At 44.7% G+C, this 45,208-nt stretch carries 43 protein-coding genes (1 of these 43 running past the window's edge); 15 read left to right on the top strand and 28 right to left on the bottom strand.

The window, feature by feature from the left end:
- Window positions 1-518: 518 nt before the first annotated feature.
- From fre to trxA, 6 genes are all read right to left on the bottom strand, one after another.
- Window positions 519-1,232 carry an NAD(P)H-flavin reductase gene (gene fre, locus ZX61_RS20275; RefSeq protein ID WP_049846414.1) on the bottom strand — a complete coding sequence of 238 codons (714 nt, stop codon included), beginning with the start codon at window positions 1,230-1,232 and terminating at the stop codon, window positions 519-521.
- A gap of 20 nt (window positions 1,233-1,252) precedes the next feature.
- Window positions 1,253-1,516 carry a 2Fe-2S iron-sulfur cluster-binding protein gene (locus tag ZX61_RS20270; protein WP_049846413.1) on the bottom strand — a complete coding sequence of 88 codons (264 nt, stop codon included), beginning with the start codon at window positions 1,514-1,516 and terminating at the stop codon, window positions 1,253-1,255.
- On the bottom strand, window positions 1,513-3,369 hold the full coding sequence (gene ubiD, locus ZX61_RS20265) for a 4-hydroxy-3-polyprenylbenzoate decarboxylase (protein WP_049846412.1): 1,857 nt from the start codon (window positions 3,367-3,369) through the stop codon (window positions 1,513-1,515). Before ubiD ends, ZX61_RS20270 begins: the two co-directional genes overlap by 4 nt.
- Window positions 3,370-3,461: 92 nt before the next feature.
- Window positions 3,462-4,460: a hypothetical protein gene (locus tag ZX61_RS20260; protein ID WP_049846411.1), complete on the bottom strand. Its 999-nt coding sequence runs from the start codon at window positions 4,458-4,460 to the stop codon at window positions 3,462-3,464.
- Window positions 4,461-4,564: 104 nt separating this feature from the next.
- Complete coding sequence (gene rho / locus ZX61_RS20255; protein ID WP_049846410.1) at window positions 4,565-5,824, bottom strand: transcription termination factor Rho; 1,260 nt, start codon at window positions 5,822-5,824, stop codon at window positions 4,565-4,567.
- 200 nt (window positions 5,825-6,024) lie between these two features.
- Entirely contained in the window at window positions 6,025-6,351 is a 327-nt protein-coding gene (gene trxA, locus ZX61_RS20250; RefSeq protein WP_004745500.1) for a thioredoxin TrxA, read from the bottom strand.
- A 111-nt stretch (window positions 6,352-6,462) separates the two neighbouring features.
- Here trxA and rhlB point away from each other — a divergent pair, with 111 nt between their 5' ends.
- Together rhlB and gppA are read left to right on the top strand one after the other, a co-directional pair.
- Complete coding sequence (rhlB, locus tag ZX61_RS20245) at window positions 6,463-7,764, top strand: ATP-dependent RNA helicase RhlB (protein WP_049846409.1); 1,302 nt, start codon at window positions 6,463-6,465, stop codon at window positions 7,762-7,764.
- 7 nt (window positions 7,765-7,771) lie between these two features.
- Complete coding sequence (gppA, locus tag ZX61_RS20240) at window positions 7,772-9,262, top strand: guanosine-5'-triphosphate,3'-diphosphate diphosphatase (protein ID WP_049846408.1); 1,491 nt, start codon at window positions 7,772-7,774, stop codon at window positions 9,260-9,262.
- A gap of 63 nt (window positions 9,263-9,325) precedes the next feature.
- On the opposite strand, the gene ZX61_RS20235 is transcribed toward gppA, so the two are convergent.
- The 3 genes from ZX61_RS20235 to recQ form a co-directional block, all read right to left on the bottom strand.
- Window positions 9,326-9,994 (bottom strand): 7-cyano-7-deazaguanine/7-aminomethyl-7-deazaguanine transporter, encoded by a 669-nt coding sequence (locus tag ZX61_RS20235; RefSeq protein WP_049846407.1) that lies wholly within the window; start codon window positions 9,992-9,994, stop codon window positions 9,326-9,328.
- Window positions 9,995-10,195: 201 nt separating this feature from the next.
- Window positions 10,196-10,516: a DUF3630 family protein gene (locus ZX61_RS20230; RefSeq protein WP_049846406.1), complete on the bottom strand. Its 321-nt coding sequence runs from the start codon at window positions 10,514-10,516 to the stop codon at window positions 10,196-10,198.
- On the bottom strand, window positions 10,509-12,347 hold the full coding sequence (gene recQ, locus ZX61_RS20225; protein WP_049846405.1) for an ATP-dependent DNA helicase RecQ: 1,839 nt from the start codon (window positions 12,345-12,347) through the stop codon (window positions 10,509-10,511). The genes ZX61_RS20230 and recQ overlap by 8 nt, the downstream gene beginning before the upstream one ends.
- 162 nt (window positions 12,348-12,509) lie before the next feature.
- Here recQ and rarD point away from each other — a divergent pair, with 162 nt between their 5' ends.
- The 4 genes from rarD (at window position 12,510) to ggt (ending at window position 16,905) form a co-directional block, all read left to right on the top strand.
- Entirely contained in the window at window positions 12,510-13,412 is a 903-nt protein-coding gene (gene rarD / locus ZX61_RS20220; protein WP_049846404.1) for an EamA family transporter RarD, read from the top strand.
- An 83-nt stretch (window positions 13,413-13,495) separates the two neighbouring features.
- A complete protein-coding gene (locus tag ZX61_RS20215) occupies window positions 13,496-14,290 on the top strand; it encodes an AraC family transcriptional regulator (protein WP_049846403.1) in 795 nt (264 codons plus the stop codon).
- An 88-nt stretch (window positions 14,291-14,378) separates the two neighbouring features.
- Window positions 14,379-15,047: a LysE family translocator gene (locus tag ZX61_RS20210; RefSeq protein ID WP_049846402.1), complete on the top strand. Its 669-nt coding sequence runs from the start codon at window positions 14,379-14,381 to the stop codon at window positions 15,045-15,047.
- A 109-nt stretch (window positions 15,048-15,156) separates the two neighbouring features.
- On the top strand, window positions 15,157-16,905 hold the full coding sequence (ggt, locus tag ZX61_RS20205) for a gamma-glutamyltransferase (RefSeq protein ID WP_049846401.1): 1,749 nt from the start codon (window positions 15,157-15,159) through the stop codon (window positions 16,903-16,905).
- A gap of 175 nt (window positions 16,906-17,080) precedes the next feature.
- On the opposite strand, the gene ZX61_RS24670 is transcribed toward ggt, so the two are convergent.
- Together ZX61_RS24670 and uvrD are read right to left on the bottom strand one after the other, a co-directional pair.
- The gene (locus tag ZX61_RS24670) at window positions 17,081-17,212 is read right to left on the bottom strand and encodes a hypothetical protein (protein ID WP_268808191.1); all 132 of its coding nucleotides are present in this window, start codon (window positions 17,210-17,212) and stop codon (window positions 17,081-17,083) included.
- Between the two features lie 450 nt (window positions 17,213-17,662).
- A complete protein-coding gene (gene uvrD / locus ZX61_RS20200; RefSeq protein ID WP_049846400.1) occupies window positions 17,663-19,834 on the bottom strand; it encodes a DNA helicase II in 2,172 nt (723 codons plus the stop codon).
- A gap of 328 nt (window positions 19,835-20,162) precedes the next feature.
- Here uvrD and ZX61_RS20195 point away from each other — a divergent pair, with 328 nt between their 5' ends.
- From ZX61_RS20195 to ZX61_RS20180, 4 genes are all read left to right on the top strand, one after another.
- The gene (locus ZX61_RS20195) at window positions 20,163-20,423 is read left to right on the top strand and encodes a BufA1 family periplasmic bufferin-type metallophore (protein WP_049846399.1); all 261 of its coding nucleotides are present in this window, start codon (window positions 20,163-20,165) and stop codon (window positions 20,421-20,423) included.
- 72 nt (window positions 20,424-20,495) lie between these two features.
- The gene (gene bufB, locus ZX61_RS20190) at window positions 20,496-21,353 is read left to right on the top strand and encodes an MNIO family bufferin maturase (protein WP_049846398.1); all 858 of its coding nucleotides are present in this window, start codon (window positions 20,496-20,498) and stop codon (window positions 21,351-21,353) included.
- Complete coding sequence (locus ZX61_RS20185) at window positions 21,350-22,132, top strand: HvfC/BufC N-terminal domain-containing protein (protein WP_049846397.1); 783 nt, start codon at window positions 21,350-21,352, stop codon at window positions 22,130-22,132. Before bufB ends, ZX61_RS20185 begins: the two co-directional genes overlap by 4 nt.
- Window positions 22,133-22,136: 4 nt before the next feature.
- Window positions 22,137-22,589: a DoxX family protein gene (locus ZX61_RS20180; RefSeq protein ID WP_049846396.1), complete on the top strand. Its 453-nt coding sequence runs from the start codon at window positions 22,137-22,139 to the stop codon at window positions 22,587-22,589.
- Here the strand turns inward: ZX61_RS20180 and ZX61_RS20175 are convergent.
- Together ZX61_RS20175 and prlC are read right to left on the bottom strand one after the other, a co-directional pair.
- Window positions 22,586-22,798 carry a hypothetical protein gene (locus tag ZX61_RS20175; protein WP_049846395.1) on the bottom strand — a complete coding sequence of 71 codons (213 nt, stop codon included), beginning with the start codon at window positions 22,796-22,798 and terminating at the stop codon, window positions 22,586-22,588. The two genes, ZX61_RS20180 and ZX61_RS20175, sit on opposite strands and share 4 nt — an antisense overlap.
- A 97-nt stretch (window positions 22,799-22,895) precedes the next feature.
- Window positions 22,896-24,938 carry an oligopeptidase A gene (prlC, locus tag ZX61_RS20170; protein ID WP_049846394.1) on the bottom strand — a complete coding sequence of 681 codons (2,043 nt, stop codon included), beginning with the start codon at window positions 24,936-24,938 and terminating at the stop codon, window positions 22,896-22,898.
- A gap of 217 nt (window positions 24,939-25,155) precedes the next feature.
- On the opposite strand from prlC, the gene ZX61_RS20165 reads away from it, so the two are divergent.
- Window positions 25,156-25,995, top strand: coding sequence for a 23S rRNA (adenine(2030)-N(6))-methyltransferase RlmJ (locus ZX61_RS20165; protein WP_049846393.1), 840 nt, complete (start codon window positions 25,156-25,158; stop codon window positions 25,993-25,995).
- Between the two features lie 203 nt (window positions 25,996-26,198).
- On the top strand, window positions 26,199-27,554 hold the full coding sequence (gene gorA / locus ZX61_RS20160) for a glutathione-disulfide reductase (protein WP_049846392.1): 1,356 nt from the start codon (window positions 26,199-26,201) through the stop codon (window positions 27,552-27,554).
- Between the two features lie 76 nt (window positions 27,555-27,630).
- Here gorA and ZX61_RS20155 read toward each other — a convergent pair whose 3' ends face one another.
- Window positions 27,631-29,337, bottom strand: coding sequence for a methyl-accepting chemotaxis protein (locus ZX61_RS20155; protein ID WP_049846391.1), 1,707 nt, complete (start codon window positions 29,335-29,337; stop codon window positions 27,631-27,633).
- Between the two features lie 291 nt (window positions 29,338-29,628).
- Here ZX61_RS20155 and ZX61_RS20150 point away from each other — a divergent pair, with 291 nt between their 5' ends.
- Window positions 29,629-30,624, top strand: a complete 996-nt coding sequence (locus tag ZX61_RS20150; RefSeq protein ID WP_049846390.1) for an aldo/keto reductase — start codon at window positions 29,629-29,631, stop codon at window positions 30,622-30,624.
- A gap of 32 nt (window positions 30,625-30,656) precedes the next feature.
- Here ZX61_RS20150 and ZX61_RS20145 read toward each other — a convergent pair whose 3' ends face one another.
- Genes ZX61_RS20145 through ZX61_RS20110 form a run of 8 tightly spaced genes read right to left on the bottom strand, consistent with a single transcriptional unit; the run spans window position 30,657 to window position 36,562 of the window.
- The gene (locus tag ZX61_RS20145; protein WP_049846389.1) at window positions 30,657-31,832 is read right to left on the bottom strand and encodes an acetyl-CoA C-acetyltransferase; all 1,176 of its coding nucleotides are present in this window, start codon (window positions 31,830-31,832) and stop codon (window positions 30,657-30,659) included.
- The gene (locus ZX61_RS20140; RefSeq protein ID WP_049846388.1) at window positions 31,832-32,242 is read right to left on the bottom strand and encodes a carboxymuconolactone decarboxylase family protein; all 411 of its coding nucleotides are present in this window, start codon (window positions 32,240-32,242) and stop codon (window positions 31,832-31,834) included. Before ZX61_RS20140 ends, ZX61_RS20145 begins: the two co-directional genes overlap by 1 nt.
- Window positions 32,243-32,245: 3 nt before the next feature.
- The gene (locus ZX61_RS20135) at window positions 32,246-33,451 is read right to left on the bottom strand and encodes an MFS transporter (protein WP_049846387.1); all 1,206 of its coding nucleotides are present in this window, start codon (window positions 33,449-33,451) and stop codon (window positions 32,246-32,248) included.
- Between the two features lie 17 nt (window positions 33,452-33,468).
- Entirely contained in the window at window positions 33,469-34,119 is a 651-nt protein-coding gene (locus tag ZX61_RS20130) for an HAD family hydrolase (protein ID WP_049846386.1), read from the bottom strand.
- A 2-nt stretch (window positions 34,120-34,121) separates the two neighbouring features.
- Window positions 34,122-34,346, bottom strand: a complete 225-nt coding sequence (locus ZX61_RS20125) for a 2-hydroxymuconate tautomerase (RefSeq protein WP_049846385.1) — start codon at window positions 34,344-34,346, stop codon at window positions 34,122-34,124.
- Window positions 34,347-34,348: 2 nt separating this feature from the next.
- On the bottom strand, window positions 34,349-35,182 hold the full coding sequence (locus tag ZX61_RS20120; RefSeq protein WP_082173526.1) for a hypothetical protein: 834 nt from the start codon (window positions 35,180-35,182) through the stop codon (window positions 34,349-34,351).
- Window positions 35,175-35,951 (bottom strand): AfsA-related hotdog domain-containing protein, encoded by a 777-nt coding sequence (locus ZX61_RS20115; protein WP_049846383.1) that lies wholly within the window; start codon window positions 35,949-35,951, stop codon window positions 35,175-35,177. The genes ZX61_RS20120 and ZX61_RS20115 overlap by 8 nt, the downstream gene beginning before the upstream one ends.
- 11 nt (window positions 35,952-35,962) lie before the next feature.
- A complete protein-coding gene (locus tag ZX61_RS20110; protein ID WP_049846382.1) occupies window positions 35,963-36,562 on the bottom strand; it encodes a hypothetical protein in 600 nt (199 codons plus the stop codon).
- Window positions 36,563-36,910: 348 nt separating this feature from the next.
- Here ZX61_RS20110 and ZX61_RS20105 point away from each other — a divergent pair, with 348 nt between their 5' ends.
- Window positions 36,911-37,828, top strand: coding sequence for a LysR family transcriptional regulator (locus tag ZX61_RS20105; protein WP_049846381.1), 918 nt, complete (start codon window positions 36,911-36,913; stop codon window positions 37,826-37,828).
- A 54-nt stretch (window positions 37,829-37,882) separates the two neighbouring features.
- Here the strand turns inward: ZX61_RS20105 and ZX61_RS20100 are convergent, their stop codons facing one another.
- Window positions 37,883-38,779 carry a response regulator gene (locus ZX61_RS20100; RefSeq protein WP_049846380.1) on the bottom strand — a complete coding sequence of 299 codons (897 nt, stop codon included), beginning with the start codon at window positions 38,777-38,779 and terminating at the stop codon, window positions 37,883-37,885.
- A gap of 104 nt (window positions 38,780-38,883) precedes the next feature.
- On the opposite strand from ZX61_RS20100, the gene ZX61_RS20095 reads away from it, so the two are divergent.
- Entirely contained in the window at window positions 38,884-39,642 is a 759-nt protein-coding gene (locus ZX61_RS20095; RefSeq protein ID WP_049846379.1) for a hypothetical protein, read from the top strand.
- 23 nt (window positions 39,643-39,665) lie between these two features.
- Here the strand turns inward: ZX61_RS20095 and ZX61_RS20090 are convergent, their stop codons facing one another.
- The 5 genes from ZX61_RS20090 to ZX61_RS20070 form a co-directional block, all read right to left on the bottom strand.
- Window positions 39,666-40,589 (bottom strand): SPOR domain-containing protein, encoded by a 924-nt coding sequence (locus tag ZX61_RS20090; RefSeq protein WP_049846378.1) that lies wholly within the window; start codon window positions 40,587-40,589, stop codon window positions 39,666-39,668.
- A gap of 171 nt (window positions 40,590-40,760) precedes the next feature.
- Window positions 40,761-41,699, bottom strand: a complete 939-nt coding sequence (locus ZX61_RS20085; protein WP_049846377.1) for an ABC transporter permease — start codon at window positions 41,697-41,699, stop codon at window positions 40,761-40,763.
- A 2-nt stretch (window positions 41,700-41,701) separates the two neighbouring features.
- Window positions 41,702-42,679 carry an ABC transporter permease gene (locus tag ZX61_RS20080; RefSeq protein ID WP_049846376.1) on the bottom strand — a complete coding sequence of 326 codons (978 nt, stop codon included), beginning with the start codon at window positions 42,677-42,679 and terminating at the stop codon, window positions 41,702-41,704.
- Window positions 42,680-42,807: 128 nt separating this feature from the next.
- The gene (locus ZX61_RS20075; protein ID WP_049846375.1) at window positions 42,808-44,361 is read right to left on the bottom strand and encodes an ABC transporter substrate-binding protein; all 1,554 of its coding nucleotides are present in this window, start codon (window positions 44,359-44,361) and stop codon (window positions 42,808-42,810) included.
- An 87-nt stretch (window positions 44,362-44,448) separates the two neighbouring features.
- Window positions 44,449-45,208: the end of a dipeptide ABC transporter ATP-binding protein gene (locus ZX61_RS20070; protein WP_049846374.1), read on the bottom strand. It continues 956 nt past the right edge of the window; only the last 760 of its 1,716 coding nucleotides appear in the window; the start codon falls outside the window, past its right edge — the gene reads right to left on this strand; it ends in the stop codon at window positions 44,449-44,451.

Raw genomic sequence — 45,208 nt, 5'->3', positions numbered from 1 at the left:
AAACTACTGTGTAATTTTAAAGCTATTATCGTTCCAACAGAACGATAATGAATTGACTGTGCTCGATAACCGAAGTTATCAAATTGGTCACTCAGTTCATTGAAACCTAAATTGTTTCCGAAGAAACCATTTGGATTATCATCAACGAGTGCCCACACAGATTGATAGGTTTATATTGTTAAAGAGCTTTTCTTTAAGAACTCAGCGTTAGCGCTTTCTCTCAAAGTGGACGTGCATTTTAGCGATTCAGACTTCAGTGTCAAACACTTTTTTGAAGTTTTTCTTAAAATCTTTTTTGAAGAAGTTAAGTGGCTAAATTGTCTTATTCATCCTACCGACTTATCGCTGAAGCCTTGTGGCGTCTGCCGTGTCAGTGGATGCGCATTATAGGGAGTTCAGATTTAAGCGCAAGCCCTTTTTCAAATAAAATTGGAAAAAAAGACCGTTCGTTGAATTAGTATGCAAAAGCATAAAAAAAGGGAACAAAACGCTCCCTTTTTGACCTTATTCTTCAGGCTTTATATAAAAGCATAAGCATCGGCATACATTCTTTCGGCTAGCGCTTGCTTATTTAAGGTAAATTGTTCACGCGCAGCGCCCGCCATTTCAAAGCGTCCAGCTATATAAATGTCATACTCAGCTAGCGAATCGAAGTCTTGATCAACCGCTTGCAGCACATTACCTATTTTTCCTCGCCACTCAGTAGGTGCTTCTTCGATTACAGGTACAAACTGAACATTACGATTATTCGCCGCGATCTCTTCTAATTCTGGTTTAGCGTATAGCTGGCGTTCATCGCGCCCACCCCAGTATAAGTAGATAGGGTTCGTTTTGTTTTGAGCAATGCAATGATCGAGAATTGAGCGAACATAACTAAAGCCGGTGCCACCTGCGATAAGGAGGATCGGCCGCTCACTATCTTCTTGTACCCAAGCATCACCGTGTGGTGCGTCGATAGTGATCTCACTACCTTGCGCAAGCGCGTTTTTCATTGCTTCGACAACTTCATGAGCGTAAGCATTATGTTCTGCGGCACCAATATGCAGTTCTAGTTCACCTTCATGGCGACATGGGCTACTTGCGATAGAAAATGGTCTTCTGTCTTTCTCACCCATTACGACCATTAGATACTGACCAGCTTTAAAACTCACTGGCCTTTGTGGGTGTAATAAAATTTGGTAAGTATTGCAAGCCAAAGGCTGGATTGACTTTACTTTACATTGAATAGTCATGGTGTTCCTCTTACTTACTCTTAAAAAGTAAGTACTAATTTACTTTCTGCGAAGGCTTGGCAAGCAAATATCCATCCTTGGCGCTGCTCTTTCTCTGTGAGCATAGGTTCAAGGTGATAAGATACTGTTCCTTCTAGTTTACGACACAAACAGGCAGCGCATGCACCGACCTGGCATCGGTGAGGAAAGCGAATATTATTGTTGAGCGCCGCTTCCAACACCGTTTGTCCATCTTGTACTTCGAATTCTATGTTATCTGGCAACAAGATGACTGAGTAATTCATAGAATACCCAACTTATCCCACATCGTATCGATTTTTGCCACAAGTTGAGGATCTTTCTTGATAGGTGTGCCCCATTCTCTGACCACTTCCTCACCCTCAACTTTGTTCGTTGCATCTAATACTAGTCGACCAGCGCTTTTTTTTGCGGCAATGACCTGCTTAGTATCTCGTGCAGGATCCATCCGAGTCGTTATCGCCCAGATAATGTCGTTCCAATCGTTGGCATTGACATCATAATCACAAACAACAATAAATTTGGGCTCACCACGTTCTACGAGGAACTGCTCAACTTTTTCAGCCAACTGCTGAGATTGCTCTGCGTGTTGTTTATTCATGGTCACTACAGCAAAACTATTATGTTTAGCCGCAGGTGGCATGTAGATATCACAAACTTCTGGGTTCTGCTCAATAAAGGCAGTGATCTCTGCGTCACTCAATTGAGTGTGATGCTTCATTACTTGCTCTGAACCAACCAATTCAGAATCCCATTTGACTGTTGCGTCTAGCCCCATTTTCGAGCCTAGACCAACGACTGGAGAAGCAAAATCCAATGAATCAATTGGGGTATTCTCGATAAATAAGGTATCCCTTACCGGATCCATATGTTCGGTCATTGCTGCCACTACTTGATTCCAGTCACGCGCATCAACCTTTTCATCACACACAACCACAAACTTGGTGTACATGAATTGGCGTAAGAAAGACCATACCCCCATCATGACCCTTTTGGCATGGCCTGGATATTGTTTCTTCATCGTTACTACCGCCATACGGTATGAACACCCTTCTGGTGGTAGGTAGAAGTCTTCTATTTCAGGAAACTGCTTTTGCAGAATCGGCACAAACACTTCATTGAGAGCAACGCCAAGTACTGCCGGCTCATCTGGTGGGCGACCAGTGTATGTACTGTGATAGATAGGCTTTTTACGCATCGTAATATGAGTAATGGTGAAAACATGATGCTTTTCTTTTTCGTTATAATACCCGGTATGGTCACCATAAGGACCTTCATCGGCAAACTCATCAGGATCGATATAACCTTCCATTACGATTTCTGCACTGGCTGGCACTTCTAAATCGTTACTTACAGACTTAACAACTTCTGTTTTCTTGCCACGTAGCAAACCTGCAAATGCATACTCAGATAAGGTATCTGGTACGGGTGTAACGGCACCAAGAATGGTTGCCGGATCTGCACCAAATGCTACAGAGACAGGGAAAGGTTTTCCCGGGTGAGTTTCCATCCAATCACGTAAATCTAATGCCCCACCACGATGAGCAAGCCAGCGCATGATGATTTTGTTCTTGGCGATTTTTTGTTGACGGTAAATACCGAGGTTCTGCCTCTTTTTCTTAGGACCTTTAGTAACAGTAAGCCCCCAAGTCAATAACGGTGCTACATCACCTTGCCAGCAACTCATTACGGGAATGTTGTCTAAATCGACCTCTTCACCTTGCCAGACAATTTCTTGACAAGGTGCTTTGCGTAGACGCTTAGCAGGCATATTCAATACTTGTTTAAAGACTGGCAGTTTATCTAGTGCGTCTTTAAAACCTTTTGGTGGTTCTGGCTCTTTTAGATAAGCCAGCAGTTTGCCCACTTCACGCAGCTCTTTGACGTTTTGCCGTCCCATGCCTATTGCTACACGTTCAGGTGTACCAAAAAGGTTGGTTAGCACTGGCATGTCATACCCAATTGGGTTTTCAAATAGTAGAGCTGGTCCACCAGCCCTTAGGGTACGGTCGCTGATTTCCGTCATTTCATAGTCGGGGTCAACCGGATGAGAGATGCGTTTCAGCTTCCCTTCTTTTTCTAGGTGAGCGACAAAGTCGCGTAAATCCTTAAAACTCATAGACCTAATTATGGGCTGGTTAATCTGCAGGCAGTATAACAAAAAGAGGAATCATTCGATCCCTCTTTTTCGTGTGGTTATATGTCATCATTTTACTGGCCAATTACGCTTAAAATGGCGCGGCTATTTACAGTTTTATTGCTGCTTGCTAGTTCCTCTAACCACGAAGAGTAACCTTGGCGTGCAAGCTCTCCAGCAATAAACCTAGCATCATCTGATGCCGCCATACGAGTGATAAGAAATTCTTTCACTTCATTCGACATCGGTCTGACTTTCGTCAGTTCGGTAATCGCTCGTTCTTTTAAACTCGGATTATTCGAAGCTTGCATCACTTGCACTAAAGAGAAGTTGTCAGCCACTTTCGCGAGACGCACAAGTTCTGACTCACTATTAAAGTCCGCTTTCATAAGCCAAAGCAGTTTGTATACGTCAGGGTTTTCACTCACTTGCGCCAATCTAACCATCACCTGAGATGAAGGCAACCAACTGACTACAGCTGCTTTGGTAAGTTGCTCAGCTAGTGTATTAACTGCTTCTGGAGAAAGGCTATCAAGTTCACGGATCAGTAACACTTCACGCGTTTGCACCTGATAGTCACTGCCCGTGAGCCAATCTTTTAGAACTAACTCACCACGCTCAGCATCGAGAACAAACGCCAAGGTCGACTGATCTTGCCGCCATTGTTTGAGCAAGCGACTGGCGATAGCCGGGTAATTAAAAGCCGGAACAGTAAACTCGTAGCCATCCCCTCTTTCTAACACTTGATATGTTGGTACCATCGACTGTTGCTGCTCAATAAACAGAGCCATTTTAGGTGTCAGAATTAAGTTTTGATCTTCGATCTTCTTGAGCAGTAAATAACGAGAGACTTCTTGTACGGGAAGTGCGAACCTTTGTAACGCAAAATTAAGACCATCAGTATCGTCTTCAACAACATACTGAAGTAGTTCAGAGACTTTATCGTGAACTTGAGATTCTTGTAACCATTGCTCAACACGCTGAGGTTCCATCTCAGTTGTAGCGGCGGCAGGTACTCCGGTAAGAAGTGCAATAGACAGGAGGAGTACCGACGACAACATTCCTTGTTGCATGTTAACCTCCTTGTAACATATTGCACCATTGTGCGCGCTATCAATTGATAATGCAAACAAAAACGCCACCTAAAAAGGTGGCGTTTTATCAAATATTCGAATGACTATTGGCGACGCATCGCATCGAAGAACTCATCGTTAGTCTTAGTCATTGCTAGCTTGTCGATCAGAAACTCCATCGCGTCGATCTCACCCATTGGATGAACAATCTTACGTAGAATCCACATCTTCTGTAGCTCTTCGTTCTTAGTCAGTAGCTCTTCACGACGAGTACCAGAGCGATTGAAGTCGATAGCTGGGAAGACTCGCTTCTCAGCAATCTTACGGTTCAGGTGAATTTCCATGTTACCTGTACCTTTAAACTCTTCGTAAATAACTTCATCCATCTTAGAACCAGTATCTACTAGCGCTGTCGCAAGAATGGTTAAGCTGCCACCCTCTTCTACGTTACGTGCCGCACCGAAGAAACGTTTTGGACGATGTAGTGCATTGGCATCTACACCACCTGTCAAAACTTTACCTGATGATGGAACAACTGTGTTGTAAGCACGAGCAAGACGAGTGATAGAGTCAAGTAGGATAACCACGTCTTTCTTGTGTTCAACAAGACGCTTAGCTTTCTCGATCACCATCTCAGCAACTTGTACGTGGCGAGAAGCTGGCTCATCAAATGTAGATGCAACCACTTCACCTTTCACTAGGCGTTGCATTTCGGTAACTTCTTCTGGACGTTCATCAATAAGAAGTACCATTAGCTCACACTCTGGGTGCTTGTAAGCAATACTCTGTGCAATATTTTGCAGCAGCATTGTTTTACCGGCTTTAGGCGGAGCAACAATCAGGCCACGCTGGCCTTTACCAATTGGTGATGCCAAGTCTAAAACACGTGCTGTAATATCTTCTGTCGAACCGTTACCACGCTCCATCACCATACGCTCGTTTGCGTGTAGTGGCGTCAAGTTTTCAAATAAAATCTTGTTGCGCGCGTTATCTGGTTTGTCATCGTTAACTGTATTGACTTTTAATAGAGCAAAGTATCGCTCACCATCTTTTGGTGGACGAATCTTACCGGCAATTGAGTCACCTGTACGAAGGTTGAAACGGCGAATCTGACTTGGAGATACGTAGATGTCATCTGGGCCTGCCAAGTAAGAGCTGTCTGCACTGCGCAAGAAGCCAAAACCGTCTTGAAGTATTTCCAGAACCCCGTCGCCAAAAATGTCTTCGCCGCTTTTCGCGTGAGCTTTAAGGATAGCGAAGATGATGTCTTGTTTTCTTAGACGAGCTAGGTTTTCAAGGCCTAAGCTTTCACCAAGTTTTACAAGATCAGACACAGGTCTATTCTTCAGTTCTGTTAGATTCATGGTGGTGGATACTTTTTTAGTCAAAATAGGATCTGTTATTTAGTTAAGATGAATTTGGTCACAGGATCGACCAAGAAGAGAAACTTGTTTATTTAACGTGCGATAAATTAGCACTAAATACTAGCCTAGTCTAGATTTTGTTAGGCTTCAAAAACAAAACCGTGCATTTATTCAAATTGCACGGCTTGCTTATATACGACTTATAGATTGGCGTCTAAGAACTCTTTTAGTTGAGTCTTAGATAGTGCACCAACTTTAGTTGCTGCAACATTACCATCTTTAAATAGTAGTAACGTTGGAATACCGCGAATACCGAACTTAGGTGGAGTACCTGCGTTATGATCGATATTTAGTTTACCGATAGTGAGCTTGCCTTCGTACTCATCTGCAATTTCGTCCAGGATAGGAGCAATCATTTTACAAGGACCACACCATTCTGCCCAAAAATCCACTAGTACAGGGCCTGCAGCATTGATTACGTCGTTCTCAAAACCGTCATCAGTAAGCTGCAAAATCTTATCACTCATCTTCCACTCCAATGTGTTTTTTGAAACTGGTTGGATGATAACCAGTAAATAGATGCCCTATTGGAATGTATTTACTTTCGTATTGCAAGCTTTAGCTGATATTCTATAGCAATGAAAAAGACGCATATCACAGAGCAAAAGTTCGCCGATTTGGGATTACACCCTCAAATTACAGAAGGTTTGGACAACAAAGGGTTTGAATTTTGTACCCCTATCCAAGCTTTGGCGTTGCCGGTACTGCTCACCGGCCAAGACATCGCAGGCCAAGCCCAAACGGGTACAGGGAAGACACTCGCTTTCCTGACTGCTACTTTTAATCACTTACTGACGACTTCTGAACACGAAGGTCGTAAGCCAAATCAGCCACGTGCGATTATCATGGCGCCGACACGTGAATTGGCGATTCAGATTTACAACGATGCCGAGTCGTTAGTCGCTAGCACGGGCATTAAAGCCGCGCTTGCCTACGGTGGCGAGAGCTACGATAAGCAGCTTGCCAAGCTTGAAGGCGGTGTCGATGTTCTGATCGGCACCACAGGTCGTATTATCGACTTCTACAAGCAACGTGTGTTTAACCTTAACCACATTCAAGCAGTTGTGCTTGATGAAGCGGATCGCATGTTCGATCTTGGCTTTATTAAAGACATTCGTTTCTTGTTCCGTCGTATGCCTGAACCAAAAGAACGCTTGAACATGCTGTTCTCGGCTACACTTTCTTACCGCGTTCAAGAGCTGGCGTTTGAACACATGCACAACCCTGAGCATGTTGTTGTCGAGCCTGACGTAAAAACTGGTCACCGTATTCAAGAAGAGCTGTTCTACCCTTCAAACGAACATAAGATGGGGCTACTACAAACTCTCATTGAAGAAGAGTGGCCAGAAAGAGCAATCATCTTTGCTAACACGAAACATAAATGTGAGTCTGTTTGGGGTCACCTAGCGGCTGACGGCCATCGTGTTGGTCTGTTGACTGGCGACGTACCGCAGAAGAAGCGCGAACGTATCTTAGAGCAATTCACTAAAGGCGAAGTCGATTTATTAGTTGCAACAGACGTTGCTGCTCGTGGTCTTCACATTCCACAAGTGACGCATGTGTTCAACTTTGACCTTCCTGATGACTGCGAAGACTATGTACACCGCATTGGTCGTACTGGTCGTGCGGGTGCAAGTGGTCACTCAATTAGCTTTGCTTGTGAAGATTACGCGATCAATCTTCCGCCAATTGAAGAATACATCGAACACACAATCCCAGTCTCTGACTACGACCCAAGTGCCTTGATTGAAGATCTACCAGCACCAATCCGTATGCGTTCTAGCCGTCCGCAACAACGTCGTACTAATACTGGTGGTTCTCGTTCGGGAAATCGTCGTAATAACAACCGCTCTCGCCAGCGTCAGCAAAAGGATTCTTAAGTCGTTTATGGGCCAAGCAGTTTCATCTCCGCTTTACGCAGCCATCGACCTCGGGTCGAACAGTTTTCATATGCTCGTTGTGCGTCACATTGATGGCAGCGTACAAACCATGGCTAAAATCAAACGCAAAGTTCGCCTTGCGGCAGGCTTAGACGAAAACAACGCTCTAAGTCTTGAAGCCATGCAACGCGGTTGGGACTGCTTAAGTCTATTTGCAGAACGACTTCAAGATATCCCAAAAGAGAATATCCGCATTGTTGGTACCGCGACTCTGCGCACAGCAACCAATGTGGATGTGTTTCTTGAAAAAGCTAATCAGATCCTTGGTCACAAAATTGAAGTAATTTGTGGTGAAGAAGAAGCGGCCACTATCTATAAAGGGGTCGCACATACCTCTGGTGGTAGTGGTCGGCGTTTGGTGGTTGATATTGGTGGAGCTAGCACCGAACTGATCATTGGCGAAGGTTTTGAAGCCAAAGCACTAACCAGTCTGAAAATGGGTTGTGTAACTTGGCTTGAGCGCCATTTTAAAGATCGCCAGTTGACGATCACCAACTTCAACCATGCCATACAAGCCGCCAAAGAAACTCTCCAACCAATCTTAGAGCAATACACAAAGATTGGATGGGATGTGTGTGTGGGTGCATCTGGTACGGTGCAGGCACTACAAGAAATCATGCTGGCACAAGGTATGGATGAGGTTATTACCCACGCCAAACTGAAGCGCCTACAGAAACAAGCGATGCTGGCTGATCACCTTGAAGAGCTAGAAATAGAAGGACTGACACTAGAACGTGCTTTAGTTTTCCCTAGTGGCCTGTCTATTCTCATCGCTATTTTTGAGCTACTTGAGATTGATTCGATGACGTTGGCAGGCGGCGCACTGCGCGAAGGCTTAGTGTATGAAATGGTCGATGAACTAAAGCAAGACGATATTCGCGCCCGCACTATCTGTAGCGTTCAAAGCCGCTACCAAATGGATGTCACTTACGGACAGCAAGTTGCAGCTATGGCAGTCAAGTTACTGGCTGAGTGCCAATCAGATTGGATTGCTGAGCCCCACGGTAGAGTACTGCTTGAAACGGCAGCCAAGCTGCATGAAATTGGTTTGACTATCGATTTCAAAAAGGGGGGCGAACATAGTGCCTACCTATTGCAAAACCTTGACTTGCCTGGCTATACACGCGCGCAAAAGCACTTGTTAGGTGAACTGACTCGTCGCTATCGCGAACAACTGACTTCACTTCCAGAACAGCACGCACTTTCAAGCACCAGTGCTAAACGAGTTTTACGCCTACTGCGCTTGGCTGTGCTGCTGACTCACCGACGTAATCCAGAGCTTGAACCTAACATTACGGTAAGCTCTAGCGACGACAAGCTAACCCTAACACTTAAAGCGCAGTGGCTTAAAAACAACCCTTTGACTGCTGCAGAACTTGAAATTGAAGCGAACCGCCAAAGTGATATTGGTTGGCCGCTCTCAATAATTGAGTATTGAGATTAGACAAAAACGAAAAAGCCCGAAGGATCGTCCCCTCGGGCTTTTTATTTTGCTTTAGAGTCAGTTAGCGCCAGCGACTTTGAAGTCTGGATTCACTGCTGTGAGCTTTTTCACTAAGTAGTTGAGTAACACACCATACATAGGCACAAACAAGCCTAAGCTAATCACCAATTTAAAGCCATAGTCGACTAATGCAATTTCCGTCCAATGCTCAGCCATAAACGGATCTGGGCTTTGGTAGAAAGCAATAGCGAAGAAAGCGATAGTATCTAGTGCATTACCAAATAGTGTCGAACACGTCGGTGCAACCCACCACTGCTTTAACTGGCGCAGTCGGTTAAATACTTGCACATCCAAAATCTGACCAAGTAAATAAGCCATAAAACTAGCGATAGCAATACGTGCAACAAACAGATTAAACTCACCTAACTGACTAAAACCTTGGAATGCGCCTTCGTAGAATAAGACGGATAGTCCATAAGAGACCGCTAATGCAGGCAACATCACTAAGAAGATAATGCGACGCGCCAATTGAGCACCAAAGATACGTACGGTCAGGTCAGTAGCCAAAAAGATAAAAGGAAACGTAAATGCGCCCCACGTAGTGTGGAAACCAAAGACGGTAAAAGGAAGCTGAACCAAGTAATTGCTCGAGGCAATAATGATCAGGTGGAACAGAACTAATAGAAAAAGGGCTTTGCGCTGCTGCGCAGGGGTAAAGTTACTCATGCGATACCTTTTTAGTTTGGTTTGGGGGTGAGGGAACCCAAATCGAATCCATTCCAAGCCAAGGAAGGACACTTACCAACAATGTTAAAAGAAATTAGCCGCGATATATTTGTGATAACTATCGCGGCGGGCGATTATACATTAACCAATTTGAGCTGCAACTGGCTAAGACTACGCAATCGTTAGCGTATTAAAATCGGCTTAGAAACCTTTGCTAAATAGTGAAGCCAGAAAATCGAGCTCTGGTTTAGATTCTTCAATAGCCAATGCTTCAAACCAGATACTCTCACTGTAGTGCTCTGATTTTAAGAATAGCTGACAACCTTCAAAATCAATCAACCAAGAGTGGATATCTGCATCCCACTGCTTTTCGACCACTGAAGCCGATAGCAGTTTGACCAGTTTGTCAGCTAACAGAGGAAAGCTATCAAAATCAAACCGCGGAGCACGAATGATGATGCGCCCCTCTTCTGCCTGATAATCAAGCAGACCAAATTCCGTTTGTGGTGTGACATCAGCCATGATTTGTTAAGTGCTCCTGAATAAGATCTAAGAATGGGTCGGCGTATTTTTCTAGCTTTCGCTGACCGACACCATTTACCGCTAACATTTCTCCATAAGAGGTCGGTAGTATTTCCGCCATATCAATCAAGGTAGCGTCACTGAATACAACGTATGGTGGCAAACCATCCTCATCAGCAATGGCTTTACGCAGCTTACGCAATTTAGCAAATAGCTTCTTATCATAGTTTTTGCTCGAAAGCTTATCAGATTTAGCTGCACGAGCCGCGGTATCAAGGCGTGGTACAGCAAGCTCTAATGACATATCACCACGTAACAGCGGTCTTGCCTCTTCCGTCAATTGCAAAGTGGAGTTGCGAGTGATGTTTTGGAATAACAAACCTTTATGAATCAACTGACGAAACACACTCACCCAATAGTCATGGCTATTTTCACGCCCGAGTCCATAGGTCGACAGCTTGTCATGACCGTTTTCACGAATGCGGATGTTTTGCATGCCACGCAGAACTTCAACTACGTAGCCCATACCAAAGCTTTGATTAACCCGATAAACACAAGAAAGTGCCTTTTGCGCTTGCTCCGTGGCATCAAAATGTTTAGGTGGATCTAGACAGATATCGCAATTACCACAAGGCTTCTCGCGGTACTCGCCAAAATAGTTAAGTAGAACTTGGCGACGGCAGGTTTGTGCTTCGGCAAAAGCACTCATTGCGTTGAGCTTATGTGCTTCAACCTGCTTTTGCGGGCCGTCGTCTTTTTCATCTAGCATGCGCCGCAACCAGCTAATATCCGCAGGGTCATACAACATCATCGCCTCTGCAGGCAAGCCATCTCGACCTGCACGACCTGTCTCTTGGTAATAAGATTCGATGTTGCGTGGGATATCAAAATGCACCACAAAACGGACATTGGGTTTATTGATTCCCATGCCAAACGCCACTGTCGCAACAACAATCTGGATATCATCACGTTGAAACGCTTCTTGGACATAAGCACGCTCATCCGCATCAAGTCCGGCATGATAACTGGCAGCACGAAGCCCGTTGTTGCACAGCTTCTCGGTGACCATTTCAACTTTCTTGCGACTGCCGCAATAGATAATGCCACAGCTGCCACGTTGCCCTTCAAGAAAGCGTACCACTTGTGAAATAGGTTTGTGCTTTTCCACTAAGGTGTAACGAATGTTTGGACGATCAAAACTACCAAGATAGGTATGCGGCTCGTCCAATTGTAGGCGCTGCGTTATGTCTTTACGCGTTGCATCATCTGCGGTTGCGGTCAGTGCCATAACAGGAACGTGCGGAAAGTGCTGCTTAAGTTGTCCTAATGACGCATATTCTGGTCTGAAATCATGCCCCCACTGTGAGATACAATGCGCTTCATCAACCGCAATCATAGACAGGGAAACATTTTCCAAACGCTCGATAAAATCGCGCATCAATACTCGTTCTGGAGAGACATAAACCAGTTTTAAAGCGCCGGAATGCATGCGGTTATACACCGAGATCAGATCTTCACGTGGCATTGTAGAGTTAATGCATTCAGCCGCCACCCCATTAGCCTTAAGCTGGTCTACCTGATCCTTCATCAAAGAAATCAGTGGTGAAATGACTAGGGTTAGGCCCTCTTTTGCTAACGCAGGGATTTGATAGCATAAAGATTTACCACCACCGGTTGGCATAATGACCAAACTGTCTTGTCCAGCGACGGCTGATTCGATCACTTCTTGCTGACCATCACGAAAGCTTTGATAACCAAAAACATCTTCGAGGATGGTTTGTGGCGTCGGCAAATCGGCTGAAGGTTGCTGGGCTAAAAGTATCGAGGTCATGAACTATCTCAGTAGAGTTGCAGGGCAGAAGCGCATCAAGCGCAAGGGGCACATTGTAGTGGGGTTTAACGGTGAATAAAACCGCAAATTGTTAGGTGAATCGGATTATGCTCCTTATACTGCTTGTTTCAATTTGTAAAAATTATGATCGAGTAAAGCTAAATGACTGCAGAAGAACAACAGCGAGCAAAACAGGGGGTCTTTCTTGCCATTGGGGCATACACCATGTGGGGTATCGCACCTATCTACTTCAAAGCTTTGGCCGAAGTCTCCCCGCTCGAGATTCTAAGCCACCGAGTGGTGTGGTCTTTCTTCTTACTCGCTGCCCTTCTTCACTTTGGTCGTCGTTGGCGTAATGTGCGCGACGTGATCAAGTCGAAGCAAAAGCTGCTTTATTTAGTCACCACTGCAGTTTTGGTCGGTGCCAACTGGTTAATTTTTATCTGGGCGGTCAATTCTGACCATATGCTTGATGCCAGCCTTGGTTATTACATTAACCCCTTGATCAATGTATTACTTGGAATGCTATTTCTGGGTGAGAGACTGCGTAAATTGCAATGGTTTGCCGTTACCCTTGCTGCTTGTGGTGTTTTTGTCCAACTGTTTGTGTTTGGCTCTATCCCAGTCGTTGCCATCGCCTTGGCTCTCAGCTTTGGCTTTTATGGCCTATTGCGCAAAAAAGTCAGCCTTGAAGCACAAACAGGCTTGTTTATAGAAACCTTAGTCTTGCTGCCTGCCGCAGCTATTTACTTACTGTGGATTGCAGATACACCAACTTCGCACTTCACTCAAAACCCGCTCAACCTGAATCTATTACTAATTTCAGCAGGCATCATCACTACCTTGCCACTACTTTGTTTTACCGGAGCTGCAACTCGGCTTAAGTTATCAACACTCGGTTTTTTCCAGTATATAGGCCCAAGCCTAATGTTTTTACTCGCAGTGCTTGTCTATGGTGAAGTGTTCACAATTGATAAGGCGATTACCTTTGCCTTTATTTGGGGTGCCTTAGTCGTATTTAGTGTTGACGGGCTAAGAAACAGTAGACAATCCAAAAAGCCTTAACAGGACACCGATCGCTTTTTACAAGACAAATAACTTAGCCCAATATATGCTTGATGAAATAGTCATCAAGCTTTTTTGTTTTTATGGATAAGGTCAATTACCACAGTACAGATAATAAAGAGATCAGCCTGATTGAAGCAAATTATCAGTCTTTTGCTTTCTCACGCCACTATCATCTTGATTTCCATATTGGTCTTATTACGGGTGGGCAACAAAAGTTCCACTATCAAGGAGCAAGTCATCATGTTGGTGAGGGGCAAATAGTTATCATGCCTCCCGATGAATTACATGATGGCAAATCCACACTAGCGTCCGGCTATCAAACCCGTGTGTTTGCACTTAACCCAAATTGGCTTGGCGAGCTGGCTCAACTCAAACAACCTAGTGACCTGATTCATTTCAAACACCTCATTATTTCAGATTCACAGGTATTCCAGTCTCTTAGTCAATTACACCAGTTGCTCACCAATAATAACGTCAGCCAGTTGACCAAAGACTGCTTACCCTACGAAGGGTTTGAGCGCTTGTTTAGCCATTATGGTAGTTTAGAGCAAAAATGCGCCGTCCCTCTCGGTAACCAGTCTATCGCGACCTTAAAAGAGTACCTGCTAGACAACCTTGACCAACCTGTACGCTTAGAGCAACTCTCTCAACTATGTGAATTGAGCCCAACTCAGTTTCAACGCCACTTTAAAGCCAAAGTAGGCTTAACGCCTTATGCATGGTTAAGCCGACTGCGTATGGAGCAAGGTATGAAGCTACTTAAGTCCGGAGTCAGTGGCACTGAAGTCGCCCACCAAATCGGTTTTTATGACCAGGCTCACTTTAGTAAAGCGTTTAAATCGACCTATGGTGTTAATCCATCAAACATTAGTTAGCTCGTTTTCAGCAAGTGTCAGTTTTTTACAATCGCTTACCGATAATCCCTGCCACACTAGCGTCATCTTCCATTTATAAAGCTACCTGATGAACGAACTGACTATCTTAACTACATTGGCCGTGGTTCACTTTGTTGCTCTGATGAGCCCAGGGCCTGATTTTGCCTTGGTGGTGCAAAATGCCACACGCTACGGGCGTCAAACTGGGCTTTATATTGCTTTGGGCCTCTCTTGTGGCATCTTGCTGCATGCCATTCTTAGCTTAACTGGTATTAGCTACTTGGTGCATCAACAGCCTACTTTGTTTGCTTTGCTGCAATTAGCAGGTGCGAGCTACCTACTCTATCTGGGTTATGGAGCCCTCAAGGCAAGCTGGTCTAGCATCCGTGAAACTAAAGCCAATCAAACTAGCCCAGAGCAGCCAAGCCTATTACTCAGCAATAAGCGTGAGGCGTTTTCACAAGGCTTTGCAACCAATATCCTGAACCCCAAAGCTCTGGTGTTTTTTATCAGCCTAATGTCGAGCTTAGTACCAGCGAGCATGTCTGTAACTGGGAAGGGAATGGCATTGATGATCTTATGGGGAATTTCGTTACTGTGGTTTTCATTTCTTGCTTGGGCTCTGTCCACCCAACGCATGCAGCGCAAGATTAAAGCCATGGCCCGCTACGTTGATGGATTATGTGGCTTTTTATTTGCCGTGATTGGTCTTGGTATTCTTTGGCAATCTATTAGTGCGATTCTCGCCTTGTGGTAATCGTTCGGTGTCTAAAATTTGATTCAAGATTACAAATTGATAACAAATCCTTAGACCTCAAGCTATTCCACTGTCACTCTTGGTCTGCATAAATAAAAAGGAGAACAAGATGCAGTGGAAACTCAAATTTCTAACTACCTGTTTGCTTGCAACATCAGCGACGGCCTGGGCCAACCAAGCGGCTGATTCTGTAGCACCTGAGCACAGTAGCGGCTTAGAACAAAAGCAACTCGTTACTGCGAAAGAGTGGATGGTGACGGCGGCGAATCCAATCGCAACCCAAGCGGGCGCTGATATTCTTGCCAAAGGGGGTAACGCGATTGATGCTATGGTCACCACCCAGCTAATGCTAGGTTTGGTTGAACCACAATCTTCAGGTATTGGTGGTGGCGCGTTCCTTGTCTATTGGGACGCTAAAAATCAGCAACTCACCACATATGACGGCAGAGAAACGGCTCCACTCGATGCGACACCTCGTCTATTCCAAGACGACAATGGCGAACCACTGAAGTTTTACGACGCTGTAGTAGGCGGGCGCTCAGTTGGTACGCCGGGTACCGTCAAGTTGATGTGGGGTACTCACCAAAAATACGGCAAACTTGCTTGGGCAGATCTTATCCAACCTGTTGTCGACGTTGCCAAACAAGGCTTTGAGATCAGTCCACGCCTAGCGACACTGATCGAGAAAGATGCCGAGCGTCTAAGCCGCTTTGCCACCACCAAAGCCTACTTCTTCAATTCTGATGGCTCACCTAAAACGGCGGGTACCTTACTTAAAAACCCAGAGTATGCAGCAACACTCACTGCGATTGCTAAAGGTGGCGCGCAAGCTTTCTATCAAGGTGAAATCGCTGAAGATATTATCGAAACGGTGCAGAATGCCGCAGGTAACCCAGGAGTGCTCGCCCAGAAAGACTTTGATGCGTACTCAATTAAGCAAAGAGAAGCGGTGTGCTCGGCTTACCAAAGTTTTGATGTCTGTGGTATGGCTCCACCAAGTTCAGGTGCACTCACCGTCGGCCAAATCCTATCTATCACCGAGAACTTCGATCTCAAGTCTTGGGGGCCGGACAATGCGAAGTCGTGGCAAGTAATTGCAGATGCATCTCGCTTAGCCTTTGCCGACCGCGGTATGTATATGGCTGATGAAGACTTTGTACCTATGCCAACTAAGGGCCTTCTCGATAAAGAATATCTTAAACAGCGCGCACAGCTTATCCAGCCGGGTAAAGCGCTAGAGTCTGTTAGCGCAGGTAATCCACCGTGGAGCTATGCACAACGTCAAAGCATGGATGAGTCGATCGAACTGCCTTCAACCAGTCACTTCAATGTGGTCGACAAGCAAGGCAACGTTGTTTCCATCACAACGACTATTGAGAATGCATTTGGCTCACGCTTGATGACCAATGGTTTCCTACTCAACAATGAGCTAACGGATTTCTCTTTCCGCACCCATAAAGAAGGTAAGCCTATTGCCAACCGTTTAGAGCCAGGTAAACGGCCACGCTCATCTATGGCACCAACCATCATCATGCAAGATGATAAACCATATATGGCCATTGGCTCACCGGGTGGTAGTCGTATCATCGGCTATGTAGCGCAAGCAATTATTGCCCACACTCAATGGGGAATGGATATTCAGCAAGCAACGAATCAACCGCACCTATTGAACCGTTTTGGCACTTTAGACGTAGAGCAAGGTACCAGCGCGGAACAATTCAAACCAGAACTAGAAAAAATGGGTTTTGAGGTTAATGTTCGCGACCTAAACTCAGGATTACACGCCATTTTACTGCAAGATAACCAATTGCAAGGCGCAGCCGATCCACGACGTGAAGGTACAGCAATCGGTAAATAGGGCAAATCGACTCACTTGCTTGTGCGAGATCTCTCACAGGCAAGTGAGTAAAAATAGCTTTTTGACTGAGAAAAATGTAATCAACAGACCATAAGCTGCTGTTTTTTAAGGGTACGTATAAAACATAAGCGAATTTTTATGTAGAAAAACGTTTGCCTTATATTGCTGAAATTCATTAGACGCGTAATATGAATGGTGTCGGAAGGATACTGACACGGAACAGGAAACTACCACGGATTAGGTAATCTTCAGGAAGAAGATACGGTTGCTTAGGATGAGTAATCGGCACGGATAGCAAATTGGACATTGAACGGACGCAATAGTAACTAGGATGGTTGCTACTAAGGATGGGAAGTGGACACCTCTGGACGAGGAAAGGACTTATCATCAGGATGATGAAAAGGACACCGCTCAAGGAACAAGCGAAGTGAGCTAACGAGGATTGTTAGCAGACCAGGATAGGGTCAAGGACACCGCTAGGATGGCGATGAATGGACTAAGCTGAAGGACGTCAGCATACTATCAAGGATTTGATGCATGGAGCACTTATAGTAGCCGGATTGCTGCGAGTAAGACTATAACCCCGATGGGCCTTGGCCCTCGGGGTTTTTCTTTATCTTTTCTCTTCATATTGGAACTTTAGACTGCGTTGCCTGCTTTCATTCGCCCCATCACATAGGTTCCCTATGCTCAGGGGACTCGTTCAATTGTCGCCTTGTCTGCAAGCTCAACTATTTTGAGAAAATGGGGTTGGTGTTTATAGTTTTTCTAGTCTTGCGTAAGCAGTCACTAGCCATTTGATACCTTCACCATTAAAGGCAACCTGGACACGGCTTTGTGGACCACTGCCTTCAAAGTTGATGATCGTCCCTTCACCAAACTTAGGATGCATAACTCGCGATCCTAAGCTAAAGCCAGTTTCATTGAAGCTCTCTTTGACCACAGTTTGGCTAAAACGACCTGAGCTTGCCGGGCGACTAACCTGTGCTTTCATACGCACTTCATCTAGACAATTCTCTGGCAGTTCACGAATAAAACGGGAAGGCTTATGGTACTTATCCTGACCGTACAAACGGCGCATCTCCGCATAGGTAATGTAGAGTTTTACCATCGCTCGCGTCATGCCGACATAGCAAAGACGGCGCTCCTCTTCCAAGCGCCCTGCCTCTTCGGCCGACATCTGGCTTGGGAACATACCTTCTTCAACACCGACCATAAATACAAGCGGGAACTCAAGACCTTTTGCACTGTGTAGCGTCATCAACTGAACTGCGTCTTCAAACTCATCAGCCTGACCTTCACCCGCTTCTAGCGCTGCATGAGTTAAAAAGGCTGTTAGCAGCGTCATCTCTTCTGCTTCTTCTGGCTTTTCAAATTGACGCGTGGCTGTTACCAGTTCTTCCAAGTTTTCAATACGCGCCTTAGACTTCTCGCCTTTTTCTTGCTCGTACATGGCAAACAAGCCCGAGTATTTGATGACATGGTCAGTCTGCTCATGCAATGACAGTTCGCAGGTATCATCTTCTAGAGCATTAACTAGCTCAATAAAACGGCTCAATGCACCTGCTGCCCGCCCTGGGAGGACTTTGTTTTCTAGCAAATGCATACTCGCTTGCCACATGGTGCTGCCCTGATCTCGCGCGGCAAAACGAATCGTCTCTAAAGTTTTGTCACCTAAACCACGTGTTGGTGTATTCACCACGCGCTCAAATGCTGCATCATCATTGCGGTTCGCCATTAAACGCAGATAGCTCAATGCATCTTTGATTTCTTGGCGCTCGAAAAATCGCATGCCGCCATAAATACGATAAGGCAACCCTGCTTGAATTAACGCTTCTTCAAGCACACGGGACTGAGCATTATTTCGATAAAGCATTGCGGCATCGTTAAGGGCTCCACCTTTATCTTGCCACTCTTTTATCTTATTCACGGCAAAGCGAGCTTCATCTAGTTCGTTATAAGCTGAGTAAACAGAAATTGGCTCACCTTCCGCACCATCCGTCCACAACTCTTTACCCATTCGCTCAGTATTGTTGGCAATCAAGGTATTCGAAGCTTCTAGTATGGTTTTGGTCGAGCGATAGTTCTGCTCAAGACGAATGGTATTAACGCTTGGGAATTCTCGGGTGAATTTCTCAATGTTCTCGATTTTTGCACCGCGCCAACCATAGATGGACTGATCGTCATCACCCACAATCATGACATGTGAATCAGGACCGGCCATCATACGTAACCAAGCATACTGAATGTTGTTGGTATCTTGGAACTCATCAACCAAGATATGTTTGAAGCGCGCTTGATAGTGCTCTCGAACAAACTTGTTATCACGCAGCAGTTCATGAGCACGAAGCAGAATTTCGGCAAAGTCGACTAAACCAGCTCGATCACACGCTTCTTGATAAGCGGTATAGAGTTGAAGATACGTTTTCGTCACCGGATCATGGTAAGCATCAATATGCTTAGGACGTAGTCCTTCATCTTTTTTGCCGTTGATCCACCAGCTCACCTGGCGTGCTGGCCACTGTTTCTCATCTAGGTTTTGCGCCTTAATCAAGCGACGTAAAAGACGCTGCTGATCGTCACTATCAATGATTTGAAAATCTTCCGGTAGCTTAGCGTCAAGATAGTGAGCACGGAGAATACGATGACAAATGCCATGAAATGTCCCGTTCCACATCCCCGAAGCGCTGCCCATCATTAACTCTTCAATACGTCCACGCATCTCTGCCGCAGCTTTATTGGTAAAGGTCACCGACATAATGGAGAACGGTGAGGCTTGCTCAACCGACATCAACCACGCGATACGATGCACTAGCACACGTGTTTTACCACTACCTGCGCCAGCTAAGACAAGTAAGTTTTCTAGTGGGGCGGCAACGGCTTCACGCTGCTTGTCATTTAGACCATCGAGAAGTAATGAAGGATCCATTGGAGGTGCTCAGCTACTGGTTATCTATACATGAGATGGCATTATACCCGAGTGTCCTCAAGATGCTAGGAGCAGAGAGTAGCAACTGAATTTGCCTCTATTGCTACTTTTTATGTAATTAACACAGAAAAATAGAAAAAAAACCAACTGTTAAAAATCTGTTAAATCAACAATTTAAATAACCAAGCCTAATAAACACGCCATTTTCTATATTTTTTTTGAAAGTTTTCAGCTGAATTTTCTATCCTTTTAATTAAGCAAGTTGATGAATTAATTCATGATTCGCTTGCCCACATAAAGTAAAGGAATAAAGTCTGAGGAAAATACTATGAAAAAGTCTAATCTTGCTGTTACCGCCGCTGTTACTGGATTAATTGCGCTTGGTGGCACAATGTTAACGGCTGCTCCAGCGGTCGCAGCAGAGAAAGAAAAATGCTACGGCGTTGCAAAAGCAGGCAAAAATGACTGTGCAACTAAAACCAGCTCATGTGCAGGTACATCAAAAGAAGATAACCAATCAGATGCTTTCGTAGTCGTACCAAAAGGTCTATGTGGCAAGCTAGCAGGTGGTAGTACTCAATCTTCATAATAAAAATTTTAGGCGGCTAGAGGCTCAACTGGCCGCCTTACTTCTGCCGCTTCTAATTTCAAGGAATGCCCAGTGAACGCAGATCATTTTCATAATAAAGTCGGGGTTGGACTACGCTCACCTCACCTTAATTATTTTAACCAGCACAAACCATCACTTTCGTGGCTTGAAGTCCATAGCGAAAACTACTTCCAGCCATACTCTGCGGCACGTCACACCCTACGTCAGCTCGCTAACGACTATCAAATTAGTTGTCATGGTATCGGTTTATCGCTAGGCAGTGTTGAGCGCGTCAATCGTCATCACCTTAAACAGCTACAAAGCCTAATCAGTGAGTTGAACCCTTTTTTGGTTTCTGATCACTTAAGCTGGAGTGAAAATGGCGGTCATTACTTCAATGATCTTCTGCCGCTTCCCTATACGGAAGAAGCGCTCAACATTTTTTGCCGTAATGTGCTTGAGGTACAAGATACTTTACAGCGCTCGATGCTGATCGAAAATCCTTCTAGCTATGTAAAGTTCGACCATTCAACCATCAATGAATGGGATTTCTTGACTGAGGTACAAAAGCGAACAGATTGCCGCTTACTGCTCGATCTAAACAATATTCATGTGTCCGCTTTTAACCATGGATTCGATAGCCATCATTATCTGAACTCAATCCCTGCCGAAGCAGTGGATGAAATTCACTTGGCAGGTTTTACTGTCAAGCAGCTCGATAAGGGTGAAGTGTGGATCGATACTCACAGTCGTCCTGTCAGTGATGAAGTGTGGCAGCTATATCAATTCTGGTTAGAACAATATGGTGAAAGACACACTTTGATTGAGTGGGATCTTGATATTCCAAAGCCAGAAGTTTTGCTTGCCGAAGCTGCCAAAGCCAGTGACCAACTCAATCAGTGCCAAGCCGCCAAGAGGAAAGTGTCATGACATCAAGTGCCTCACCTTCCCTAAGCGAGTTACAAAGCACCTTTGCCAAAGCTCTGCATTACCAAGCCTCTGGCGAAGATTGCAATATTTGCAGCGATGTTTTCAGTGCTGATGAAAGAATACAGATATACCGCAATAACTTCATCGTGAGTCTTAGTGAAGTCCTTCAAGCCACCTACCCTATGTTGCATGCACTGTGGGGAGAAGAGTGCTTTGAACAAGTCGCTCGGCAACATGTACTTAACTACCCGTTGCAAGCCGGGGATGTCAGCCACTATGGTGAAGATTTCCAACACACTATTGAGCATTTCCCTGCTGTCATTGAAGCAGCGCCATATAGCTTAGAAGTGGCTCGTTATGAGTGGCATATCGACCTTGCACAACAACAGAGCAATCAGATCAGCCTTGCTGACGATTTATTGCCATTAGCGCACCTGTCGCATATTCCAATTGAACAACAACCACAAATCCAATTGCACCTAAGACCTGGTGTGATTGCATTTCAATCGTCTTATGCTGTGTTTTCGCTACAACAAGCGATCCACACTAACAACTTCGATAATCTGGATTTAGAACAGGCGGAGCAAGGGGTTATCGCTAGCTCGTTAGAAAGCGGAGTTTGGACTTTATCCCTAGGATCTGAATCTTATCAACTGCTCAGTTTCTTACAGTCGGGCTGTATGCTCACTGAAATCCCACCAGCATTACTCACCCATTTAGAATACTTAACTCAGCATGACCTGCTGGCTGGTTTCTCTCTTGCCACATTAGAAGGATAATACTATGTCTAGCACCATTAAAAGTATGCTCGAGAGCTATGATAACTGGGTTACCAAGTTACAAGTCGGCTTCGTACCATTGCTGCTACTGTTTTGTAGACTTTGGGTAGCTTGGGTGTTTTTTAATTCAGGGCTGACCAAGATCGCCTCATGGGACAGTACCCTATATCTATTTGAATACGAGTATCAGGTTCCGATTTTACCTTGGGAATTAGCAGCCTATATGGGCACTGCCGCGGAGTTAGTGCTACCTATATTCCTCGCCTTAGGGCTGATTACTCGCCCAATGGCAGCGATCCTATTTGTGTTTAACATTATCGCAGTCGTCTCTTACCCTGTTTTATGGGAAAAAGGCTTTTATGACCACCAACTATGGGGGTTGATGATCCTGATTGTGGTGGTCTGGGGGCCAGGCCTTATCTCAGCCGATAAAGTACTGCGCAGTAAACTTGGCTAATCTTCTGAAGATAGGTCTTCTTTAACTGAGTTAACCGCATCTCGTGATGCATGACCGATAGCCTTAGTTGTATCACGAGTTGCATGACCAATAGCCGTAGTGGTATCACGAGTCGCATGTCCGATTGCTGTACCTGCATCTTTCAATTCTGCACAACCTGAAACCGCTAATACCAGCCCAGCACCAAATAAAAAACTCTTCGAAAACATACAACCTCCATGCAATTGGGGTAGAGAATAATAACAAAAACCGCCCCTCTATATCATAGGGGCGGTTTAGAATTGATTAAACTCTGACTTTAGGCTTTTAAGCAGCAATGCCCGAATGACGCAGCAACGCATCAATCTGAGGCTCACGGCCACGGAAGCGCTTAAACAGCTCCATCGGCTCTTCACTTCCGCCCATTTCAAGAATGTTATTCAAGAAGCTCTGGCCTGTTTTGGTATTAAAGATGCCTTCTTCCTCAAAGCGAGAGAAAGCATCAGAAGAGAGAACCTCAGCCCATAAGTAACTGTAGTAACCTGCGCTGTAGCCACCCGCAAAAATATGGCTAAAGCTATGCGAGAAACGGTTCCACTCTAGGCTTGGCAATACCGCCACTTTTGCCTTCACCTCGGCCAGAGTTTCTAGCACTCGTGGACCTACTTCTGGGTCAAATTCTGTGTGCAGAGTAAAGTCAAACAGACCAAACTCTAACTGACGCAAGATAAACATCGCCGATTGGAAGTTTTTCGCTGCTAACATCTTCTCGAGCATTTCTTTCGGTAATGGTTCACCTGTCTCAAAGTGACCAGAAATAAACGCAAGTGCCTGTTCTTCCCAGCACCAGTTCTCAAGAAACTGACTTGGCAGCTCAACGGCATCCCAAGGCACACCATTGATGCCAGATACCGCGCCAGCTTCAACCTGAGTCAACATATGGTGAATACCATGTCCAAACTCGTGGAACAAAGTCACGACTTCATCATGAGTAAACAGTGCTGGTTTATCACCGATTGGCCGATTGAAGTTACAGGTTAAGTACGCCACTGGCGTTTGCAGTTCACCACTGGCATTGATGCGTCGTACACGGCACTCATCCATCCAAGCACCGCCGCGCTTGTGTTCACGAGCATACAAGTCGAGATAGAAGCTACCGCGTAGGTTATTTTCGGCATCAAAAATATCAAAGAAGCGCACGGACTCATGCCAAGTGTCCACCCCTTCGCGCTCTTTCACCGTCATACCAAATACGCGATTTAGCACTTCGAATAGACCACTGACCGCTTTTGCTTCTGGGAAGTAAGGGCGTAGCTCTTCGTCAGAGATTTGGAATAGGTGCTGCTTTTGTTTCTCACTGTAGTAAGCAATATCCCAAAGGTTAAGTGCTTCAACGCCAAACTCACTCTTGGCAAACTGGCGCAGTCCTTCTACTTCGCGTTCACCTTGTGGCCTAGCTTTAATCGCTAAATCATTTAAGAAGCTCAGAACTTGAGAAGGGTTTTCTGCCATTTTAGTCGCTAATGACTTTTCACTGTATGTGTTGAAGCCCAACAAGCGAGCAATTTCAAAGCGCAGCTTCAACTGCTCATTGATAATCTCGGTATTGTCCCACTCACCTGCTTTCGGCCCGCGATCCGACGCGCGTGTCACATACGCTTCATAAAGCTCCTTACGTAGCTCTTGGTTATCACAGTAAGTCATCACTGGCAGGTAAGAAGGAATATCTAACGTCAGCAAGTAACCATCAAGCTCTTTCGCTTCTGCTGCCACCTTTGCCGCTGCCAGTGCAGATTCCGGCATACCTGCCAACTGTTGTTCGTCTGCCACATGCTTTGTCCAACCCATAGTGGCATCAAGCACGTTGTTAGAAAATTTAGAACCAAGCTCAGACATACGCTTGCTGATTTCACCATAGCGATGTTGCTCATCGGCTGGTAGACCAATACCCGACAGCTCAAAGTCACGCAATGAATCAGTGATGGTTTTCTTTTTCGCTTGTGTCAGAGAGGCAAACTCTTCACTAGCTTTGATCGCCTTGTAAGCCTCAAATAAACCTTTGTGCTGACCAACCCAAGTGCCGTACTCAGATAGCAGAGGTAGGCAGCTTTCGTATGCTTCACGCAGCTCGTCACTGTTGACCACCGAGTTCATATGGCTCACCGGTGACCAAATACGGCTTAAGCGGTCATCCACTTCTTCAATTGCCGCAACCACATTATCCCAAGTCGGTTTACTGTTACCCTCTAGCACTTTATCAATTTTAGCGCGGCATTGTGCAATCGCCTGTTCAACCGCTGGCTTAACATGTTCCGGTTTAATCTGAGAAAATGGAGGTAAATCGGTAAAGCTAAGAAGTGGATTAGACATAAATCATTCCTTTTATTGGCAAGCGAACTGACGGGTTCGTCTAGTAAGTATATTCAACGTCTTATAGATTAAATATAGGTGGCGTCATCATTTTTCAATAGAAGGGAGCCGCTAAGTTGTTGCTAAATGCGAGCATCCCAAAGCCACTGAGTATATAATCGGCCAATCGTTCGTACTAACTTCAATATGGTTTAAAGGCCATTTCGAGAGTGTCATTTTGTTAAGTTATCGCCACAGTTTTCATGCCGGCAACCATGCTGATGTGATCAAACATATCGTTCAGAGTCTTATTCTTAACTCACTAAAGCAGAAAGAGAAGCCGTTTGTTTATCACGACACCCACTCTGGTGTCGGACGCTATGACTTAACTCACGAGTGGTCAGAGAAAACCAGTGAATACAAGCAAGGTATCGCTCGTGTTTGGCAACAAAAAGACATCCCACAAGAAATCCAAAGCTACTTGGAGGCGATCAAAACACTTAACAATGGTGATTCACTGCGTTACTACCCAGGTTCTCCACGCGTAGCACGTGCTCACTTACGCCAGCAAGATCGTATGGTCCTGACCGAGCTTCACCCTGCCGATCACCCTCTATTGGAGCAAGAGTTCCATCGTGATCGCCAAGTCAGCATCTACAAAGAAGATGGCTTTAAGCGACTTAAGGCAAGCTTACCGCCACAAGAGCGTCGTGGTTTAGTGCTGATTGATCCACCTTATGAGCTTGCCAAAGAGTACCGCGATGTAGTGCAGGCAATCTTCCAAAGCCATAAGCGCTGGGCTACGGGTATCTACGCAATTTGGTATCCGGTAGTTAACCGCTGCGACATCGAAGATATGATTGAAGGCTTACAAGGTTTGGGGATTCGCAAGATCTTGCAGATCGAGCTCGGTGTGACGCCAGATACTAACGAACGTGGCATGACGGCTTCTGGCATGATTGTTATCAACCCACCGTGGAAGCTAGAAAGCCAAATGAACGAGATTCTGCCCTTCCTTAAAGAAGCAATTGCGCCGGCAACCGGTCACTATAAAGTTGAGTGGATTGTTCCTGAATAATCAGCTCGAAAGCAGGGTAGAAAAAAACGCTCTGCTTTATCGTTATTTGTCATAACCAAACTCGCTTTTTCTCATTGGGAAATCAATTCGAGTCGATTTATGATAGTAAACAAGGACAGCAGTCAGTATCGGCTTGAGTTTAATTAAATTCACCCCGATATACTCAATACGCAATTATTAAATTTATAAGCTCGGAGAAAGTCATGGCAACTCATTTTGATTACATCTGTATCGGCGGCGGCTCAGGCGGCATCGCATCAGCTAACCGCGCTGCTATGTACGGCGCTAAAGTTGCACTTATCGAAGCTCAAGACCTAGGTGGCACCTGTGTAAACGTGGGTTGTGTACCAAAGAAGGTCATGTGGCACGGTGCTCAAATTGCAGATGCGATGAACCTATACGCTGAAGATTACGGCTTTGACATTGACGTTAAAGGCTTTGATTGGAGCAAGCTAGTAGAGAGTCGTCAGGCTTACATTGGTCGTATCCACCAGTCTTACGACCGCGTACTTGGCAACAACAAGGTTAATGTCATCAAAGGCTTTGCTAAGTTTGTTGACGAGAAAACAGTCGAAGTGAATGGCGAACATTACACCGCTGACCACATCCTAATTGCCGTCGGTGGACGCCCAACTATTCCTAACATTCCAGGTGCAGAATACGGCATCGACTCAAATGGCTTTTTCGATCTGGAACAGCAACCAAAACGTGTAGCGGTTATTGGGGCAGGCTACATCGCCGTTGAAATCGCAGGCGTACTAAATGCACTTGGCACTGAAACGCACCTTTACGTACGTAAAGAATCGCCACTGCGTAGCTTTGATCCAATGATCATCGAAACGCTAGTTGAAGTAATGGAAGCGGAAGGACCAAAACTGCATACTCACTCGATTCCAAAACAAGTTGTGAAAGAAGCCGATGGTAGCCTGACTCTGCACCTAGAAAATGGCAACACACAAAACGTTGATCAACTTATCTGGGCGATCGGTCGTCACCCTGCAACAGATGCAATCAACCTTGCATCAACTGGTGTTGAAACCAACGACCGTGGTTACATTAAAGTAGACGAATACCAAGAAACCAACGTGAAAGGCATCTACTGTGTAGGTGACATCATGGAAGGCGGTATCGAGCTCACTCCTGTTGCGGTCAAAGCGGGTCGCCAGCTTTCAGAGCGTCTGTTCAACGGCAAAACCAATGCGAAAATGGACTACAATCTAGTTCCAACGGTTGTATTTAGCCACCCACCTGTCGGCACTATTGGTCTAACGACGCAAGAAGCTGAAGAGAAATACGGCAAAGACAACGTAAAGGTTTACACGTCTGGCTTTACTGCGATGTACACCGCGGTAACGAAACACCGTCAACCATGTAAGATGAAGCTAGTATGTGCAGGTGAAGAAGAGACAGTGCTTGGTCTACACGGCATCGGCTTCACAGTAGATGAGATGATTCAGGGCTTCGGCGTAGCGATGAAGATGGGCGCAACCAAAGCAGACTTTGATTCTGTGGTTGCCATTCACCCGACAGGCTCGGAAGAGTTCGTTACCATGCGTTAATCACTTCCCTGATCTTTTCAGGTCATAAGTCTTCACGCTTATGACCTGAATAAAGCATGAACTTGGCTAACCGCGTTTAAGTTTTAAAGCTTTGTAGCGTATTGAGTAGAACCTCTGATTGTTGTGCAAGTTGTAAAGCACTGTCTAAAATCTGCTTTGACGAAGCGTCTGAATCACCAGACATATCCACAATGTTATTGATCGTTGAACTCACTTGATTGGCCAACTGATTTTGCTGCTCCGATGAGGATGAAATTCGGCGGCTCAACTCACTAATCTCCTGAGTCGATGCCGTGATCGGCTCGAGTAGCGCGCCAGCTTCTTGGACAAGTTCAACACTTCCTTCGGCACTTGCACAGCCTCTTTCCATTGCACTAACAGTATCAACCGTACCACTTTGAACACGTTCGATAATATCGCGAATTTCTTCTGTTGATTGCTGCGTTCGGCCCGCTAAAGCACGAACTTCATCTGCAACAACTGCAAAGCCACGTCCTTGATCGCCAGCGCGTGCGGCTTCAATCGCAGCGTTTAACGCCAATAAATTGGTTTGCTCTGCAATGGTTTGAATCACTTCAAGTACCGAACCAATTTCTCGGCTTTCATTGGCTAAACGTGTGGAAGTCTCTGAGGCTAGCTCTAACTCTTTCGCCAACCCTAAGATTGACTGCCTTGTGCTTTCTACTTTTTCTCGAACTTGGCGAGTGCTCTGATCAACTTCACTAACATGCTGCTCTGACTGACGAGCGCCATCGGTAATCTCTTGTGATGTATTTGTCATATCACTGACTACCGAGGCTGTTTGCTCCGTCGCTATAATCTGCTCAGATAGTTTGCTCGATGTCAACTCAGCATTGTGGACAATCCCTTTTGCTGACTGATTCACCTGTTGAGTGTTCAAGGTTACTTGATTGATCAAACTCTGTAGCTTTTCCATAAACAGGTTAAACTGCACAGCAATGTCATTGATTTCGTGTTGCCCACTTTCCTCAATTCGCTTAGTCAAGTCACCATCACCATTAACGATATCCTCTAAAGCGGCACGTACTGCCACTAATCGACTGCGGATGGCAGTTTGGTAAATGAACACCATCAAAATGAGAATGATCAAGATAGCGCCGACTAATGCGCCAACAATTTTATAGCTAATTGCAGTACCTTGCTTGAGCATACTGTCGATAGGGGTTTGAACCTCCAACACGCCTCGCACATCGCCTAATTGCCAATCATTTTTTGGAGTTAGAGCATGATTGTTATGACAATTCACACACCCTTGACCAACCATGGTGTCGGCAATAGCGACTCTAACCCATGTTTCCCCTCCTCTTTGCTCCGTCAAACTGATCACTTGTTTGGAGTCTTTCGTTAGTGCATTCCATGCATCTAGTTGAAATTCATCCAATTGTCGATTTTTTCGGTTTGGAAAAGGAAAGCGGCTATAAAGCGCCAGTTTGACACCGTCATCTCCTTTATCAGCAAGCACGCGACTCAGGTCATGAATCATAGTCGCAGGCAAAGGTATCGCACTATCATTCCCTTGGTGATCGATAGAAGGCTTGATGTTAGAACTCTTTAGTACCGGCCCAACCACGTTGCGAGAATAGTACCCTCTCAACACTTTAAACTGGTTGACGGTTCGTTGCGCTGCAATCACCGCTTCTGATTCTGCATTTTCTTTTATAACAGAGGGGATAAAAAACAAAAACACCCCGATCAAAACAGAGAAAATGAGCACAATGGGCATCATTAAACGCCCAAGTAATCCAATATAAGAACCTCGCATACATGCTTCCCTCTAATATGTTGCACTGGCTGCTATAAACCAATTGGGGACTATTGAAAGAGTAGGCTCTGAATGCTCAACGCGCGAGTTTAAAAATCCACGCGACTTGTTTCCTTCTTCATCAGTGAAGATCAAAACCATATGCACTGACTCAACACCATTTCATTTTACTTACAGCAAAGGAGCTAGCTCATTTTTTACCATCTTGGTGATACCTTTTAGGTATAAGCAAAAAGAGAATTCAGCCCCTAATTCGATCATGAAAGAATTGAGTTCTACTAAGGAGGCTTTATGCTTAAACGTGAACTTGCAAATGGGTTGGCAGTCAGCTCAATTGGCTATGGTGCGATGGGGTTGAGTGAATTCTATGGCAATACAAATGACTTACAATCTTTAAAGTTACTTGACCAGTTACTAGAGCTTGGTGTTGATTTTATAGATACCGCAAACTTCTATGGACGTGGTCACAATGAGGATCTGATTGGTTACTATCTATCTAAACTGCAACCTGCTCAGCGCCAACAACTTAAAGTTGCCACCAAATGTGGTATCGATCGCCCTGCAGAAGCTGCGTATGCTCGCAGCATCAATAATACACCTGACTATATACGAAAATGCTGCGATGAATCTCTTCAGCGCCTGGGGGTAGAGTGTATAGACTTATTTTATCTGCACCGAGTAGACAACAAGATCATCGAGCAAAGCATGGATTGCCTAGGTCAATTAGTCAAAGAAGGCAAAATTGCCCATGTCGGTCTTTGTGAGGTTTCTTCGAAAACACTGCTTAAAGCGCACTCTGTTTTTCCAGTCACTGCTCTACAAACAGAGTACTCACTTTGGACTCGCGACATTGAACAAGATATTCTTGAAACACTAAAAACCAATAACATCGGCTTGGTGCCCTACTCTCCGCTAGGTAGAGGTTTCCTCACAGGTAAGCTAACTCGTAATAGTGACCTCCCAGATGGTGATTTTCGTAAAACCAACGATCGATTCCTAGATGGTAATATCAATCATAATCGCAGCCTTCTAGACATCATTCAGCCGATTGCACAAAAATATCAAGCGACACCTGGTCAGATCGCGTTGGCATGGCTATTAGCCCAATATGAACATATCGTTCCGATCCCAGGAACTAAGAAGCGGCACTATCTCCAAGAAAATGTTCAGGCATCTGAAATTATCTTAGACGTAGCAGACCTTACGACATTGAATGACATCCCACTTCAATTTGAGGTAAAAGGGCAACGTTACTCTGAAGAGGGTATGAAAGGAGTCAACGTATAAATAGAAAAAGCCCAGCAAGCTGGGCTTTTTCACTAGCGATAGACACTCATCGCAACACCTTCTCCACCGCCAATGCAAAGCGCAGCGAGACCTTTATTTTTGCTATCTCTTATCAGGCTATGAATAAGAGTAACTAGGATTCTACTTCCCGAAGAACCAATCGCGTGCCCCAAGGCAATCCCTCCCCCATATGGATTAATTTTCTCATCAGGAATATCAATTGCCCGAGCGACGGCAATTGCTTGCGATGCAAACGCTTCGTTACACTCTAGCTGGTCTACCTCGCTTGCTTCCCACCCAGATTGGTCAAGGCATTTCGAGATAGCTTCAATCGGGGCAACTCCCATAACATCAGGGCTAATGCCTGAATTGCTGAATTTCCCTATGCTAGCGAGCACGTTCAACTGATATTTTTCAGCAGTATCACGATGACAGAGTAGCAGTGCCGACGCTCCGTCATTGAGGGATGATGCATTACCTGCCGTCACCGTACCTTGCTTAGAAAACACGGGCTGCAAACTGGCAAGTTTGTCTACGCTTGTTTCTCGTGGACCTTCATCTTGACCAAACATACGAACATTGCCTTTTCGATCTCTTACTTCTATCGGCACTACCTCATTCGCAAACAAACCGGCTTTTTGCGCCGCAAGTGCTTTCTGATGAGACTGAAACGCGAACTTATCTTGATCGGGACGCGCAACTCCATACTTATTGGCAACGTTTTCCGCCGTCACTCCCATGTGATAATCATTAAACGCATCCCAAAGGCCATCGTTAACCAAGCTATCTTGTAGCTCAGCTCCCCCCAATCGTTTACCTTTTCTGGAGTTTGGTAAAATATGGGGCGCATTTGACATACTTTCTTGCCCACCAGCAATAGCAAATTCAGCATCATCACAAGTGATTGCTTGCATCGCTAAATGAACCGCCTTTAAGCCTGAACCACAAACCTTGTTGACTGTTAAACACTGCGCGTTATGTGTTAACCCGGCTCCAATTGCGGCTTGGCGAGCTGGATTTTGACCACAGCCAGCCGTTAGAACTTGCCCAAGAATGACGCTATCGACTTGCTCTGGTTTAACGCCTGAATCAGCCAACAAGGCTTTGATCACCAAACTACCAAGATTAGGTGCAGACAAACCAGAGAGCTCACCCATAAATGCACCAGTCGGTGTTCGCTTTGCGGCAACAACAACAATGTCTTCCATTACGCAACTTCCTCTTTAAGACCCGGAAGGACTAGCCCTTTCTCATCCATAATCTTGCGGTAACTTGCTAGGCCATTCATACAAGCCGGAACACCAGCATAAACAGCCATCTGAATAACAACTTCAAGCAGCTCTTCAGGTGAAACCCCTACGTTTATCGCCGCTTTCATATGCAGTTCAAGCTGAGGGGTCGCGTTACCTAAGCTAATCAGCGAAGCAACGGTCAGCATTTCGCGGACTTTTAAATCTAAACCAGGACGAGCGACAACAGAGCCGAATGCGTAATCCGTAATCAGCCGAGGTAAGTCACTGTCGAGTTCGGAAAGCCGACGACTCACTCTTTCAGCTAATCCATCTTCCAAACGATCCATAACGTGCATGCCTTTGATCGTCGTTTGTTGATTACTCATTATTTAAGCCTCCTGCGTTCGCTGAACATTCTCGGAATTCATCGGCACGATGGTGATAAATACCAGGGAAAGCGCCATCGCGACACCGGCAAAAATGTAGAGAAAGGATACATTGTAAGAAGCAACTAACCATGCCCCTAGAGACGCTCCGATACCTATTGCCAAATTGAAGAAGGCAACATAAAGAGCAGAAGCTGGAAATGCTTGTTCTGAAGCCAATCTAAGCACCCAAGTTTGAAGGGCCACGAAAATACAAGATGCCGTCGCTCCCCAGATAGCGAGTGCTGTGCCGATGTGAGCCTGATACCATTGCACATGGAATTCGCCAATAAGAACCAACATTGATGCTGCAAATAGCACAGACAAAACCGCGATCGTCTTAAGGTGTTTATCAATAAATAGCGCCGTGATGACATTGCCAGCAATACCCGCAACACCAAAGACCAACAATAAAACCGGGACAAACTCTTCACTAATGTGAGTCAAGGAATTAAGCATAGGCTCTATATATGTAAAGGCGGTAAAGTGAGCCGATATGGTCAAAATGGTGGCAAAATAGACTTTGATCAGTGAACTCGATTTAAACACGGCCTTAATCGCCCCAATGCCTACGCTGCTCTTCTCGCTAATCTGAGGGACTAAGCTAGCAATCCCAACAAGCGACAACACGCTGAGCCCTGACATAACCATAAATGCGGAGCGCCAACCTATATGCATACCGATGTAATTTGAAATAGGCACCCCAAACACACTGGCAACGGATACTCCACCAAATACGATCGAGGTAGCCAGACCGATATAGTTAGACGGAACAATCGACGCAGCACTGACACCAATTATTGACCAAAATGCACCATGGGCAACGGCCCCAATCACTCTGGCTAACATTAGGTTCTCAAAGGTTTCAGCACTAGCGGCAAGGCCATTGGAAACGACCAGTACTATGCTCAAAGCAATTAAGAGATTTTTTTTGCCGACCCCACCGAGGAAAACTGAAGCCACAAGTGCGCTCAAAGCACCAACCCAAGCATATAAAGATACTGTCATACCAACATATGATTCAGAGGTTGCTAAGGCATTGGCCATTGGCGTGAGTAAACCAATCGGAGCCAGTTCGGTCGTGACGATATTGAACGTCGACAAAGCTAATACAAACAACGCTAACCAAATTCGAAGCGTCATCTTCTGAGAAGTTTCACTATTACTCATTCTTCATTCCATATAATTTAAAGAGTTTTCCATCCATGCTGTTTGGCATGATGAAGAAGGTGAGGATTTTCGCCTACGCAGATCGGATTGCCTGTTGCTTCAAGCATATCGACGTCAGAGATATCGTCTCCGTATGCATAGCAATAATTCAGATCGATATGATGTGTTTGGCAAAAATCAGACATGGCAACCTTTTTACCTTTTCCGATGGTCTGCGGTTTACCGATTTGACCGGTTAGCACCCCTTCTTGGTCTAAGATCAGAGAGGTACACAGGATGTGTTCTACATTGAGAAACTGAGCAATGGGCGCCAAAATCGGACACATCGAACCAGAGACAAACACCACTTGATGGCCTGCCCGTTGATGCTCTTTTAACGCAGTAACGGAAGGTTCGAGAAAGAAAGAGTCATCACAACGGCTTTGAAACCACTCCTGTCCAGCGCTCTCAAGTGCTTGGTATCTTTGTCCTTCAAACTGTTGATAGTACTCTCTGTTCAACTGCTCTCTTACAACACCAGCAGCTCTATCTGCATTGAGCTTTGCGTTATAACTCTTAAACAGCTCACCTTGCCCGATTTTTTCACACCAAAATTCATAGAAATCAAACATGCTCTTGGTGTGAATTAGAGTTTCATCCACATCAAAAAATGCCGCGACTTTGGTCATAATCACTCCTCGTAGTTTAAGCGACGACTCTTCACTGGAAAGTCAGGCTCATTTCCTACCACTCCAGCGTCGGCCCAGCGGTTTGGAGCGACTTCTGTCACAGCGACAGAGATCTTATCTAAAGGTGCACCAGTATTCTTATGCACTGCCAGTGTTATGTCTTCGAGCATCCCTTTTACTTGCTCTTCGTTGTTCATTTTCCAAGTGGTAATATGGATAAAAGGCATCTTTATTCTTCCCTATTATTCGTAGTCACAAATTCATCAAACGAGCGTTGCTCAAGCTTTAACTGGGCGTGAATGTCTCCACCGAGACCATGCAGACCAATCGCGCCGCCATAACTTTGCCGAGAACTCATATATAAGACGACAACATTAATTACTCGGTTACCTTCTGATTCATGGGCAGGAAATGGGTCAGGTAATTCGGCCCAAAACTGAGCACTGCCTAAAGAGTCAGTAACAAAAACATTCGGGATACCTAGTGGCCCTGGCCGAGTCGGAGATTCGGGATAGAGATCCTTCTCTCTTAGGCTCATTACGGTATAGAGGCTGTTAGGAACTAGGTTGCTAAATTGAAAATCAAAACGAGCTAACTGCTTGTCATCATTTAAGGTAACTGTCAGCTCTCCTTTAGCTTGCAGCCAATCGTATAAGTTAATCGGTGCAATGCGCCGCTTACCATCTTGATACCGATAGTCTTCAATATATCCCTGATGAAGAGGAAGGCTTGGCCTCACCTCCGTACTAGCTTGCGGCCTCTGCTCTGGAGCAAAAACCATCGGATAGTTGTTCGAAGGCAAAGGCAAAGGAAGCGTGAACAAGGTAATATCCTTCATTTGCTGCTCAGAGAGTTGTTCTATTTGAGTAACGATGTGATACGGTTTGATCTCGCCAAATGCAGGTACAGGGGTTTCTGGCGCAACAATTGCGCCAGACCAAGAAACACCACTATCACTTGGGATTTGCCCTACAACGACGAAGTTACCCTCTGCATCCATAACTTCTGCGGGAGGATAGAGCGGGCCTTGTGTCGTAGCCGATAGTTGGTAACTTCTACGCACAGTCTTGCTCCATACTAAAATGGTGACTAGGGCTCACAACCGCCTCAGTGGCGGATTCAGCTAGTTCCCCCTCTTTAGCAATTATCGATTTGGCAGAGTAGACAGCAAAAGATACGTCCATACTGGCGCACACAGTTTGATTCTGCATCACACTCATACGAGCTTTGAATCTTCCACGGCGATCATTCACATCCTTCTCGACAAACTCAAAATGTACGATTGCAGGTAGAGGGAATAGGAAATTCGCAAAATCAATCGACATACTGTTGATAACGTAATACTTGTCGTTTTGTTTTTGGTAAACAAACTCTTCAGTAACGGCAATAAACGCCTGGCGACAAGCTTCAACCAGCAACATTCCTTGAACATGCTGTCCTGTCTGATGGTCTCCCATCAATTCGCAGTTATCATCAATAACGAGGGGCAGTGCGTACATATCTAACTTATGATCAACTTTTTCAGCCTGACCAATTAGAATATTTCGCTCATCCCATTTGTGGGTATGACGATTTTTATGCTCAGAAGCTAGCTTTTCTACTGAACAAGTTTTGAGCTTGCTTTTCAGTTTTATATTATTGCCAATATCATCAATAACTTTCTTGGCTTTGTGCTTACAAACACCTTGCCCCGCAATCAGCTCATGCTCATCAGGAAATAGATTGTCTGGTAGCTTTGCTAACAACTCTAACTGAGAAATAGTTAAAGCTTTTTTTCCATTGGCATACTCTGAATATTTATCACCAACAACTACAATTTTATTAACTTCCATATCACTTGCTCTTATATTGCTCTATATAGACGCGTATATAGTCCTTCATCCCCACCAGTAATATAATCATCACCAGCTTGCTTAATAATCTCTTTATAGTTTTCATCATTAAATAGCTGCATATATTCATCTACATTTCCATTGAATGAAGAAACAAAAAGAACACCTGGCTGACCACTAATCAGAGAATGATAGGCTTCAAAGCTATTAATCTTGTCGGCATTGTCTCGTACTACATTAAATATTGTTCTATCGCGCCACTCAAGATAGTCATCGTAACGCTCTGCAGGCACTTCGACATGTCGCAACTGCACAAACTCCGTACTTGGCAACTCTGACTCACTAGCAATAGGTGCCTCTACGAATCTAAGCAATTCGCGTTTTATATCACCAGACAAGTAATCTTTATTAACAGTAAATGCATCTATGAGTCCTTTCTCTAAGTTTGAAATATCTTCTATTTTATTTATAGCCTTCAATTCCAATAGCTCATTATTTCCATCTTCGCTAATAAAATATCTAGAACTCTCGTTACATTTAATACTATCAATTGTTTTGTTATCAATATTTTTAACGGGGTATCGAGAGACCAAAAGGTAGTTTGTAGACATGTTTAACTCCATTTAATTAAGGAGCAACAAAACTAACAGCTATTGATAGTTGTGGAATTACTAATTATGTAATTTAATTTTTGAATCAACACCAAGTTTATAGCTTATTTCTGAATCACTACTAAATTCAATTTCATCATTAAGACTAATGAGAGAAGTGCATATAAACACAAACCTCAATAAGGAGGACTGCAAATTTTTCAGTGTGTGGACACTCAGCAAAAAATTAACTACATTTATCTTGTTATTTATAAATACTAACCTTTATAATGAAAACTATTCACATTCTGAATAAAATAAAGACATTACTTTAATGTTATTGATGTTGTTTTTGCCCATAAGATCTGTATGAGTATTAGATCCATTTTAACCAACAGTAGTTTGCCGACCGTTAAGCAACTTCAATGTTTTTTGGCCGTTGCGCAGGAACTTAACTTCCGTAAGGCGGCTGAGCGCATAAATATGACTCAGCCGCCACTAACTAGGCAAATAAGGTGCCTAGAGGATTTACTTGGTTATGAATTATTTAATCGTAACACTCATGGCGTACACCTAACTAAATCAGGCAATGACCTTCTCATTGAAGCAGAAAAAATCTTATGCCTAATTAGTGGACTGAAAGCTCTGAACGCAAGAAGTGTCGATAAAATTAGAGTGGGGGCGACTAATACTCTAAATTTCGAGAACATTTCTCCAATCGCAGGGGCTTTGAGCTCTCTAGTTGGACTTGAGAGCGCTGATGTTCATAATATGAATTCAAGTCAACTAATTCACAGCCTGCAAAAGAACTCATTAGATATCGCTCTCATTGGAGAACAAAATACTCGCGTAGAAGAAGATATATCTTTCCATTGGATATATCGCGAGCCACTGTTACTCGCTATGCCCTCTTCACACGAAGCCGCAACACAAATTCAAGTCTCGCTTGAAGATGTATCTGAGTTACCTTTATTTTGGTTTCCTTGGAGTGCCAACCCTGCTTTTTACGAAAAGTGCGAGAAACTGTTTGAAAAGCTCCCTTTCCCACTGAAAAGAATAAAAGAGCCTGACGATACTATTGTGATGCTCTCCAAAATTGCCAAGGGTAACGCCATGGCATTGATGCCTCGTTCGATGTGTACCTTTTACAATGATGGCTTATGCTATAAAGAGCTCTCTGACGCTCATAGTAAGTATCTAAATATCGACGTCTATGCTGCGATTAAAAACAACGATAGAAGGCCGCATATCTTCGATGCAATCGAGAACCTAAAGTCATCCCGATAACACTGGCGCTTCCCAAGGGAGAAATGAGTCCCTCTTTCCGGCACGATTACTCAGTTAGAAACCCACCAAAGTCACTTTCCCTTGTAGTGAATCTTTAAGCTGACAAGTGAAATCAACCCGCTTATCGGCATCTTTATCATATAAGGTTTTCAACTTCTCAAATGCACTGGGGACAAAACTGATGTTTTTTAAGCGCAGGCTTTTACGAGTTTGACTGTCCAAAAATGCCAAAGCAGAGCGCTCGAGTACTTGATGGCAGGCATCTAACACTCCTTTGCTCGCCAGCTTACTTTGAATTACTTGCTCAATATCCGCTTTAGAGATTGACGAACTCGACTGAGCAAAAACGCAAATAGCGTGAAGGTCTAGTATCGCTACTGCACGAGGTCTCTGAGTTGCGGTGTCTTCATAAACCGCTAACAGGCAGGGAATTTTACTCTCATCGAATAATTGTGGGGCAATATTGTTGAGGGTTAAGCTGTTGCCTAGCTCTCTTTGAAGTAGTTTCTCTAGTTGTGACAGTTTGGGTAACGCTAACTCTTTTTGGACTTCAGTGATTGAGTCGAGCGTTTTCTTACTTTCTTCAACACCTTGAACTAAAGGCAGTAAGTAGCGATGTAATTCACTGTCTTCAAAGGGTTTAGTGAGCACAAAACTAGCACCTGCCGCCTGAGCTTGTTGAATTTGGCTTTGGTCATCAACGGTGGTAATCATCCCCACTTTGATTCCTGCGCCGAGTTTCATTAGCTCTTCGGTTAACGTCAGCCCTGTCATATCCGGCATATACCAGTCAGTTAACACTATCTCAGGATGCCATTCTTTAGCCAAATCCAGTGCCTTAGTTGCGCTACAGGTTTTCTCAATCGATAAACGACAATAACCAAAGCTCTCTAAACCCCGCCTGACAATCTCTAATGTCGCCTTACTGTCATCCACAATCAAAATTTTCACGGGTCGCCATCACCTCCTGCACTGAACTGTCTAAATTATAGGCACATTTTTCACTGGCAACTAAACTTACAGACGATGAATGTCCCAACTTGCGTATTTGATAGATGGAATTAGTGTCAATTTTAACCCTAGAAAACCTGATAGCCCTCGCCGTAGACTTTGGACTACTTATCCTTTTGGTGTGGTTCGTAATTTTGCTTTTGATTCTGCGCGAGTTTCGCCAGTTTGCTCGACAAGTGGTCAGCGGCCGCGATATGGACAGAAATACATACGAGCTATGCCAACAGTCTGTCGACAAAGCACTAAGCTATACCGCAGATAATAGCGATACTCTTAATGACCTGATTATTATTCAGCAAGCGCTAGAAAGTCAGGTATCTCAGATAAAAGCAGCCAAAGGTGAGCTTAGCGCACAAGAGCAAGAATCGATTGATGAGCTGAACCAAAAACTAAATAAATCTCATCGCCTGATAAAGAAATTGAAAGGTGATTTAGATAAAAGCGTTAAAGGTCTACGAAATGCCAAAAACCGCCTGCACAAACAAACTGATACCGTAGAAAGTTTACAGTTAGAAAAAGATCAACTAGAGAAACAATTTGAGCAGCTTGAGCAGGAATATATTCAAATCAGCGAGTCAGGGGGTACGGCAAACTTGGCCAAAGAATTCAAACAAGAAAAACAACAACTGCTTGACCAAATCGAAGAATACAAGCAGAAGCTAGCTTCACAAGGTGATACATCAGATTTAGCGGAAGAACTTGAAGCCTCTAAGCAACAGCTACACCATATGAGCAAAGAAAAAGATTTTGTTGAGAAGAAGTACTTGGAATTGTTGCAAGAAGCAGAACAAAAAAGTCAGTAGCTCACCGCCACTGACTTCCTATGCTATTTCACACACACCACATTCAGCAGTGAAGTGCCTTTAAGTTTGTTGGTTTTACCACTGGTAAACAGCCCTGATTTCTCTGCGCCCCAATACGGCAAATGCATCGGCCATTTATCTTTCTGCATCACGTTAGAGTCAAGCAGTGCTTTCCACTCGCTAGAGGTCGCTAAGCGCATATCCAAGCGATAACAGGTCTTATAGGCACCTTCATAGTTGAGCCTGTTCCAAGGTAGCTCGTGCTCCATATAAAACTGGTCGTCACTAAACATAGTATATGGCACCTTGTACTCGATACCAGACACCGTCGCCGTTAAGCGAATTGAAACATCAGATTGACGCTTTTTAGGCTCCTGAGCCATAGGCTTGATTGCTGTAGGCTCCGGCTTCGCTTTCACTGGCGCAGGAATCACAGTGGTCGATTGCTGCGACTTTGCAGCCGGCTTTGACTTAGGTTTAGGTTGTGGCTTAACCATTGCCTGCTTTACAGGAGCCCCTTTCACCACTTCTCGGACAAACGCTTCCTTGTAGCCGGGCTCACTTTTCACTTTCGCCAGCTCCGCATTTGCTTGAGCGAAATCTTTATATGGGCCAATCAGACAACGATAAGCTTTGGCTTCTGGCTTTGCCCAGACATCGGTCGATATGTGCTGGTAAAGCTTTTTAGCCTTTACAAGAGGTAGCGGCTTGCTAAACACACCACACTGAATCCAAAATGTTGACTCTTGGCCACGTGGCTGAGATTTACCCCATAACCCTTTACCTATCGGGCACGACTTATCTAGCAACGGCAATTCATTGGTAGATGCCTGTGTTGCATCGCATAAAAATTCTTCAGCAAGCGTTGGGGCTGACAAAGCGGGCAAGGCTAATGCTGCAACAAGACTCCAACACTTCAAAAAAGTTTGTTTAGGCTTTGAGGCCATATTGATATCCATACTCTATAAACTTAACTTCGAGTTTATCCATCTACGTGGATCACTATAGTGACTTTCTTGACGGTTCACTGCCCTGAAAATGAGAATGCAAAAAAAGAGCCGTAATTAATTACGGCTCTTAGTTTAGATAGGTTTTTATAATCAAATCTTAGGCTTGGATCACCCTTTGTAGATTTTTGGGTTAAATACGTCACGCAACCAGTCACCAAGTAAATTGATAACCAAGACTAAAGTCACCAGTACGATACCCGGGAATGCCGTAATCCACCATGCACCAGAGAAAATGTAGTTAAATCCAATGCTAATCAGTGCGCCCAAAGAAGGTTGGTCTACCGGGAGACCTAAACCTAGGAAAGAAAGTGCCGCCTCTGACATGATGGCATTTGCCACCTGTACGGTCGAAATCACCAAGATAGGCGATAAACAGTTTGGTAGGATGTGACGGAACATGATGCGCGGAGCTTTAAAGCCCATCACACGTGCCGCCTCTACGTACTCTTTCTTCTTCTCTGCCAACACTGAAGCACGAATTGTACGTGCATACTGCGGCCATTCAGCTACACCAATGATCACCACCAGCATGACGACCGCATACTGGCTGTAGAAATCACTACCAAAGCTGGCTTTAAAGATAGCCGAGACAATGATTGCCACCATCATGGTAGAGAACGATAACTGAACATCCGCGAAACGCATCAAGAAACTATCAATACGACCACCGAAGTAACCCGCCGAAAGACCAATCACAATCCCAAGCACTAGCTGTAGACCTACCGCTAGGAAACCAATAGTCAGAGATAGGCGCGAACCGTAGAGAATAGTCGACAGGATGTCACGACCTTGCTCGTCGGTCCCTAATAGGAAGTTCTCATCGCCATCTTCCATCCATGCCGGTGGAAGCTCTGAATCCATAATATCAATCGACGACAAATCGTATGGGTCAGTTGGTGAAAGGATTGGCGCGGCCAGAGCCATCACCAAGAACAACATAAACACGGTAAAACTGGTCATAGCCACTTTGTCGCGTTTAAAGTAATACAAGAAATCCGATTGTTTAAATCGCTCCCAACGTGAAGGAGCTGCTGCAGTTTGACTCATGGTTAAGCTCCTTTACCTGTTAAATTAACGGTCGGGTTAATGACACCGTATAGCAAATCAACAATCGTGTTGGTTACAACGAAAATCAGACCAACAAAGATGACGTAAGCGGTGATTAGCGGTGTATCAACACGGTTGATTGCTTCAAGGAAAAGGAAACCAGTTCCAGGCCATTGGAAGACAGTTTCAGTCAGAATTGTATAAGCGACCATGGTACCAATTTGAACACCACCAACGGTTAGTACAGGAAGCATTGTGTTTTTCAGAGCGTGCTGGTAATAGATTTTATTTAGAGCCAGGCCTTTCGCTTTACCAAATTTAATGTATTCCGAGCTAAGCACTTCAAGCATCTCTGAACGGACCAAGCGAATAAATAGTGGCAGCATGATAGAAGCGAGCGCAATGCAAGGTAAAACCAGGTGAGCTAAGCCATCTAAGGTGAAATAACCAGATTCCCAGCCAAGAAGATTGGCTGTCTCACCACGGCCATAAGATGGTAGCCAGCCCAACTCAATAGAGAACACATACATCAGCATGATTGCGGTTAAGAAAACCGGAATCGAAATCCCTATGCTACTGCCAGCCATGACAATTTTGGTAAATAAACTTTTTGGATGAATTGCCGAGTAAACGCCAAGAGGAATCGAACAGAAAACAATGATAAGCGTGGCACCAAACACTAACTCGAGTGTCGCTACCAATTTATCAAGAATAACTTCAACCGCGGGGCGCTTGAAGAAATAAGAAGTACCTAAATCACCTTGTAATGCATTGCCAACAAAGCGAGTGTATTTTGTAATGAAGGGATCATTCAAACCTAGTTCGTCGCGCAAAGCTTGACGCTCTGATTCAGAGACCGACTGACCAACAAGCTCACGCAATGGATCGCCGAGGTTATCCTGAATGGCAAACGCCACTAAACTGATCACAAACATCACTATCAGTGCCTGAAACAGGCGCTTGACCAGAAACGAAAACATTCCTTGCCCCTTTAACTTTCCATAGATTTCAGTCTTAAAAATGGCACTTAACCCGACTGAAACAAAGCTAAGTACCAAAAGTCGACCAAGTACTCACTCAATGAGTACTTGGTCTAGTTCACTAATGATTATTTAACCACTAGGTCACCAAAGTATGGGAAGTTCATACCATTGATGATTGGACCAATCTCAACGTTGCCTTTCGCTGCCCATGAAGGATCTTGCCAATGTAGAGGAACAAATGCCGCTTCATTGTATAAAATCTCTTCAACTTTTTTCAGAGCTTCACTACGCTTAGCCAAATCAGTCATTTTGTTGGTCTCTTCGATCAACTTATCCACTTCAGCGTTAGAGTAGTGACCACAGTTGTACTGACCTTTACCTGTTTCCGCATTACGCGTCATGGCTAGGAACTCAGTGAAGTTACCTGAATCTTCTGTGTCTGGGTGCCAACCGATCATTAGCATGTCTGCTGCACACTTATCAAATTCAGGCCAGTACTGAGCTTTAGGCATCGTCTTAAGATCAACCTTGATACCGATCTTAGATAGCATTGCCGCCGAGGCTTGAGCAATCTTGTCATCGTTCACGTAACGGTTGTTTGGTGCCATCATAGTCAGCGTGAAACCGTTTTCGTAACCCGCTTCTTTCATCAAGGCTTTCGCTTTGTTAAGATCGTAGCGAGGTTTTAGAGCGTCATTAAAGCCTACAAAACCAACTGGGCTCTGTTGACCAGCCGCAGTTGCCGCACCCTTCATAACTTTCTTAGTAATACCTTCGTTATTGATTGCGTAAGTAATCGCTTGACGAACGCGAACATCTTTCAGAGCTGGGTTACTGTTCTGGTTCATTTGGAAGGTAATGACGCGCGTACCTGGCATAGTGTAAAGATCTACGCTGTCAGCTTTCTTGATACGTTTGTAGTCATTAGGTGCAACAGGGGCGATCATGTCTACATCACCAGAAAGAAGCGCAGCAACGCGAGTCGCGTCTTCTTTGATTGGTACTAGTGTTAGCTTGTCGACGTTACCGCCAGAAGCGTTACCCCAGTAATCATTGAAGCGTTCGAAAGTAACTTTTACACCTTGCTCACGTTGAGTGATGATGAAAGGACCAGTACCGGATACGTTAGTCGATGCGAAAGAGTTACCGTGCTTAACTAGCTCAGCTTTATCTTTGCCGTCTTCCGTTTTGCCCGAGTAGAACTTGCTGTCCATTGGGAATAGGTAAGTCATGACGTTTTCTACAAGTGGGTAAACGCCGTCAGTTTTTACTTCTACTTCGTATTCGCCAACTTTTGAAATCGAAACGATAGGGCCAAAGATACCTTTAAAGTCTGGTGAGTTCTTCAGACGGTCAAACGTCCAAACTACATCGTCAGCGGTTAGCGTGTTACCTGAGTGGAACTTAACGCCTTGGCGAATGTTGAAATGCATTGTTTCGCCGTCAATACGCTCCCAGGATTCCGCTAGACGAGGTTCAAATTCCATCTTCTGGTTAAAGCGAATCAGCGGGTCAAATACCATGTGAGACATTTGCAGTGTGCCGCCAGATAGCTGCTCATGCGGGTCAAGTGACACTGGGTCAGCGTCATAAGCTACGGTAATATCTGCTGCTGCTGCACCAAAGCTAAGGCCAGCTGCCATTAAAGCCACTGCTAGTTTGCTTTTCATGGTTTTCATTGCATAACTCCTTATGCGGGATTTTCTATCCCTAGTTGTTGTGTTTGCTTCTGTTTATTGCCCGTCAAAACGGGAAAGAATCACGACTTACGCCGTTTTTACTTCTTCTCTTAAGCCCGTAAATTCAGGCATTAAAGAAATCAGTTGTTTACTGTATTCGTGCTGAGGCGATCTAAATAGCTGCTCGGTAGGCGCCACTTCCAGTAGCGTCCCCATCTGCATCACTCCCACTCGGTCACACATCTGACGAATAACGGGTAAATCGTGACTGATAAACAGCATGGTTAGATTTAACTCATCTTGTAAATCTTTCAGCAGGTTAAGAATTTGCGCTTGTACCGATACATCCAGTGCTGAGGTCGGCTCATCACAAATCAGCAGACGCGGACGTGTTGCGAGTGCACGTGCAATCGAAATACGCTGACGCTGACCACCTGAAAACTCATGTGGGTATTTCACCCCTGCCATTTTGCCCAGACCAACGTGATCAAGTAGATCGTTCACGATCTGACGTGTTTCAGTTTCGCTATTGGTCAACTTATGGAATCGGATAGGTTCCGCGATGATGTCAAAGATTTTCATACGCGGGTTCATAGAAGTGTATGGGTTTTGGAACACCATCTGCATCTGGCGGCGTAGTGGGCGGCGCTCTTTCTCGGATTTCAAAGAAGTTAGGTCAATACCTTCAAACGTTACCTTGCCAGAGTTCGGTGTGTACAAGCCAGCTATCACTCGTGCAATGGTTGATTTACCAGAGCCCGACTCGCCTACCAAACCAAACGTCTCGCCTTCGAAGACTTCAAAACTAACATTGTTAGAAGCTTGAACATATTCGCGGCGACTTTCG

It is taken from the genome of Vibrio sp. VPAP30 (genome assembly GCF_001188205.1).
GTDB lineage: Bacteria > Pseudomonadota > Gammaproteobacteria > Enterobacterales > Vibrionaceae > Vibrio > Vibrio bivalvicida.
Note: the sequence above shows the minus strand (reverse complement) of the source record. Positions and strands in the feature narration are given on the sequence as shown.

Excerpts from the sequence above, each read along its gene's own strand:
- fre (WP_049846414.1), bottom strand. The coding sequence starts at position 1,232 with ATGACTATTCAATGTAAAGTAAAGTCAATCCAGCCTTTGGCTTGCAAT.
- ZX61_RS20270 (WP_049846413.1), bottom strand. The coding sequence starts at position 1,516 with ATGAATTACTCAGTCATCTTGTTGCCAGATAACATAGAATTCGAAGTA.
- ubiD (WP_049846412.1), bottom strand. The coding sequence starts at position 3,369 with ATGAGTTTTAAGGATTTACGCGACTTTGTCGCTCACCTAGAAAAAGAA.
- ZX61_RS20260 (WP_049846411.1), bottom strand. The coding sequence starts at position 4,460 with ATGCAACAAGGAATGTTGTCGTCGGTACTCCTCCTGTCTATTGCACTT.
- rho (WP_049846410.1), bottom strand. The coding sequence starts at position 5,824 with ATGAATCTAACAGAACTGAAGAATAGACCTGTGTCTGATCTTGTAAAA.
- trxA (WP_004745500.1), bottom strand. The coding sequence starts at position 6,351 with ATGAGTGATAAGATTTTGCAGCTTACTGATGACGGTTTTGAGAACGAC.
- rhlB (WP_049846409.1), top strand. The coding sequence starts at position 6,463 with ATGAAAAAGACGCATATCACAGAGCAAAAGTTCGCCGATTTGGGATTA.
- gppA (WP_049846408.1), top strand. The coding sequence starts at position 7,772 with ATGGGCCAAGCAGTTTCATCTCCGCTTTACGCAGCCATCGACCTCGGG.
- ZX61_RS20235 (WP_049846407.1), bottom strand. The coding sequence starts at position 9,994 with ATGAGTAACTTTACCCCTGCGCAGCAGCGCAAAGCCCTTTTTCTATTA.
- ZX61_RS20230 (WP_049846406.1), bottom strand. The coding sequence starts at position 10,516 with ATGGCTGATGTCACACCACAAACGGAATTTGGTCTGCTTGATTATCAG.
- recQ (WP_049846405.1), bottom strand. The coding sequence starts at position 12,347 with ATGACCTCGATACTTTTAGCCCAGCAACCTTCAGCCGATTTGCCGACG.
- rarD (WP_049846404.1), top strand. The coding sequence starts at position 12,510 with ATGACTGCAGAAGAACAACAGCGAGCAAAACAGGGGGTCTTTCTTGCC.
- ZX61_RS20215 (WP_049846403.1), top strand. The coding sequence starts at position 13,496 with ATGGATAAGGTCAATTACCACAGTACAGATAATAAAGAGATCAGCCTG.
- ZX61_RS20210 (WP_049846402.1), top strand. The coding sequence starts at position 14,379 with ATGAACGAACTGACTATCTTAACTACATTGGCCGTGGTTCACTTTGTT.
- ggt (WP_049846401.1), top strand. The coding sequence starts at position 15,157 with ATGCAGTGGAAACTCAAATTTCTAACTACCTGTTTGCTTGCAACATCA.
- ZX61_RS24670 (WP_268808191.1), bottom strand. The coding sequence starts at position 17,212 with ATGTCCAATTTGCTATCCGTGCCGATTACTCATCCTAAGCAACCGTAT.
- uvrD (WP_049846400.1), bottom strand. The coding sequence starts at position 19,834 with ATGGATCCTTCATTACTTCTCGATGGTCTAAATGACAAGCAGCGTGAA.
- ZX61_RS20195 (WP_049846399.1), top strand. The coding sequence starts at position 20,163 with ATGAAAAAGTCTAATCTTGCTGTTACCGCCGCTGTTACTGGATTAATT.
- ZX61_RS20185 (WP_049846397.1), top strand. The coding sequence starts at position 21,350 with ATGACATCAAGTGCCTCACCTTCCCTAAGCGAGTTACAAAGCACCTTT.
- ZX61_RS20180 (WP_049846396.1), top strand. The coding sequence starts at position 22,137 with ATGTCTAGCACCATTAAAAGTATGCTCGAGAGCTATGATAACTGGGTT.
- ZX61_RS20175 (WP_049846395.1), bottom strand. The coding sequence starts at position 22,798 with ATGTTTTCGAAGAGTTTTTTATTTGGTGCTGGGCTGGTATTAGCGGTT.
- prlC (WP_049846394.1), bottom strand. The coding sequence starts at position 24,938 with ATGTCTAATCCACTTCTTAGCTTTACCGATTTACCTCCATTTTCTCAG.
- gorA (WP_049846392.1), top strand. The coding sequence starts at position 26,199 with ATGGCAACTCATTTTGATTACATCTGTATCGGCGGCGGCTCAGGCGGC.
- ZX61_RS20155 (WP_049846391.1), bottom strand. The coding sequence starts at position 29,337 with ATGCGAGGTTCTTATATTGGATTACTTGGGCGTTTAATGATGCCCATT.
- ZX61_RS20150 (WP_049846390.1), top strand. The coding sequence starts at position 29,629 with ATGCTTAAACGTGAACTTGCAAATGGGTTGGCAGTCAGCTCAATTGGC.
- ZX61_RS20145 (WP_049846389.1), bottom strand. The coding sequence starts at position 31,832 with ATGGAAGACATTGTTGTTGTTGCCGCAAAGCGAACACCGACTGGTGCA.
- ZX61_RS20140 (WP_049846388.1), bottom strand. The coding sequence starts at position 32,242 with ATGAGTAATCAACAAACGACGATCAAAGGCATGCACGTTATGGATCGT.
- ZX61_RS20135 (WP_049846387.1), bottom strand. The coding sequence starts at position 33,451 with ATGAGTAATAGTGAAACTTCTCAGAAGATGACGCTTCGAATTTGGTTA.
- ZX61_RS20130 (WP_049846386.1), bottom strand. The coding sequence starts at position 34,119 with ATGACCAAAGTCGCGGCATTTTTTGATGTGGATGAAACTCTAATTCAC.
- ZX61_RS20125 (WP_049846385.1), bottom strand. The coding sequence starts at position 34,346 with ATGCCTTTTATCCATATTACCACTTGGAAAATGAACAACGAAGAGCAA.
- ZX61_RS20115 (WP_049846383.1), bottom strand. The coding sequence starts at position 35,951 with ATGGAAGTTAATAAAATTGTAGTTGTTGGTGATAAATATTCAGAGTAT.
- ZX61_RS20110 (WP_049846382.1), bottom strand. The coding sequence starts at position 36,562 with ATGTCTACAAACTACCTTTTGGTCTCTCGATACCCCGTTAAAAATATT.
- ZX61_RS20105 (WP_049846381.1), top strand. The coding sequence starts at position 36,911 with ATGAGTATTAGATCCATTTTAACCAACAGTAGTTTGCCGACCGTTAAG.
- ZX61_RS20095 (WP_049846379.1), top strand. The coding sequence starts at position 38,884 with ATGGAATTAGTGTCAATTTTAACCCTAGAAAACCTGATAGCCCTCGCC.
- ZX61_RS20090 (WP_049846378.1), bottom strand. The coding sequence starts at position 40,589 with ATGGCCTCAAAGCCTAAACAAACTTTTTTGAAGTGTTGGAGTCTTGTT.
- ZX61_RS20085 (WP_049846377.1), bottom strand. The coding sequence starts at position 41,699 with ATGAGTCAAACTGCAGCAGCTCCTTCACGTTGGGAGCGATTTAAACAA.
- ZX61_RS20080 (WP_049846376.1), bottom strand. The coding sequence starts at position 42,679 with ATGTTTTCGTTTCTGGTCAAGCGCCTGTTTCAGGCACTGATAGTGATG.
- ZX61_RS20075 (WP_049846375.1), bottom strand. The coding sequence starts at position 44,361 with ATGAAAACCATGAAAAGCAAACTAGCAGTGGCTTTAATGGCAGCTGGC.